The sequence below is a fragment of the Microbacterium sp. UFMG61 genome, assembly GCF_015354505.1.
GTDB lineage: Bacteria > Actinomycetota > Actinomycetes > Actinomycetales > Microbacteriaceae > Microbacterium.
The window spans coordinates 57,672-114,933 of the sequence record NZ_JACAFP010000010.1 but is presented as its reverse complement, the minus strand read 5'-3'; the positions used below and the strand labels follow the sequence as shown (position 1 = coordinate 114,933).

At 69.0% G+C, this 57,262-nt stretch carries 52 protein-coding genes and 1 tRNA gene (2 of these 53 only partly in view); 35 read left to right on the top strand and 18 right to left on the bottom strand.

The annotated features are described in order from the left end of the window. Positions 1-1,490: the 3' portion of an MFS transporter gene (locus IXW21_RS13350; protein WP_194764742.1), read on the top strand. 142 nt of this gene lie to the left of the window's left edge; the window shows 1,490 of its 1,632 coding nt (coding positions 143-1,632); its start codon lies beyond the left edge, outside the window; the stop codon is at positions 1,488-1,490. A gap of 16 nt (positions 1,491-1,506) precedes the next feature. On the opposite strand, the gene IXW21_RS13345 is transcribed toward IXW21_RS13350, so the two are convergent. Beyond that, positions 1,507-2,055 (bottom strand): helix-turn-helix domain-containing protein, encoded by a 549-nt coding sequence (locus tag IXW21_RS13345; protein ID WP_194764741.1) that lies wholly within the window; start codon positions 2,053-2,055, stop codon positions 1,507-1,509. A 93-nt stretch (positions 2,056-2,148) separates the two neighbouring features. Between IXW21_RS13345 and IXW21_RS13340 the strand changes: the two genes are divergently transcribed. The 7 genes from IXW21_RS13340 (at position 2,149) to IXW21_RS13310 (ending at position 7,083) form a co-directional block, all read left to right on the top strand. Next, positions 2,149-2,856, top strand: coding sequence for an AzlC family ABC transporter permease (locus IXW21_RS13340; protein ID WP_323742259.1), 708 nt, complete (start codon positions 2,149-2,151; stop codon positions 2,854-2,856). Continuing rightward, positions 2,853-3,167 (top strand): AzlD domain-containing protein, encoded by a 315-nt coding sequence (locus IXW21_RS13335; RefSeq protein ID WP_194764739.1) that lies wholly within the window; start codon positions 2,853-2,855, stop codon positions 3,165-3,167. The genes IXW21_RS13340 and IXW21_RS13335 overlap by 4 nt, the downstream gene beginning before the upstream one ends. Positions 3,168-3,234: 67 nt before the next feature. After that, a complete protein-coding gene (locus IXW21_RS13330; RefSeq protein WP_323742251.1) occupies positions 3,235-3,681 on the top strand; it encodes a histidinol dehydrogenase in 447 nt (148 codons plus the stop codon). 9 nt (positions 3,682-3,690) lie between these two features. Next, entirely contained in the window at positions 3,691-4,011 is a 321-nt protein-coding gene (gene fdxA / locus IXW21_RS13325; protein WP_194764738.1) for a ferredoxin, read from the top strand. A gap of 3 nt (positions 4,012-4,014) precedes the next feature. Continuing rightward, complete coding sequence (dapC, locus tag IXW21_RS13320) at positions 4,015-5,127, top strand: succinyldiaminopimelate transaminase (RefSeq protein WP_194764737.1); 1,113 nt, start codon at positions 4,015-4,017, stop codon at positions 5,125-5,127. 145 nt (positions 5,128-5,272) lie between these two features. Then, positions 5,273-6,592: a citrate synthase gene (locus tag IXW21_RS13315; protein WP_194764736.1), complete on the top strand. Its 1,320-nt coding sequence runs from the start codon at positions 5,273-5,275 to the stop codon at positions 6,590-6,592. Positions 6,593-6,603: 11 nt separating this feature from the next. Beyond that, positions 6,604-7,083, top strand: coding sequence for an SRPBCC family protein (locus IXW21_RS13310; protein ID WP_194764735.1), 480 nt, complete (start codon positions 6,604-6,606; stop codon positions 7,081-7,083). Positions 7,084-7,154: 71 nt separating this feature from the next. Here the strand turns inward: IXW21_RS13310 and IXW21_RS13305 are convergent, their stop codons facing one another. Continuing rightward, positions 7,155-8,549, bottom strand: a complete 1,395-nt coding sequence (locus IXW21_RS13305; protein WP_228528522.1) for a DEAD/DEAH box helicase — start codon at positions 8,547-8,549, stop codon at positions 7,155-7,157. 224 nt (positions 8,550-8,773) lie between these two features. Continuing rightward, positions 8,774-9,727, bottom strand: a complete 954-nt coding sequence (gene dapD, locus IXW21_RS13300) for a 2,3,4,5-tetrahydropyridine-2,6-dicarboxylate N-succinyltransferase (RefSeq protein ID WP_194764734.1) — start codon at positions 9,725-9,727, stop codon at positions 8,774-8,776. 65 nt (positions 9,728-9,792) lie between these two features. On the opposite strand from dapD, the gene dapE reads away from it, so the two are divergent. The 3 genes from dapE (at position 9,793) to IXW21_RS13285 (ending at position 12,335) form a co-directional block, all read left to right on the top strand. Further along, positions 9,793-10,866 carry a succinyl-diaminopimelate desuccinylase gene (gene dapE / locus IXW21_RS13295; protein ID WP_194764733.1) on the top strand — a complete coding sequence of 358 codons (1,074 nt, stop codon included), beginning with the start codon at positions 9,793-9,795 and terminating at the stop codon, positions 10,864-10,866. Further along, positions 10,848-12,065 carry a hypothetical protein gene (locus tag IXW21_RS13290; RefSeq protein ID WP_194764732.1) on the top strand — a complete coding sequence of 406 codons (1,218 nt, stop codon included), beginning with the start codon at positions 10,848-10,850 and terminating at the stop codon, positions 12,063-12,065. The genes dapE and IXW21_RS13290 overlap by 19 nt, the downstream gene beginning before the upstream one ends. Before the next feature lie 96 nt (positions 12,066-12,161). Continuing rightward, on the top strand, positions 12,162-12,335 hold the full coding sequence (locus IXW21_RS13285; protein WP_017203323.1) for a DUF3117 domain-containing protein: 174 nt from the start codon (positions 12,162-12,164) through the stop codon (positions 12,333-12,335). Positions 12,336-12,423: 88 nt separating this feature from the next. Here IXW21_RS13285 and IXW21_RS13280 read toward each other — a convergent pair whose 3' ends face one another. After that, a complete protein-coding gene (locus tag IXW21_RS13280) occupies positions 12,424-13,059 on the bottom strand; it encodes an O-methyltransferase (protein ID WP_194764731.1) in 636 nt (211 codons plus the stop codon). Between the two features lie 89 nt (positions 13,060-13,148). Between IXW21_RS13280 and IXW21_RS13275 the strand changes: the two genes are divergently transcribed. Then, the gene (locus tag IXW21_RS13275) at positions 13,149-13,535 is read left to right on the top strand and encodes a twin-arginine translocase TatA/TatE family subunit (RefSeq protein ID WP_194764730.1); all 387 of its coding nucleotides are present in this window, start codon (positions 13,149-13,151) and stop codon (positions 13,533-13,535) included. After that, positions 13,532-14,146: a hypothetical protein gene (locus IXW21_RS13270; protein ID WP_194764729.1), complete on the top strand. Its 615-nt coding sequence runs from the start codon at positions 13,532-13,534 to the stop codon at positions 14,144-14,146. The genes IXW21_RS13275 and IXW21_RS13270 overlap by 4 nt, the downstream gene beginning before the upstream one ends. A 32-nt stretch (positions 14,147-14,178) precedes the next feature. Here the strand turns inward: IXW21_RS13270 and IXW21_RS13265 are convergent, their stop codons facing one another. Genes IXW21_RS13265 through IXW21_RS13255 form a run of 3 tightly spaced genes read right to left on the bottom strand, consistent with a single transcriptional unit; the run spans position 14,179 to position 17,104 of the window. Further along, positions 14,179-15,297 (bottom strand): Mrp/NBP35 family ATP-binding protein, encoded by a 1,119-nt coding sequence (locus IXW21_RS13265; protein WP_194764728.1) that lies wholly within the window; start codon positions 15,295-15,297, stop codon positions 14,179-14,181. After that, on the bottom strand, positions 15,294-15,839 hold the full coding sequence (locus IXW21_RS13260; RefSeq protein WP_194764727.1) for a DUF1003 domain-containing protein: 546 nt from the start codon (positions 15,837-15,839) through the stop codon (positions 15,294-15,296). The genes IXW21_RS13265 and IXW21_RS13260 overlap by 4 nt, the downstream gene beginning before the upstream one ends. Then, positions 15,839-17,104 carry a magnesium transporter MgtE N-terminal domain-containing protein gene (locus IXW21_RS13255; protein WP_194764726.1) on the bottom strand — a complete coding sequence of 422 codons (1,266 nt, stop codon included), beginning with the start codon at positions 17,102-17,104 and terminating at the stop codon, positions 15,839-15,841. Before IXW21_RS13255 ends, IXW21_RS13260 begins: the two co-directional genes overlap by 1 nt. A gap of 110 nt (positions 17,105-17,214) precedes the next feature. Here IXW21_RS13255 and IXW21_RS13250 point away from each other — a divergent pair, with 110 nt between their 5' ends. From IXW21_RS13250 to IXW21_RS13235, 4 genes are read left to right on the top strand one after another with little or no spacing between them, the layout of a single operon-like run. Next, positions 17,215-17,967: a general stress protein gene (locus tag IXW21_RS13250; protein ID WP_194764725.1), complete on the top strand. Its 753-nt coding sequence runs from the start codon at positions 17,215-17,217 to the stop codon at positions 17,965-17,967. Then, complete coding sequence (locus IXW21_RS13245) at positions 17,967-18,755, top strand: DUF4870 domain-containing protein (protein WP_194764724.1); 789 nt, start codon at positions 17,967-17,969, stop codon at positions 18,753-18,755. Before IXW21_RS13250 ends, IXW21_RS13245 begins: the two co-directional genes overlap by 1 nt. Then, on the top strand, positions 18,755-19,414 hold the full coding sequence (locus IXW21_RS13240; protein ID WP_194764723.1) for an alpha/beta family hydrolase: 660 nt from the start codon (positions 18,755-18,757) through the stop codon (positions 19,412-19,414). Before IXW21_RS13245 ends, IXW21_RS13240 begins: the two co-directional genes overlap by 1 nt. A gap of 11 nt (positions 19,415-19,425) precedes the next feature. After that, entirely contained in the window at positions 19,426-19,821 is a 396-nt protein-coding gene (locus tag IXW21_RS13235) for a VOC family protein (RefSeq protein WP_194764722.1), read from the top strand. Positions 19,822-19,921: 100 nt separating this feature from the next. On the opposite strand, the gene IXW21_RS13230 is transcribed toward IXW21_RS13235, so the two are convergent. Beyond that, complete coding sequence (locus IXW21_RS13230) at positions 19,922-21,343, bottom strand: aminopeptidase P family protein (RefSeq protein ID WP_194764721.1); 1,422 nt, start codon at positions 21,341-21,343, stop codon at positions 19,922-19,924. A gap of 37 nt (positions 21,344-21,380) precedes the next feature. After that, on the bottom strand, positions 21,381-22,403 hold the full coding sequence (locus tag IXW21_RS13225) for an endonuclease/exonuclease/phosphatase family protein (protein ID WP_194764720.1): 1,023 nt from the start codon (positions 22,401-22,403) through the stop codon (positions 21,381-21,383). Positions 22,404-22,492: 89 nt separating this feature from the next. Here IXW21_RS13225 and IXW21_RS13220 point away from each other — a divergent pair, with 89 nt between their 5' ends. Beyond that, a complete protein-coding gene (locus IXW21_RS13220; protein ID WP_194764719.1) occupies positions 22,493-23,368 on the top strand; it encodes a PHP domain-containing protein in 876 nt (291 codons plus the stop codon). A gap of 85 nt (positions 23,369-23,453) precedes the next feature. On the opposite strand, the gene IXW21_RS13215 is transcribed toward IXW21_RS13220, so the two are convergent. After that, complete coding sequence (locus IXW21_RS13215) at positions 23,454-24,968, bottom strand: DEAD/DEAH box helicase (RefSeq protein WP_194764718.1); 1,515 nt, start codon at positions 24,966-24,968, stop codon at positions 23,454-23,456. A 169-nt stretch (positions 24,969-25,137) separates the two neighbouring features. On the opposite strand from IXW21_RS13215, the gene IXW21_RS13210 reads away from it, so the two are divergent. Then, positions 25,138-25,851, top strand: a complete 714-nt coding sequence (locus IXW21_RS13210) for a ferritin-like fold-containing protein (RefSeq protein WP_194764717.1) — start codon at positions 25,138-25,140, stop codon at positions 25,849-25,851. A gap of 12 nt (positions 25,852-25,863) precedes the next feature. Here IXW21_RS13210 and IXW21_RS13205 read toward each other — a convergent pair whose 3' ends face one another. After that, positions 25,864-26,151 (bottom strand): hypothetical protein, encoded by a 288-nt coding sequence (locus tag IXW21_RS13205; protein ID WP_194764716.1) that lies wholly within the window; start codon positions 26,149-26,151, stop codon positions 25,864-25,866. A gap of 7 nt (positions 26,152-26,158) precedes the next feature. Further along, positions 26,159-26,383 carry a DUF3107 domain-containing protein gene (locus tag IXW21_RS13200; protein ID WP_194764715.1) on the bottom strand — a complete coding sequence of 75 codons (225 nt, stop codon included), beginning with the start codon at positions 26,381-26,383 and terminating at the stop codon, positions 26,159-26,161. Positions 26,384-26,592: 209 nt separating this feature from the next. Here IXW21_RS13200 and IXW21_RS13195 point away from each other — a divergent pair, with 209 nt between their 5' ends. Together IXW21_RS13195 and IXW21_RS13190 are read left to right on the top strand one after the other, a co-directional pair. Beyond that, positions 26,593-29,832, top strand: a complete 3,240-nt coding sequence (locus IXW21_RS13195; protein ID WP_194764714.1) for an ATP-dependent helicase — start codon at positions 26,593-26,595, stop codon at positions 29,830-29,832. Next, complete coding sequence (locus tag IXW21_RS13190) at positions 29,829-33,377, top strand: ATP-dependent DNA helicase (RefSeq protein ID WP_194764713.1); 3,549 nt, start codon at positions 29,829-29,831, stop codon at positions 33,375-33,377. The genes IXW21_RS13195 and IXW21_RS13190 overlap by 4 nt, the downstream gene beginning before the upstream one ends. On the opposite strand, the gene IXW21_RS13185 is transcribed toward IXW21_RS13190, so the two are convergent. Continuing rightward, a complete protein-coding gene (locus IXW21_RS13185; RefSeq protein ID WP_228528521.1) occupies positions 33,323-34,666 on the bottom strand; it encodes a phosphotransferase in 1,344 nt (447 codons plus the stop codon). The genes IXW21_RS13190 and IXW21_RS13185 overlap by 55 nt on opposite strands. 64 nt (positions 34,667-34,730) lie before the next feature. Here IXW21_RS13185 and nudC point away from each other — a divergent pair, with 64 nt between their 5' ends. Together nudC and IXW21_RS13175 are read left to right on the top strand one after the other, a co-directional pair. Next, the gene (gene nudC / locus IXW21_RS13180) at positions 34,731-35,627 is read left to right on the top strand and encodes an NAD(+) diphosphatase (protein WP_194764712.1); all 897 of its coding nucleotides are present in this window, start codon (positions 34,731-34,733) and stop codon (positions 35,625-35,627) included. Next, positions 35,624-37,345, top strand: coding sequence for an ATP-dependent helicase (locus IXW21_RS13175; RefSeq protein WP_194764711.1), 1,722 nt, complete (start codon positions 35,624-35,626; stop codon positions 37,343-37,345). The genes nudC and IXW21_RS13175 overlap by 4 nt, the downstream gene beginning before the upstream one ends. Positions 37,346-38,129: 784 nt before the next feature. On the opposite strand, the gene IXW21_RS13170 is transcribed toward IXW21_RS13175, so the two are convergent. After that, entirely contained in the window at positions 38,130-39,536 is a 1,407-nt protein-coding gene (locus IXW21_RS13170; protein WP_194764710.1) for a zinc-dependent metalloprotease, read from the bottom strand. Between the two features lie 118 nt (positions 39,537-39,654). Between IXW21_RS13170 and IXW21_RS13165 the strand changes: the two genes are divergently transcribed. Both IXW21_RS13165 and IXW21_RS13160 read left to right on the top strand, forming a co-directional pair. Beyond that, positions 39,655-40,749, top strand: coding sequence for a PDZ domain-containing protein (locus IXW21_RS13165; RefSeq protein WP_194764709.1), 1,095 nt, complete (start codon positions 39,655-39,657; stop codon positions 40,747-40,749). Between the two features lie 46 nt (positions 40,750-40,795). Beyond that, entirely contained in the window at positions 40,796-43,702 is a 2,907-nt protein-coding gene (locus IXW21_RS13160) for a UPF0182 family protein (RefSeq protein WP_194764708.1), read from the top strand. Positions 43,703-43,813: 111 nt separating this feature from the next. Here IXW21_RS13160 and IXW21_RS13155 read toward each other — a convergent pair whose 3' ends face one another. Further along, positions 43,814-44,395: a hypothetical protein gene (locus tag IXW21_RS13155; RefSeq protein WP_194764707.1), complete on the bottom strand. Its 582-nt coding sequence runs from the start codon at positions 44,393-44,395 to the stop codon at positions 43,814-43,816. A 227-nt stretch (positions 44,396-44,622) separates the two neighbouring features. Between IXW21_RS13155 and IXW21_RS13150 the strand changes: the two genes are divergently transcribed. Then, complete coding sequence (locus IXW21_RS13150) at positions 44,623-45,942, top strand: hypothetical protein (RefSeq protein ID WP_194764706.1); 1,320 nt, start codon at positions 44,623-44,625, stop codon at positions 45,940-45,942. A 3-nt stretch (positions 45,943-45,945) separates the two neighbouring features. Continuing rightward, positions 45,946-46,413, top strand: a complete 468-nt coding sequence (locus IXW21_RS13145; protein ID WP_194764705.1) for a hypothetical protein — start codon at positions 45,946-45,948, stop codon at positions 46,411-46,413. Between the two features lie 140 nt (positions 46,414-46,553). Here the strand turns inward: IXW21_RS13145 and IXW21_RS13140 are convergent. After that, a tRNA-Met gene (locus IXW21_RS13140) sits at positions 46,554-46,627 on the bottom strand. Positions 46,628-46,706: 79 nt separating this feature from the next. Here IXW21_RS13140 and IXW21_RS13135 point away from each other — a divergent pair. Further along, complete coding sequence (locus tag IXW21_RS13135; protein WP_194764704.1) at positions 46,707-47,519, top strand: carbon-nitrogen hydrolase family protein; 813 nt, start codon at positions 46,707-46,709, stop codon at positions 47,517-47,519. 14 nt (positions 47,520-47,533) lie between these two features. On the opposite strand, the gene IXW21_RS13130 is transcribed toward IXW21_RS13135, so the two are convergent. Beyond that, positions 47,534-48,733, bottom strand: coding sequence for an aminotransferase class I/II-fold pyridoxal phosphate-dependent enzyme (locus tag IXW21_RS13130; RefSeq protein WP_194764703.1), 1,200 nt, complete (start codon positions 48,731-48,733; stop codon positions 47,534-47,536). Positions 48,734-48,831: 98 nt separating this feature from the next. Here IXW21_RS13130 and IXW21_RS13125 point away from each other — a divergent pair, with 98 nt between their 5' ends. Genes IXW21_RS13125 through IXW21_RS13115 form a run of 3 tightly spaced genes read left to right on the top strand, consistent with a single transcriptional unit; the run spans position 48,832 to position 53,157 of the window. After that, a complete protein-coding gene (locus IXW21_RS13125) occupies positions 48,832-50,415 on the top strand; it encodes a S1C family serine protease (protein ID WP_194764702.1) in 1,584 nt (527 codons plus the stop codon). A 55-nt stretch (positions 50,416-50,470) separates the two neighbouring features. Beyond that, on the top strand, positions 50,471-51,724 hold the full coding sequence (locus tag IXW21_RS13120) for a CDP-glycerol glycerophosphotransferase family protein (RefSeq protein WP_194764701.1): 1,254 nt from the start codon (positions 50,471-50,473) through the stop codon (positions 51,722-51,724). Continuing rightward, positions 51,721-53,157, top strand: coding sequence for a CDP-glycerol glycerophosphotransferase family protein (locus IXW21_RS13115; protein WP_194764700.1), 1,437 nt, complete (start codon positions 51,721-51,723; stop codon positions 53,155-53,157). Before IXW21_RS13120 ends, IXW21_RS13115 begins: the two co-directional genes overlap by 4 nt. Before the next feature lie 60 nt (positions 53,158-53,217). Here IXW21_RS13115 and IXW21_RS13110 read toward each other — a convergent pair whose 3' ends face one another. After that, entirely contained in the window at positions 53,218-54,243 is a 1,026-nt protein-coding gene (locus tag IXW21_RS13110) for a glycosyltransferase family 2 protein (RefSeq protein ID WP_194764843.1), read from the bottom strand. Between the two features lie 125 nt (positions 54,244-54,368). Here IXW21_RS13110 and IXW21_RS13105 point away from each other — a divergent pair, with 125 nt between their 5' ends. From IXW21_RS13105 to IXW21_RS13090, 4 genes are all read left to right on the top strand, one after another. Further along, entirely contained in the window at positions 54,369-55,652 is a 1,284-nt protein-coding gene (locus IXW21_RS13105) for a CDP-glycerol glycerophosphotransferase family protein (protein ID WP_194764699.1), read from the top strand. Then, complete coding sequence (locus IXW21_RS13100) at positions 55,652-56,425, top strand: biotin--[acetyl-CoA-carboxylase] ligase (RefSeq protein WP_194764698.1); 774 nt, start codon at positions 55,652-55,654, stop codon at positions 56,423-56,425. The genes IXW21_RS13105 and IXW21_RS13100 overlap by 1 nt, the downstream gene beginning before the upstream one ends. Before the next feature lie 51 nt (positions 56,426-56,476). After that, positions 56,477-57,031 (top strand): PH domain-containing protein, encoded by a 555-nt coding sequence (locus tag IXW21_RS13095; protein ID WP_416361101.1) that lies wholly within the window; start codon positions 56,477-56,479, stop codon positions 57,029-57,031. Positions 57,032-57,113: 82 nt separating this feature from the next. Next, a protein-coding gene (locus tag IXW21_RS13090; protein ID WP_194764697.1) for a 5-(carboxyamino)imidazole ribonucleotide synthase crosses the window boundary here: on the top strand, positions 57,114-57,262 show its beginning. Its footprint extends 976 nt past the window's final position; only the first 149 of its 1,125 coding nucleotides appear in the window; it begins with the start codon at positions 57,114-57,116; its stop codon lies off the right edge, out of view.

The window sequence follows — 57,262 nt, the reverse complement described above, 5'->3', positions numbered from 1 at the left end:
TACCGCCGACGGTGGCGAGCACCACGATCGTCATGTACGGCCTCGCAGTGGCTGCTCTCGTCATGACCGGCGCGAAACTCGGTCAGAGAGTCGGATGGGTGCTCATCTTCCGTATCGTGATCGGGCTCTTCGCCGCGTCGGCTGTGTTCATGATCGCCGCGCCGAGCGTCGGCTGGGCGATCGCCGGACAGGCCGTCGCCGGTGCCGCGGCCGCCATCATCGTGCCCTCGATCGTGGCGCTGATCGCCGAGAACTACCGCGGCGCGCAGCAGGCCACGGCGATCGGTGCGATCGGATCGGCTCGCGCCATCTCGGGCGTCACCGCGTTCCTGATCGGAGGCACCCTGGGCACGCTGGTCGGGTGGCGTCCGATGTTCTTCATCGTGTTCGGCATCGCCGTGGTCGTCTTCGCGTTCAGTTTCACCCTGCGAGGCGATCGCGGTGACGCATCGATCCGCATCGACCTCGTGGCATCTCTGCTCATCGGCGTCGCGATCGTGCTGCTGACCCTCGGCTTCAACAACCTCAACGGATGGGGTGCCGTCGCGGCGACCGAGGCCGCACCCTTCAGCGTTCTGGGGCTCTCGCCGGCGCCGATCTTCATCGTCGTCGGTGTCGTGCTCGGTCAGCTCTTCTTCGTCTGGACGCGCCGGCGGATGGCCGAGGGCAAGGTGCCGCTCATCGACCTCAGCGTGTTGGACTCCTCGAAGGAGCGCGCCGCCGTCTACGCGATGTTCATCGTCGTCGCCCTCGAGGCCTGCGTGAACTTCACGATTCCGCTGTACATCCAGATCGTGCAGGGGCGCACGCCGTTCGACACCTCACTCGCGATGATGCCGTTCAACCTCACGGTGTTCATCACGGCGACTCTGGTGGTGCGTTTCTACAAGCGATACCCGCCACGGGTGATCGGTGTCTTCGGATTCATCCTCACCACGGTCGCGCTGGTGTGGCTCTCGTTCGTGGTGAACAACAACTGGGAGACCCTGCCGACCATCCTCGGTCTCGTCGTCTTCGGCATCGGCCAGGGGGCGCTGGTCACGCTCGTCTTCAACGTCCTCGTGACTTCGGCGCCGTCGGAGCTCGCCGGCGACGTCGGGTCGCTGCGCGGCACGACGCAGAACCTGGCCTCGGCCGTGGGAACAGCTCTCGCCGGCGCGCTGCTCGTGTCGTTGCTCGGGTTGAGCGTCGGGCGCGCGGTCGTGGAGAACCCCGAGCTGCCCCCGGAGCTGGTGGCGCAGGTCGATCTCGACGCCGTCAACTTCGTCAGCAACGACGATCTCCGTGCCGTGCTGGAGACGACCGATGCGACGCCCGCGCAGATCGAGGCGGCAGTGGCCGTGAATGAGCAGGCCCGGCTCGGCACGCTCAAGCTGGGCCTGCTCCTTCTCGCGGGCATCAGTGCGGTGGCGATCCTGCCCGCATCGCGTCTGCCGCGCTACAAGCCGGAGGAGATTCCCGACCCCTCGCCGGCCGGAGGCTCCGACTGAGGACGGATGCCGGAGCTCAGCGCAGCTCTGAGATGAGCACGGCGCTGGTCCCGGGCGCGGTCGCCTCGAACACATGCGGGGCGTCACCGGCGTAGGACAGGTAGTCACCCGGATTCAGCAGCACCGGATCGTCCACCGGTCCGATGCGCGCTTGGCCGGAGACGAGCACCACGTGCTCGGTCGTGCCAGGGTGGTGGGGATCGGAGCGCCGCGGATCACCGGGCTCGGCGTGGATCAGGTAGACGTCGCGACGCGCCCCGGGAGGGCTCGCCGAGAGCAGGGTGGCGCTGTACATCGCGGCGGCCGACGGAACGCCCACGAGTGCATCGGCGCGGATGAGGGTGGGCGCACTGGACTGCTGATCGACCAGCACCGCGAAGGGAACGTCCAGCGCGACGCCGAGGGCCCACAGGGTCTCGACGCTGGGGTTGCCCGCCCCGGACTCGAGCTGCGAGACGGTCGCCTTCGAGATCCCCGCTCGACGGGCGAGCTCGGAGACGGAGAGTCCGGCGGCCTCGCGCTCTCGGCGCAGAGTGCGGGCGATACGGGTTCGGAGTTCCTCCATGTGTTCATCATGTCAAACGAACGTTCGCTTGACTATCCGAGTCGACGTGTTCAGAATGATCAACATGTGTTCACTTCATCGAACGGCCGGGGTGTGAGCGCCGAGCGCGAGGTGTGGCGCGAGGCCCTCGGCGTGGTGCTCGCCACGAGCGCCTACGGGGTCTCCTTCGGAGCTCTCGCCGTGGCCTCCGGCCTCGATGTGTGGCAGACCTGCGTGCTCAGCGTGCTGATGTTCACCGGCGGCTCGCAGTTCGCGTTCGTCGGGGTCTTCGCGGCGGGAGGAGTCGCGGCTCTTCCCTCGGCGATCGCCTCGGCCGGACTGCTGGGCGTGCGCAACGTGGCGTACGGAATGCGCATGTCGCCGATCGTCGGCACTTCCCGTGCTCGACGCGTCGCCGCCGCGCACTTCACGATCGACGAATCGACCGCGGTCGCGATCTCGCAGAGCGACCCGCGACTGCGTCGTGTCGGCTTCTGGGTGACCGGCATCGGGATCTTCATCGGATGGAACGTCACGACGCTGATCGGGGCGCTCCTGGGCGACGTGCTGGGGGATCCGAAGGCCTGGGGGCTGGATGCGGCCGCGGCGGCTGCCTTCCTCGCACTGCTCTGGCCGCGTCTGAAGGAGCGCCAGGCCATCGCGGTGGGGATCGCAGCAGCAGTGGTGGCCGCCACGCTCACGCCACTCATCATGCCCGGTCTTCCGGTTCTGGTCGCCGCGGTCGTGGCGATCGTCGTGGGGTGGTTCAACTGGTGGGGGCGCGTTCTCGACACGTCGCCCGCCGAGGGGGAGGCGTCATGAGCGTCTGGAGCGCAGTGCTGCTCGCCGCCGTCATCTGTCTCGCCCTCAAGGCGGCCGGCTACCTCGTGCCACCGTCGCTGCTCGAGGAGCCGCGTCCCGCTCGCGTGACGGATCTGCTCACCGTCGCCCTGCTCGCGGCGCTCGTCGCGGTCCAGACGCTGGGGGACGGGCAGGCCGTGACGGTCGATGCCCGGGTTCCTGCGCTGCTCGTCGCCGGAGGGCTGCTGTGGCTCAGGCAGTCCTTCCTCGTGGTGGTCATCGCGGCGGCCGCCGTCGCCGCGCTTCTGCGTCTGATCGGGCTCGCCGCCTGACCTTGCCCCAAGCGCCGTCGCGCTGCCGCCTGACACGTCCCGGCGCCGTCGCGCGTAGGATCGTCTCGTGCGTATCGGATGGATCTCCCGGGTGCTCTCCTGGATCGCCGCAGCCCTGGTCGGCGGCGTGTTCGGTGTCGCTGGCACGATCGGCCACAGCCTGATGTGGGGTCCCGTGCCCGTCGGACTCATCGTGGGTGCGGTCGCGTGCGGGGCGATCCTCGTCGCGATCCGCTCTCTCACCCACGACCGCGGCGCGACGCTCGCGGCGGGACTCGGCATGGTCGGGATGGTCGTGCTCATCTCCGGTGTCGGCCCCGGGGGTTCTGTCGTCGTGGAGGACACGCTCAGCGGTCGGATCTGGATCTACCTCGTCGCAGGTCTCGTGCTGCTCGCGGTCGCGTGGCCGTCGCTCTCGCGGCTGCAGATGCAGACCGCGACGACGCCGCGCGACGACGTGCCGTCGAGTCGTTCGGGCGCGCCCCTGGGAGATGACGGCGGCCGCGAGTCGTAGACTGAGGGGGTGACGTATGTGATCGCCCTTCCGTGCGTCGATGTCAAGGATCGCGCCTGCATCGACGAGTGCCCCGTTGACTGCATCTACGAGGGTGAACGCTCGCTGTACATCCATCCCGACGAATGCGTCGACTGCGGTGCCTGCGAGCCGGTCTGCCCCGTCGAGGCGATCTACTACGAAGACGATCTGCCCGACGAGTGGCAGGACTATTACAAGGCGAACGTCGAGTTCTTCGACGAGGTCGGCTCTCCGGGTGGTGCGGCCAAGGTCGGCGTCATCGCGCACGACCACCCGATCATCTCGGCTCTGCCGCCTCAGGGCGAGTAGTCCGTGAGCGTCCGCGATCTGGCCGACTATCCCTGGGATGCGGTCGTCCCGTATCGGGAGCGCGCCGCACGGCATCCGCAGGGACTCGTCGATCTCTCGGTCGGATCGCCCGTCGACCCCACGCCGGCGCTGATCCGCCAGGCTCTGTCCGAGGCGACGGATGCGCACTCCTACCCGCAGACCGTCGGCACGCCGGCGCTGCGCGAGGCGATCGTCGACTGGTACGCCCGTCGCAGAGGGGTGACGGATCTCACGGTCGCCAACGTGCTCCCCACCATCGGCTCGAAGGAGCTCGTGGCACTTCTCCCGACCCTGCTGGGGCTGGGGGAGGGCGACATCGTGGTGCATCCTCGGATCGCGTACCCGACGTACGAGGTCGGTGCGCGTGTCGTGGGCGCCACACCGCTGCCGGCGGATGACCCCGCGGAGTGGCCGGACGGTGCGAAGCTGATCTGGATCAACACCCCCGGAAACCCTGACGGCCGCACCTGGACCGTGGACGAGCTCGCGGCGGCGGTGCGTCGCGCACGCGAGATCGGCGCCGTGCTGGCGAGCGACGAGTGCTATGCCGAACTCGGCTGGGACGGTCTCTGGGCGCAGGAGCGGATCCCGTCGATCCTCGATCCGCGCGTCACGGACGGCAGTCGCGCGAACCTGCTCAGCGTCTACTCCCTGAGCAAGCAGTCGAACCTCGCGGGGTACCGCGCCGCGTTCGTCGCCGGGTACGCGCGCATCGTCGGAGAACTGCTCACCGCCCGCAAGCACCTCGGCCTGATGCCGCCGGAGCCGGTGCAGCACGCGATGGCCGTCGCTCTGGGCGATGACGAGCACGTCACGGCGCAGAAGGAGCTGTACCGCGAGCGGCGCGACACTCTGCGTCCGGCGCTCGAGGCCGCGGGATTCCGCATCGACGGTTCCGAGGCCGGTCTCTACCTGTGGGCCACTGAAGGGCAGGATGCCTGGGCGAGCATCTCTCGGCTGGCGGATCTCGGGATCCTGGCGGGGCCGGGGCCCTTCTACGGACCGTTCTCCAGCGAGCACGTCAGGCTCGCGCTGACCGCCCCCACCGAGCGGATCGTCGAGGGCGCCCGCCGGCTTCGGGGGCAGGCTCTGTAGGTTCCCTCTTCGGACGCGGACTTCTTTTGTCTGATGTCACAGTAGGCCTGTGTGCCTACTAGGCTGTAAAGGCGATTCGGTCGTGTATCGATGATCTCGATTCGGCCCGGCGCACGGCGCCGTGACATCGCCACATCCGGCTTTGATGAACATCCACGAGGAGGCCCGCGTGAGCGCAGCGGCAGAGCAGCAGGCGACGGCGAAGCTGACGATCGGTGAGACGACGGCAGAGTTCCCGCTCGTGCGCGGCACGGCGGGGCACGACAGCATCGATTTCTCGACGCTGACCCGGCAGACCGGCTACACGGGTCTCGACTACGGATTCGTCAACACGGCGTCCACCAAGTCCGAGATCACGTTCATCGACGGCGACAAGGGAATCCTGCGGTATCGCGGCTACCCGATCGAGCAGCTTGCGGGCAACACCAGCTACCTCGAGGTCGCCTGGCTCCTGATCTACGGCGAACTCCCGTCTGCTGCGGAGCTCGCCGAGTTCGACGAGAAGATCCGTCGGCACACGCTGCTCCACGAAGATCTCAAGCGCTTCTTCTCCGCGCTGCCGCACACGGCGCACCCCATGTCGGTGCTCTCGTCCGCGGTCGCAGCGCTCTCGACGTACTACGAGGGCCAGACCGACCCCCACAACCCCGAGCATGTCGAGCTGAACATGATCCGCATGCTCGCCAAGCTGCCGGTCATCGCCGCGTACGCGCACAAGAAGAGCGTGGGTCAGGCCTTCCTGTATCCCGACAACTCGCTCGGCTTCGTCGAGAACTTCCTCAAGCTCAACTTCGGGGTGCACTCCGAGGAGTACCAGGTCAACCCGGTCATGTCGAAGGCCCTCGAGCTTCTGCTGATCCTCCACGAGGACCACGAGCAGAACGCGTCGACCTCGACCGTGCGTCTGGTCGGATCGACCGGCGCGAACCAGTTCGCGTCGATCTCCGCCGGCATCCAGGCTCTCTCCGGCCCCCTGCACGGCGGCGCGAACGAAGCCGTCCTCACCATGCTCGGTCAGATCCGGGACTCGGGTCAGAGCGTCTCGCGCTTCGTCGAGCGCGTGAAGAACAAGGAAGAGGGCGTGAAGCTGATGGGCTTCGGCCACCGGGTCTACAAGAACTACGACCCCCGCGCCAAGCTCGTCAAGGAGGCCGCCGGCGAGGTGCTCGCAGAGCTCGGTGTCACCGACCCGCTGCTCGACCTCGCGCAGGAGCTCGAGGAGCTCGCGCTCGCGGACGACTACTTCAAGGAGCGTCGTCTCTACCCGAACGTCGACTTCTACACCGGCGTGATCTACAAGGCGATGGGCTTCCCGACGCGCATGTTCACCGTGCTGTTCGCGATCGGACGCCTCCCGGGCTGGCTCGCACAGTGGCGCGAGCTGCAGCTCGACCCGCAGACCAAGATCGGCCGCCCGCAGCAGCTCTACACGGGGTCCCCGGAGCGCACCTTCCAGACCCGCTGATCCGACGCGCGATGCCCGTCGTCACCGCAGAGGCCGTCGTTCCGGTGGATCCGGCGACGGCCTTCGCGGTCTCGCAGACGACCGGAGCCGTGCGCAGACGCTGGGACCCGTTCATCAGCGAGCAGCACTTCCTCGACGGCGCGGCTGTCGCGGCGAAGGACGTGCGCACCTACACGCGCCAGCGCTTCGGCTTCTCGATGGTGAGCCGGTACGTCTCCTACGCCCCGCCGACCAACGTGGGCATGGTTATGGAGACAGGGCCGTGGTTCTTCACCAAGCTCGGCGGCGGCTGGCGATTCACCGAGGTGCCTGAAGGCACTCTCGCCGTGTGGAAGTACAACTTCTCGTGTCGCCCCGCGTGGCTCGCACCGATCGCCGAATGGGTCGGCGTGCGCGTGCTCGGTGTCGAGATCAGGCGCCGGTTGGCGGGGTTCGTGCGTGGATGCTCAGATCCGCAGATCGTGGCCGAGGCGCGGCGCGCCCGGGGCTGATCGCGCCCGCAAACGACGAGCGGGTGCGTCGATGCCTGAGCATCGACGCACCCGCTCGTGTCGTCTGTGGGTCAGCGTCCCTGCGAACCGCGACCGCGGCCACCCTGGCCGCCGGAGCGGGACTGGCCGCCCTGACGGGACCCTGCCGATGCGGCCTGTCCCTGACCGCCCTGACCGGAGCGAGGGCGACGGCTGCGACGCGACGGCGGGTTGGCTGCGCCGTTCCGCTCGCCACCGGCCGGACGCTGCTTCGGCGCCTGGCGCTGCTGCTGCTGAACCGGCGCCGGGCGCACATGCGGTGCGCGCTCGGGGACGAGCTCGGTGACGGCATCAGAGGTGACCGGCTCGAGCGCGGCGGTGATGGCCGCCTTGCGGAGCAGATCCTTCACATCGCGGCGCTGCTCGGGCAGGACGACGGTGACGACGGTTCCGGCTGCGCCCGCACGAGCGGTGCGACCGGAGCGGTGCAGGTAGGCCTTGTGCTCCATGGGCGGGTCGACGTGGACGACGAGATCGACGTTGTCGACGTGCACGCCACGGGCGGCGACGTCGGTCGCGACGAGAACGCGCACTCCGCCGTCTGCGGGGTCCGACGAGAAGGCGCCGAGGTTGCGCTCACGGGCGTTCTGCGACAGGTTGCCGTGCAGGTCGACGGCCGGGATGCCGGCAGCGGTGAGCTGCTTCGCCAGCTTCTTCGCCTGGTGCTTGGTGCGAGTGAAGAGGATGCGGCGGCCCGTGCCCGAGGCGAGGTCGCGCACGAGTGTGGTCTTGTTGTCGGTCGAGTCGACCACGAGCACGCGGTGCGTCATCTCGCCGACCGGAACGCTCTCTTCGTCGACCTCGTGGCTGACGGCATTCGAGAGGAAGCGGCGGGCGAGGGTGTCGATGCCGCGGTCGAGGGTCGCGCTGAACAGCAGGCGCTGGCCGCCGGCCGGAGTGGCGGTGAGGATGCGCGTGACGCCCGGAAGGAACCCGAGGTCGGCCATGTGATCGGCCTCGTCGAGCACGGTGACCTCGACGGCGTCGAGCTGGACCACGCGCTGCTTCATCAGGTCTTCGAGACGGCCGGGGCACGCGACGACGATGTCGACGCCGTCGCGCATCGCCTGCTCCTGCGGACGCTGGCTGACGCCTCCGAAGACGGTGGCGACGCGCAGGCCCTTGGCCGCCGCGAGCGGCGCGATGGTCGCGGCGATCTGTGTGGCGAGCTCGCGGGTCGGAGCGAGCACGAGGCCACGAGGGTGGTTCGGGCGGCTCTTGCGCGTCGAAGCCGCGAGGCGCGAGACGAGAGGGAGTGCGAACGCGATCGTCTTTCCGCTGCCGGTGCGGCCGCGACCGAGCAGGTCACGACCGGCGAGGGAATCGGGGAGGGTGTCGCGCTGAATCGCGAACGCCTCCGTCTTGCCGTCCTTCGCGAGGACGGCGGCGAGGTCGGCGGGCACGCCGAGATCGAGGAAGGAAGTCATGAAGTATCTCCGAGAATGCACGCACGAACCATCAGGCCGGGTGCGGGAAGGTGGGCGACGGCGCGGGACCGCGCATCGTTTCGCCGTTCGAAATGGCCAGAACCAGGCAAGTGGCGCGGGAGCGTGTCGACGACGCAGACGTCTCGCATCGCGAGGAGCGTCGCCTCGACACTATCACGCGCCCGAAGGAGAAGCCTGGGATGCCGCGCATCCCCGCGCGTCGTTCAGGCGTGCAGCGCCTCGTTGAGGGTGACGCCGACGCCCGCGCGTCGGACGGCCTCGACCGTGCCTGTGAGGGAGTTGCGTCGGAACAGCAGGCCGTCCTGGCCCGAGAGGTCGGCGCCCTTGACCGACTTCTTGACACCGTCAGCCGTGGTCGGGCCGTCGACGAGCACGACCTTGGTGCCGGCCGTGACATAGAGACCGGCCTCGACGACGCAGTCATCGCCGAGCGAGATCCCGATACCGGCATTGGCGCCGAGCAGCGTGCGGGAGCCGATCGATACCCGGTGCGCCCCTCCGCCCGACAGAGTGCCCATGATCGACGAACCGCCGCCGATGTCGCTGCCGTCGCCCACGACCACGCCCTGCGAGATGCGCCCCTCGACCATCGATGAGCCGAGCGTTCCCGCGTTGAAGTTCACGAAGCCCTCGTGCATGACCGTCGTACCGGGGGAGAGGTGGGCGCCGAGGCGTACACGCGAGGCGTCGGCGATGCGCACTCCTGCGGGCTGCACATAGTCGGTGAGTCGAGGGAACTTGTCGAGACCCTGCACCTGGATCCCTGCGCGCTGAAGGAGCGGGCGGAGCCGGGCGGCGTCGGCCGGGTGCACGGGGCCCGCATTGGTCCAGGCGACGTTCGGCAGGTGGGCGAAGATGCCGTCGAGGTTGAGCTCGTTCGGACGCACGACAAGGTGCGACAGCGCGTGCAGGCGCAGGTAGGCGTCGATCGTTGAGGCCGGTGCGGCATCCAGGTCGATCTGCAGCTGCACGGTGTCGACCGTCACGTTGCGGCGTTCGTCAGGGCCGGCGAGCGACTCGAGGGTGACGAGCGCGGCCGCGGCGTCTCCTGCCGACGGGGCTTCGGTGAGCACTTCGGGGAACCAGGCGTCGAGAACGGTGCCGTCGCCGGCGATCGTCGAAAGTCCGGTACCCCACACGGTGCGCGCCTCAGTCATGTCTCCACGCTATCGCGACCAGGCACCCGCCATCGCTCAGATGTCGGGGTAAGTAGGCTGGGGGCATGGTGCTCGATCTGACAGCGTCCTCCGCCGACCTGACCCGCGCGATCTGCGACATCCCGAGTGTGTCGGGTGACGAGAAGACGCTCGCGGATGCCATCGAGGAGGCGATCTCCGCGTACTCCCATCTCGAGGTGATCCGACACGGCAACACCATCGTCGCCCGGACGAACCTGGGGCGCGCGCAGCGGGTCGCGATCGCAGGCCACATCGACACCGTGCCGATCAACGACAACGTGCCGACACGGGACATCGAGATCGACGGCGTCGCCTACCTCTGGGGCCGCGGAACCGTCGACATGAAGAGCGGCACCGCCGTGCAGCTGAAGCTCGCCGCAGAGCTCACCGAGCCCTCGGTCGACATCACCTGGATGTGGTACGACAACGAAGAGGTCGAGGCGTCGAAAAACGGTCTCGCACTGCTCGCCGCCGTGCGCCCTGACCTCTTCCGGGCCGACTTCGCGATCCTCGGCGAGCCGTCGAACGGCGAGGTCGAGGGCGGCTGCAACGGCACGATGCGTGCGATCGTCAGGACCTCCGGCGTCCGGGCGCACGCGGCACGCGCCTGGATCGGCGAGAACGCCATCCACCGCGCGGCTCCGATCCTCGCTCGTCTCGCCGAGTACCGGGCCCGAGAGGTTCCGGTCGAGGGCCTGCTCTATCGCGAGAGCATGAGCGCGGTGCGCATCAGCGGCGGAGTCGCCGGCAATGTGATTCCCGATGCCTGCGAGGTCGAGGTCAACTACCGGTTCGCGCCGAGCAAGTCGGCGGCCGACGCCGAGGCGCACATCCGCAACCTTCTGGCCGGGTTCGACGTCGAGATCACCGATGCGGCCGAGGGGGCGCGACCGGGACTCGACGCTCCCATCGCCCAGGAGTTCGTCGCAGCCGTCGGTGCCGAGCCCCGTCCGAAGTACGGGTGGACCGACGTCGCGCGCTTCTCGGCGCTCGGCATCCCCGCCGTCAACTACGGCCCCGGCGACCCGCACCTCGCCCACCACGACGAGGAGAGGGTCCCCCTCGCGCAGATCGACGCCGTCGAGCGCGGACTGCGGGCATGGCTGACGTCGCGCTGACCCTCGCGCGACGCTGGGCGCAGCTGCCTCTGCCACTGCGGATCGCGCTGATCTACCTCTCGGCGCGCGTCGTGACCACCGGGCTGATGATCGCAGCGGCTGCGCAGTCGACCTCGCTCTCGCGGTTCGGCGTCGAGCCGGGACTCGTCGACTTCGTGCTCGGGTGGGATGCCCAGTGGTACTGGCTCGTGGCCGAGGAAGGGTACCCGAGCGACCTCCCGCTCACCGAATCCGGCGATGTCGCCGAGAACGCCTGGGCATTCATGCCCGTGTTCGCATACGCGGCCAAGCTCCTGGGACTGCTGTTCGGCTCCTGGGGCGTCGGAGCGTTCCTGCTCTCCTTCGTGGCGGGGTATCTCGCCTGCCTGGCACTCCACCGACTCCTCCGTGATCGCATCGGACGGTCGGCTGCGATGTGGGCGGTCGTCTTCTTCTCATCCGGGCCCCTCGCGGCGATGTTCCAGGTGGGTTACGCCGAGACGCTCTTCCTCCTTCTGCTCTTCCTCGCCCTGGATCTCACGATCCGCCGCCGCTACGGATGGCTCTACGTCATCATCCCCGTCATGGCGTTCACCCGCCCCGGAATCCTCGCCTTCGCCCTGTTCCTCGGACTCCACGGCATCGTGCGGTGGATACGTCGCCGCGACGACCCACTCGGTGGCCGCGATGTCGCGAACATCATCGCTCTGGGGGTGCTGGCCACCGTGTGCGGCTTCGCCTGGCAGGCGATCGCTGCCATCGTGACCGGGGATCCCGGTGCGTACCTGGCGACCGAGCTCTCGTGGCGGCGCAACTGGATCGCCGGCGGCGTGGCCGGCTTCGTGCCCTTCGAGGGCTGGGTGCAGGCGTCGCAGTTCTGGTTCGCGCAGTGGGGACTCCCCAGTGCTCTGGGGCCGGTCGCGCTGGTGATCCTCGTCGCGGGCGCGAGTGCGGTCCTTCTTCTGAGCCCTCAGGTGCGAAAGCTCGGTTCTGACCTGCGACTGTGGAGCGCCGGGTATCTGCTCTACCTGCTCGCGGTGTTCTTCCCCCAGTCGAGCACCTTCCGGCTTCTCCTGCCCCTGAGCCCGCTCTGGGGCGCCGTCGCTGTGCCGCGTTCGCGTGTATGGCGCTTCGGCGTTCTGACCGCCTGTCTCATCGGGCAATGGGCATGGATCCACAGCATGTATGCCCTCGGCAACACGTTCTGGCAGGTTCCGTGAATGTTAATGCTTGATGCATTTCTTCACGGGTGACGTACAGGGTTCGGTGACAACCGATAAACTGGTGAGATACCACCGGAGGAAAAGGAGCCCACGATGGCAGCGATGAAGCCGAGGACTGGCGACGGACCCATGGAGGCCGTGAAGGAAGGGCGACTCATCATCGTGCGCGTCCCCCTCGAAGGCGGCGGTCGCCTGGTCGTGTCCGTGAACGACGCAGAGGCGAAGGAACTCCACGACGTGCTGGCAGCCGTCGTGGCGCCGGCCTGAACGACATCCATCCGCGTCGAGCGGAGACATACACGAAGAGGGCGACGGATCACCGATCCGTCGCCCTCTTCGCGTCCGAAGCGAGGCGTCAGGCCTCAGCGATCCGGATCAGCTGGAGCAGGCCCTCGCCCGACATCGACACGGTGGCGAGCACCGCAGCCGATTCCTGCGTCTCCTGGATCAGTGAGCGGTATGCCGACGTCACCGCGTCACGCTGCACGGGGTCTGCGACGCGCCCGCCTGCCAGGACCCGCGGAACGAGGACGATGCCGCCGGCCCGCGCGAGGCGCAGACCGTGCTCGACGTACTCGATGACGTTCTCCGCGTCGGCATCGACCAGGACGACGTCGTATGAGGATTCGTTCATGCGGGGGAGGACATCGGCTGCGCGTCCGCTGATGAAGCGCGCGCGGGTGGCGGGCACTCTGGCGTCGGCGAAGGCCTGACGGGCGGCGGCGAGATGCTCGGGCTCGTTGTCGATCGAGGTCAGCACCGCCTGGGGTGCGCCCCTCAGCAGCCACAGCCCGGAGACGCCTGCACCGGTGCCTATCTCGACGATCGACCTGGCGTTCGTCGCTGCGGCGAGAACGGCGAGCTGCGACCCGACGGCAGCGCTGACGGGCGCTGCGCCGAGTTCGACGGCGTGGGCACGAGCGCGCGCGATCGAGGACGGCTCCACGATGGATTCCCGGAGGAAACGTGCGTTCGCATCGTTCTCGCTCATTGCCCTGTTCTCCCGACTGAGATGTGTGTTCCCCCAGCGTATGCGCTCGGTGCGCGGCACGGAGGCAGGCGCGGCGGTAGCCTGGTGAGATGGAACTCGGGATCTCATTCGAGAAGATTCTGCTGATCGGTCTGGTCGCTGTTCTTCTCGTCGGACCTGAGCGGCTGCCTCGCTATGCGGAGAGCGTGGCGAAGCTCGCTCGGCGCGCCGGAGAGTTCCTGCGCGACACGAAGACCCGCGTGCGCGAGGAGATGGGTCCCGAGGTCGACGACGTCGACTGGCGCAAGCTCGATCCGCGACAGTACGACCCGCGCCGCATCATTCGCGATGCCCTCTTCGAAGACGCTCCCGCCGTGGCCGCGACGCAGGCTGCCACGGTCGTCGCGGAGCCGGAGGTGACGCCCGTGCGGCCGGTGCGTGTGCGCCCGGAGTTCTCCGTGGCGAATCCTCCGCCGTTCGACCTCGAAGCGACGTGACGTCACCCCGTTCGACGGATCGGCTGCGGGCGAGGGATCGGGCGGCGTTCGTCGCTGCCGCGATCTGCGCCGCGGCGTCGGTGCTGATCTGGCTGATGTGGGTGATGCCGATCGTCCGGTCGATCGATGAGGCGGAGCCGGCGATGATCGGGCGTACGATCTCGGTCGAGCTGGCGGCAGGAGAGACGGCGGGCATCTGGGCGAGCGGGCGATCGGCGATGCTGGGGACGATGGAGTGCGGTGTCACAGGCCCCGACGGCTCGGATCTCGCGCAGCGGGGCGGCTCCGCTCTCAGCTGGAACGACGTGCTCTGGTGGATGACTCCGCGCCCGGGCTTCGAGCAGCGGTCGCAGTTCACCGCCGTCGATGCCGGACCACATCTGGTGCGGTGCGATGACTCACTCGACACCTATGGCGGCGACTACCTCGTGGCGGGCGACTCGTTCGGTGTCGGCGGCATCGGACTCGGCCGGACGGGAGCCGCTGACTTCGGCATCGGCGAGATCCTCGTCTTCTGCGCCGTGCTGTGTCCGCCGCTGGCGGTGCTGATACCCCTCGTGATCCTGCTGCGTCGGCTCGTCACCCGACGCACGGCGCCCTCGCGCCGCTGACAGCGGCGGAGCGTCAGCCGAGGGACAGAGATTCAGCCGAGCGACAACGGCAGCGGACGTCCCGAGAGTCCTCGGCCGCGGCCCGCGAGACTCCGGGCCAGGCCGTCGATCGCGAGGGCAGCAGCATCGGAGGGGTCTCCGACGACGATCGGAGTGCCGTCGTCGCCGCCCTCGCGCAGAGCCGGGCTCAGCGGGATCGAGGCGAGCAGGGGCACCGGATCGGTCTCGGAGAGCGCGGCGGCCACAGCGGCCCCGCCGCCGGAGCCGAAGAGATCGATCACCGTTCCGTCCGCAAGCGTGAAGGGACCCATGTTCTCGATCACGCCGATCACCCGTTGCCCGGTCTGCCGTGCGACGAGGCCGCTGCGGATGGCGACATCGGAGGCCGCTGCCTGCGGCGTCGTGACGACCAGCACCTCGGCGTGAGGGAGCAGCTGGCCGATCGAGATCGCGATGTCGCCGGTGCCCGGGGGCATGTCGATCAGGAGCACATCGAGGTCGCCGAAGAACACATCGGTGAGGAACTGCTGCACGGTGCGGTGAAGCATCGGACCGCGCCAGGCGACGACCGCCTCACCGTCGCGCAGGAACATGCCGATCGAGATGGTCTTCACCCCGTGGGCGACCGGCGGGAGCATGAGGTCGTCGATGCGGGTCGGCTGCGTGCCCGCGGGAATCCCGAGCAGCCCCGGGATCGAGAAGCCGTGCACGTCCGCGTCGACCAGGCCGACGGCGAGACCCTGCTCGGCGAGAGCGACCGCCAGGTTGGCGGTGACCGTCGACTTGCCCACGCCGCCCTTGCCGCTCGAGACGAGGATGACACGGGTCAGGGAGTCGGGGCCGAAGGGCATCTGGCGAGGTGCGCGTCCGTCGCGCAGCTTCTCGGTCAGAGCCTTGCGCTCGCCCGGAGTCATCACCCCGACGTCGACCCGCACATCCGTCACGCCCGGAACGGATGCGGCCGCGGCGCGCACGTCGGACTCGATACGGGCGGCGGCGGGGCAGCCCACGATGGTCAGGACGATCGACACATCGGCCTGCCCGGCGGTGACGGAGATGTCTCTGACCATGTCGAGGTCGCCGATGGGACGGCGCAGCTCGGGGTCGGTGACGGCGGCGACGGCCGCCCGCACGGCGTCGGCGGAGCTCACGATGACGAACGGGTGCCGGGCCGGGACGTGTCGCGGGGCTCGTCGTCGTTCTCACCGAGCTCGGCGAGGAGCGCCTTGAGCTCCTGACGCAGCACGTCGCGGGTCACGACCTGGTTGTTGCGCTCCTCGAGCGACATGCGCAGCGCGACGATCTCTCTGGCCAGATACTCGGTGTCGGCGAGATTGCGCTCGGCGCGCTGACGGTCCTGCTCGATCTGCACGCGGTCGCGGTCGTCCTGCCGGTTCTGCGCGAGGAGGATCAGCGGTGCCGCATACGAGGCCTGCAGAGAGAGCATGAGCGTGAGGGCGGTGAAACCGAGGGCCGCGTCGTCGAAGCGCAGGTGGTCGGGCAGCAGGGTGTTCCAGCAGATCCAGAGCACGCAGAAGAGGGTGAGGATCAGGAGGAACGCGGGCGTGCCCATCGCTCTCGCCACCCATTCGGTGAACCGACCGAATCGATCACGCGAGGTGGATCGCTGTCGCGACGATCCGCGACCGAGAGGAGCATCCAGCTGGGGGGAGCGCGAGCGCGAACGGGCCATCAGCGCACCTTCCCCGGGATCGTCGGCTCATCGTCGTCGTGCGTTCGCCAGTCGTCCGGAAGCAGGTAGTCGAGCACGTCATCGATGCTGATCGCGCCGACCAGACGATGGGCGGCATCGATGACGGGGAGCGAGACGAGGTCGTAGCTGGCCAGCATCCTGGCCACCTCGGCAGCGGATGCCGTGACGGCCACGGGCTCGAGGCTGTCGTCGACGATCGCACCGAGTCGCTCGTGCGGGGGATAGCGCAGCATCCGCTGAAAGTGCACCATGCCGAGCAGTCGGCCCGTCGGAGTCTCGAACGGGGGGAGGGTCACGAACACCGCCGCGGCGAGAGCGGGGTGCAGTTCGTGGCGCCGGATGAGCGCGAGAGCCTCGGCCACGGTCGCGTCGGCGGAGAGGATGATCGGCTCCGGCGTCATGAGGCCACCGGCCGTGTCGGGGCCGTAGCGGAGCAGCATCCGCACGTCCTCGGCTTCTTCGGGCTCCATGAGCTCGAGCAGCTGCTCCAGCCGGTTGGGGGGCAGCTGCGCGAGCAGATCGGCCGCGTCGTCGGGTTCCATCTGGTCGAGGATGTCGGCGGCGCGTTCATCGCCGAGCCGGTCGAGGATGTGCACCTGCTCGTCCTCGGGCATCTCTTCGAGGGCGTCGGCGAGGCGGTCATCGGAGAGCTCCTCCGCGACCTCGATCATGCGCTGCTGCGGCAGATCGAGAAGAGTGTTCGCGAGATCCGCCGCGTGCAGTTCCGAGTACGACGCGACGAGCTGCTCGGCGGACTGGGCCTCACCGGGAGACCGCTGCTCCGACACCTCGCTCCAGGCGGCGAACGTCGTCGGCCCCTTGGCGAACGGCGATGCGCTGGTCTTGGGGCGGCGCAGGAAGAGTTGACTGATCGCCCATTCCCCGAGCCTGTTGGGCTCGATCGCGACGTCTTCGATCACCGCGTTGCCGCTGCCGTCGACCAGGTCGACTCTGCGCCCGAGCAGTTCGGCGAGCACCCGCACTTCTCCGGCACGCGGTGAGAACCGCCGCACGTTGATGAGCCCGGTGGTGATGACCTGGCCCGCACGGATCGAGGTCACCCGCCCGATCGAGAGGAACACCTGCCGACGGCCGGGGATCTCGACGACGAGACCGATGACACGCGGGGCTGCGGTACTTCGGTACACGATGACGACATCTCGGACCTTGCCGAGCCGGTCGCCCACGGGGTCGAAGACGGCGCAGCCTGCCAGGCGCGCGGCGAATACCCGTTGTGTGCTCACCTGTCCAGCGTAGTGCGCAGGGCCTGCGAGGAGGCCCTGCGCGCCGAGGGGAGGGCGCCGTCGGGCGGAGCTCGCGGGCCGCTCATCGATAGGCATGGAACAATGGCGGGATGAGCATGCTGAACCGTCCAGCTGACAGCCGCGATGAGGGCGAGATCGTCGCGTCCACCCGCGATTACGAGGGCGCGCAGAAGACGGTGTCCAAACTGATCGCACAGGAGGTGCCCGCGCGCGACATCGCGATCGTCGGGCAGAACGTCCGCACGGTCGAGCGCATCACCGGGCGCCTGGGCTATGCCGCAGCCGCCCGTTCCGGCGCTGTCAACGGCGTGCTCATCGGTCTCTTCCTCTCGGCGATCCTCGTGATCGGCAACCCCGAGGTCCCGATCCAGCTCTTCGTCGGCTTCGTGTTCATCGGAGTCGCGCTGGGCATGCTGCTGAGCCTCGTCACCTACGCGATCGTTCGTCGCCGCAGGGACTTCGCCAGTGTGACCCAGTTCGCGGCCGATCACTACGAAGTGCGCGTTCAGGCCGCATCGCTGGCCAAGGCGCGCTCGGCGCTCGGCGCGGCCAAGCCCGCTCCGGTGCGCCCGCCGGTGAACCTCGATGAGCCGCCCCGCTACGGCGAGAGGATCACGCCCGGCACTCCGAGCGCGCCCACCGCACCGCCCGTCCCCGAGGAGCCCACGCCGGGCGCCGAGACGGAGCCCGGTGCAGCGCCGACGCCGCCGCTCGGGGGAGGCCAGACGCCCCCCGAAGAGCCCGCCGTGCCGCCGCGGCCCGCCGACCCGGTCGCGCCGCCCACCGACACCACTGATCCCGGAGCGCCGGGGATTCCTCCGAAGCCGGCGGGGACCGCCTGATGACGGACTCCCGGAACGACTCGACTTCTGAGACCGAGGCGGAGAAGTCGGCGGTGCCGCCGGTGCCTCCGGCCCCGCCGGTGCCTCCGGCCCCGCCGGAGAACCCCTACGTGCCGTCCACGGCACCCGGGTACGCGGTCCCTCGGCAGGCACCGGACTTCGCGCCTCCGCAGGCACCCGGATACGTCGCGGCCCAGCCGGCGCCGGGCTATTCTCCTCCGCAGGCGCCCGGGTACGTGGCTCCACAGCCCGCGCCCGCCTACGCGCCGCCACAGGCGCCGGGGTACGTCGCCCCGCAGCAGGCTCCGGGCTATGCGCCGCCACAGGCACCCGCCTATCCGACCGGCACCCCCGGCGTTGCGGCCTATCCGGCGGGTGCGTACCCCGTCGCGACGCCTCCGCGCGGACTCCTGCCCTGGGCTCTGGGGCTGCTGATCTTCATCCCCGTCCCGTTCGTCGGCGGCCTGGCCTCGGGAATCGCCATGGCTGTGAGCGGTGGATCCTCCCGTCGCTTCGGTGGAGTGGCCCGCGAGAACGCCCGGGTGGCGCTGAACTGGGGGCTCACCTACCTGCTCGTGTCGACGGGACTCCTCATCACGCACTTCGTGGTGCTCTTCACGCTGACGTCGGGCTCGCCGTCCAGCGGCTTCTATCCGATCGGCATCCCGATCACGCTCTACTTCGCGGTCTCGGTGCTCCACGTCGTCCTCGTGATCATCGGCATGGTCAAGGCCTCGGCCGGCAGGGCCATGCGGGTGCCGTTCGCGATCCCGTACCTTCGCGGCTGATGACCGACATCGCCGTCGACCTGCCCACCGGCCCCATGACCGTCTCGGCCGACTGGGCCGGCGGTGCCGGAGGGGCGACCGCGATCATCGCGCACGGCGCAGGGACAGGTAAGGACCATCCCTTCCTGACCGGATTCGCGGATGCGCTCACGCTCCTCGGTTTCTCGACGCTCCGCTTCAACTTCCCCTACGTCGAGCAGGGCCGGCGGATGCCCGGGCCGGCGACGCACGCGACGGCGACCTGGCGCGCGGTCGTCGCGCACGCGCGGGAGCAGGACCCGGGCGCGACGATCTGGGCCACCGGCAAGTCGTACGGCGGACGGATGGCCTCCATGGCCGTGGCGGAGGGGCTCGTCGTCGACGGCCTCGCGTATCTCGGCTATCCGTTGCACGCCCCGGGGAAGCCCGAGAAACCGAGATCCGAGCATCTTCCGGCGATCATCGTCCCGCAGCTGTTTATCGAGGGGACGAACGATCCCTTCATCCAGCCGGTGTCGCAGTTCGAGGAGGTCGTCGAGACCTGCCGGAACGCACGAGTCGTCTGGATCGAGGGTGGAGGGCACACCTTCGAGGTCAAGGGCCGCAAGCGGTCGGCCTCCGAGATCGGCGCATCGCTGGCGCCGTTCGTCGCGGAGTTCGCCCGGCCCGCTCAGGGGTGAGTGGCACTGTGATGAAAGGGATTCATCACGTCGAGATCTGGGTGCCCGATCTCGGTGAGGCCGCGGACAGCTGGGGGTGGCTTTTCACCTCACTGGGGTTCGAGCTCACCGCCGAGTGGGCTCGTGGTCGCACCTGGGATGCGGGCGGCTCGTACGTCACTCTCACGACCTCGCCGAACCTGTCCGCCGCCGAGCACGATCGCCGTCGAGCAGGCGTGAACCACCTCGCGTTCTGGGGTGGCCGGCGTGCGGAGGTCGATGCGCTGATGGCCGCTGCTGCGGCGCACGGATGGAAACCGCTGTACGCGGACCGCTACCCGCATGCCGGTGGTCCCGATCACTACGCCGGATGGCTCGAGAACGACCAGGGGTTCAAGGTCGAGATCGTCGCTGACTCGCGAGCCTGACCCCGCAGAGCGAGGCCTTCGAGCTCGGGGAACCGCTGCGCGATCAGTCGCACAGCGGTTCCTGCGGTGAGCTCGAGTCCACCCTCATGCATGCAAGTGGTCAGCCCTGCACCCGCGCGATCCAGGCCTCGACCTCGTCGGCCGTGCGCGGGATGCCCGCCGAGAGGTTGACCGGACCGTCCTCCGTCATGAGGATGTCGTCCTCGATGCGCACCCCGATGCCGCGATACTCCGCGGGCACGGTGAGGTCGTCGATCTGGAAGTACAGTCCGGGTTCTATCGTGAAGACCATGCCGGGAGCCAGGATGCCGTCGTAGTACATCTCGCGGCGGGCCTGGGCGCAGTCGTGCACGTCGATGCCGAGGTGGTGCGAGGTTCCGTGCACCATGTAGCGGCGGTGCTGGCCGCCGGCATCCGCGTCGAGGGCCTGCTCGGCGGTCACCGGCAGCAGACCCCACTCGGCGACCCGGGCGGCGATGACCCGCATCGCGGCCTCGTGCACCTCGCGGAAGCGCACCCCGACCCGCGCCGCGGCGAACGCCGCATCCGCTGCCTCGCGCACCGTCTCGTAGACGCGTCGCTGCACCTCGGTGAAGGTTCCCGAGACCGGCAGGGTACGGGTGATGTCCGCCGTGTAGTAGCTGTCGGCCTCGACGCCGGCGTCCACGAGGATCAGGTCGCCCGGGACGACCGAGCCGTCATTCCGGGTCCAGTGCAGATAGCACGCGTGCGGTCCGGAGGCAGCGATCGTGTCGTAGCCCTCGCCGTTCCCGTCTTCGCGCGCGCGGCGGTGGAACACGCCCTCGACGACGCGCTCGCCGCGTGCGTGGGCGACGGCATCGGGGAGTGAGCGGATGACGTCGTCGAAGCCCTGCGCCGTGATGTCGACGGCGCGGCGCATCTCGGCGATCTCGAAGTCGTCCTTCACGAGGCGCAGCTCCGAGACGAAGCGGGTGAGGTCGTCGTCCTCCTCGAGCACGAGCTCGCCGTCGGCGGGGGCGAAGCGGTGGAGGTGATCGGTGGCGATCGCCAGATCGGCGGCGACGCCCGCGAGAGACGGGCGCGGACCGATCCAGAACTCGCCGACCGTCGCATCCGCGTAGAACTCCGTGGTGGTGCGGTCTGCGCGTTCACGGAAGTACAGGGTGACGTCGTGGCCGTCGGCGGTGGGGTCGAAAACGAGGACCGAGTCGGGCTCGGAGTCGGATGCCCAGCCGGTGAGGTGCGCGAACGCCGAGTGCGCCCGGAAGACGTAGTCCGTGTCGTTGCTGCGCTGCTTCAGCGAGCCGGCGGGGATCACGAGACGCTTTCCGGGGAATGCCGCCGAGACGGCCGCGCGCCGCTCGGCGGCGAACGGTGCCTGCGTCCGAGGCGAGGGGAGGGTCTCGTCCCGCTCGGCCCAGCCGGTGGAGATCGTGTCGAGGAAGCCCTGGGGGAAGGGCTGCTTGCGGTTCGTGGTGGTGCTCTCGGCGGGGGCCTCGACGACGGGTTCTGCGATCGTGTCGCGTTCTGCGGTGCTCATCCCTCCAGTCTGTCACCTGCGAGATGTGTGCGCGGGGTCAGCCCGTCGGCTCGAGCTGGACGATCAGCCCGCGATGATCGCTGCCGCCGGCATCGTCGATCACGACGGACCCGGTCGGCGTCCAGTTCGGGGACGCCATGACATGGTCGATCGGCGTGCTGAGCAGCGTCGGCAGAGAGCTGGGCCACGTGCCGCTGTAGCCGTTCCCTGTTCGCGAGGCGACGTCGCGGCAGTAGCCCATGTCGCCCCCGTCGACGCCGAGGCCTGCCATGTGATCGACCGTCGCGTTGAAGTCTCCCGCCAGCACGAAGTCGCCCTCGGGGCACTGATCCGCGATCCAGCGAAGGTCGCTGCTCCACTGGACCATGTCCTCGACCCGCGGGGCGACGGCGTGCACGGCGACGATGGTCGGACCGGAGCCGTCGACGGGCATCAGCACGGCGCTCGGAACCGACCCCGTGTTGTTCGAGCCGTTCTCCGAGGACTCGATCACCGAGTACTCGCCGAGATCGGGCGACACGAGAACCGTCGTGTGCCACGACTTCGGTCCGTCGACGACATCAGGCTGGAACTGCACGTGATGCACCCACATCGGGTGCCCCTGCTCGCGGAGCATCACCGCGATCTCCTCGCCGACCGCCTCCGTGGTCTCGGGAAGAGCCACGATGTCGGCTCCCTGATCGAGGATCTGCTGCGCGATCTGCGGCGCGGAGACGTTGTCGCCCGCTGTGTTCCAGGACAGCACGCGCAGGCTGGTCTCGGTGGCTGCGGGCAGCGCTCCGGAGCCGAATCCGCGCAGCATCCCGATCACGCCGGTGGCGGCGGCGCCGAGGAGCGCCACGATGAGCACCGACGCCGCGAATCCGCGCAGCGGCCGGGCGAACAGGAGCAGCATCGCGAGCACGGCGACCACGAGGAATGCCGCGAGGACCACGCCGCGAGCCGCCACGATCTGGGCGAACGGGTACGTCTGCTCCAGGTGGAAGAACTGCGGCCACACGACGATCGCCGTGGCTATCGCGAGCAGCACGGTGAAGAGAATCCCCAGGAGTCGAAGCATCCCCTCCAGCCTAGAAGCCCTCGCTGTGAAGACCCTGCCCCGGCACGGCGCGCGCGCCGCTGTCGTCCGGGCGTGGGTACTCTCGAAGGATGGCCGTCGCTCGTTCCCACCCGTTCGCAGGACCGTCCGACCTGCACCTGCACTCCAATCACTCGGACGGCACGGAGACACCGGCCGAGGTCGTGCGCCAGGCCCATGCGCACGGGGTGCGCACGATCGCTCTCACCGACCACGACCGCACCACGGGATGGCAGGAGGCTGCGCAGCAGACCGCGGCGCTCGGAATGACGTTCATCCCGGGCATGGAGCTCTCCGCCAAGCACGAGTGGCGGAGCGTTCACGTGCTCGGGTACCTCTTCGACCCGCTCGACGACTCGCTGCGGGCCGAGACGGACAGGATCCGGGGCGATCGCATCGGTCGGGCGGAGCGCATCGTGCGCAGCATCGGCCGCGACTACGACCTCGTGTGGGACGACGTGGTCGCGCAGACGACGCCTGACGCGACGGTGGGGCGCCCGCACATCGCCGATGCTCTGGTGGCGCGGGGCATCGTCCGCGATCGCACGGAGGCGTTCGACGGCATCCTGCACCCGCGCGAGGGGTACTACGAGCCGCACTACGCGCCCGACCCGCTCACCGCAGTACGGCTGATCACCGACGCCGGGGGAGTGGCGATCATCGCGCATCCGGTGACGGCGGGGCGTGATCGCATGATGCCGGTGCCGTTCATCGAAAGGCTCATCGCGGCGGGACTCGGCGGGTTCGAGATCGACCACCGCGAGAACACCGACGCAGGCAAGCGGGCGCTGCACGCGCTGGCGGCCGAGCACGACCTGATCGTCACAGGATCGAGCGACTATCACGGGGCCGGAAAGCCCAACCTGCCGGGTGAGAACACCACGGCGGATGAGATGGTCGCACGACTGATCGAGCGTGCGACGGGGTCGACGCCCACCTACGCCTGAGGACCGGGCCTGAGGACCGGAAAGGGGCGGATGCCGCCGCAGCAGCATCCGCCCCTCTCACGGCGTCGTCAGATCGACGCTGACGTCAGGCCCCGGTGACGGGTGCGGCACCGGCCGCCCCCGAGCCGCCACGGCGACGACGACGGCGGCGCGCAGGTGCCGGCTTGCCGTCGTGGTGCTCCTTGCCTGCGCCGTCATGGGTGCCCGCTCCCTCCGCGCTGCGGTCGGCGGCGGGGGTTGAGGAATCGGATGCCGAGCTGTCGGACTTCCCCTCGGCGAAGGTCGATCCGACCTGCTCCGAGCCGCCGCGGCGGCGACGACGACGACGCGTGCCGCCCTCGCCGGTTCCCTCGGCCGCCACATCGGCGGCGCGCTCCGGACGCGGTGCGCGCACCGGCTTCTCGGTCTTGGGTGCGCTCACGAGGCGGCCCTTGGTGCCGGCGGGGATGTCGAGGTCCTCGAAGAGGTGCGGGCTAGACGAGTAGGTCTCGACGGGCTCGGGCTGGCCGAACTCGAGAGCACGGTTGATGAGAGCCCACTTGTGCAGGTCTTCCCAGTCGACGAACGTCACGGCGATGCCGGTCTTGCCGGCGCGACCCGTGCGGCCCGCTCGGTGCAGGTACGTCTTGTCCTCGTCGGGGATCGTGTGGTTGATGACGTGGGTCACATCGTCGACGTCGATGCCTCGGGCGGCCACGTCGGTCGCGACGAGCACGTCCTTCTTGCCGGCCTTGAACGCGGCCATCGAGCGCTCACGCTGATCCTGCCCCATGTCGCCGTGGACCCCACCGACGTTGAAGCCGCGGTCGCCGAGCTCGTCGACGAGACGCTGCGCCGCGCGCTTGGTGCGCGTGAAGATCACGGTCTTGCCACGGCCTTCGGCCTGCAGGATGCGCGCGATGATCTCGTCCTTGTCGAGCGAGTGTGCGCGGTAGACGAGGTGCTTGATGTTCGCCTGGGTGAGCCCCTCGTCGGGGTCGTTCGCACGGATGTGGATCGGGTTCGACATGAACCGACGTGCGAGCGCGACGATCGGGCCGGGCATCGTCGCTGAGAACAGCTGCGTGTGGCGGACGTCGGGCACCCGCTGGAAGATCTTCTCGATGTCGGCGAGGAATCCGAGATCGAGCATCTTGTCGGCCTCGTCGAGAACCACCTCGGTGGCGTTGGAGAGGTCGAGCAGCCGCTGGCCGGCCAGGTCGATCAGACGGCCGGGGGTTCCGACGACGATCTGCGCGCCGGCCTTGAGCTGGTCGATCTGACCCTCGTACGCCTTGCCGCCATAGATCGCCACGACGCTGGTGGAGCGGTTGCTGGTGAGCAGATCGATGTCCTCGTACACCTGCACCGCGAGCTCGCGCGTGGGGACGACGATCAGCGCCTTGACCCCGTGCTCCGGGTTCAGACCCAGGCGCTGCACGACGGGGATGCCGAAGCCGAAGGTCTTACCGGTTCCGGTCTTGGCCTGGCCGATGATGTCCTGACCGGGAAGGCCGAGGGGGATGGTCTGCTCCTGAATGGGGAACGCGTCGACGATGCCCTTGGAGGCGAGTGCGTCGACGATGTCCTGATCGATTCCGAGATCAGCGAAGGTTGTCAATGTTCAGATGCCTGTCCGGCGACCTACGAGGATCGCCCTGTTTCACGGATCCACGCCGTCTCATGTGCCACAGGCGCGGGCCCCGCTCCGACGGCGGGGACAGGGACAGCCTACCCGAGAGGGTCGGAGACGCCCGGAGGAGCCGTCCGTCCCGGGTATTGTGAACCCCGTGGTCAACTGGTTCTGGAAGCGGAGGACGCCGCGGCGCACTCTGACGTTGCGCAGTCGCGGCGATCAGGGCTCCGCGACGCGCGTCGACTTCGCCGAGCTGGCGCCCGAGCTCAACAGGTTCCTCGGTCAGGCCGCGTATCTGCAGCTGGGGTACTTCGAGACGCTCACGCGGCTGATCCGGGCGACTCCCGAACTCTCCGAGAAGGAATCGCTGTCGCGTGCGGCCGGCGCGGCCCTCACGAAGCACCGCGCGATCGTCGATCTGATCGCCGAGCGCGGCGATGATCCGACTCAGCTCATGCTCCCGTTCCGCGAGAATCTCGACGCCTTCCGACGAAAGACCATCGGTGCGCGTCCGCGCGAGACGCTTCTCGCGGTGTACATCACGGCCGGCATGCTCGACGACTTCTACTTCGCGCTCGCCTCGAGCTACGGAGACGTCGGTGAGAAGGTGGCCGCGATCCTGAGCGAGGACGACGCGCGCCACGAGATCGTCGCGATCATCCAGGAGACGATCGACGGCGACGGCGAATGGCGCTCGCTCCTCTCGATGTGGGCCCGTCGTCTGGTCGGCGACACGATCCTCGTGTGCCGTTCGGCACTCCGACAGCCCGAGCTCGCCGCGATGAGCGAGGATCGCGTGGAGCTCGTGTACACAGAGCTCATGGGCGCGCACGCCCGTCGCATGGATGCGATGGGCCTCGCCTCCTGAGGGGCGGCGGACTCAGATCCCGAGAGCTGCCTTCGCGGAGGCATCGGAGCGGCGTCGCCATGCGACGATGGCGACGGTCGCCCCCGCGGCGATGACGACGGAGCCGAGGATGCTCGTCAGCCACAGCCAGATGCTGTCCTCGCCCACGCCGATCCACTGCAGTCCGGTGTAGAGGACCGCGGCCGCTGCGGTCGCGATGGCCGGGGTCACCGCCACTCCGCGGAGCTCTCGGCCCCCGATCGCGAAGTGGACGGCGATGCCGAGCGCGCACGCGCCGATCAGCGCGAGGAGGATGTACATGGTCGGGTCAGGCGAAGAAGCCGACTCGACGCGACTCTTCGGTGCCGAGTTCGATGTAGGCCAGGTTCGCGGTGGGGACGACGTACGAGTTGCCCTTCACATCGGCGAAGTTGAGGTGCGAGGTGTTCTGCTCGAGCGCTGTGGAGACCTGGGTGCGGACCTCGTCCGCGGTCGCTGCGGTCTCGAAGCTGAGCTCGCGGCCGGTGTTGATGATGCCGATGCGGATTTCCACGCGTACTCCTGTGTTTGTCCCGTAGACGATGCAGTGCTGGGTCGACCGAGAGCGGTGACCGCTGCGCCCAACTCTACCCCGGGGGCCGTGGGCGAGATCGGGACGAGACCCCGGTTTCGCCCTGAGCGCACACGGAGACGACGCGGGCGGGGGCGGGCGTCCGGCGTCCGGATCCGGCGATGTCCGTCCGTCGCAGTAGCGTGGAGGGCATGATGCAGGATGCCGCCCAGAGAGCCGTGATCGGCGCTGACGACTCGGCATCCGGGATCATCATCGGTGGACCGGGAACCGGAAAGACGCGCACTCTCACGGAGCGGGTCGTGCACCTGCTCGATGTCGCAGGCCTCCGGCCCGAAGAGGTCCTCGTGCTGACCCCGAGCAGGCAGGCGGCGACGGCGCTGCGCGATCGCATCGGAGTGCGCACCGCGCAGGCGACTCCGGGTCCGCTCGCACGATCGCTCGGGTCCTTCGCGTTCCAGGTGGTCCGCGGCGCGATGGTGCGAGACGGTGAAGACCCGCCTGCCCTGCTCACGGGGGCCGACCAGGACCGCCTGATCGCCGACCTGCTCGAGGGAGACGCCGAAGACTCGGTCATCGCCTGGCCCGATGCGCTCAGCCCCGCAGTGCGCGCATCCAAGGGATTCCGCTCCGAGTTGCGCGCCTTCATCGCCGAGTGCGCCGAGCTCGGCGTGCGTCCGGATGAGCTGCGCAGCGCGGGCGACCCCGCGTGGTCGGCCGTGGCCGACTTCTTGGTGGAATATCGGTCGGTCCTCGATCAGGCGCGCGCTGCGCACCGCGACGCCGCCGACCTGCTCGCCGAAGCGTGCGAGGTGCTGCGGAGCTCCGACGACAGCGCCCTCGGAGTTCTCGCCGACCTGAAGATCGTGCTGTTCGACGACGCGCAAGAACTCACCAGGGGTGGTATCGCGATCGTCCGAGCCCTCCGCGAGCGCGGGATCGCCGTGCTCGCCTTCGGCGACCCCGACATCTCCTCCGGTGCGTTCCGGGGTGCCAGCCCCGAGCTGTTCGCGCAGCTGGCCACCGCGCTCGGAGACGTCCACGTCCTCGATGAGCCCCATCGGCAGTCGTCACCGCTCACCGCGCTGACCCGCACTCTGACGCAGGCGATCGGGGCGTCGGGTCGGGTCGATCATCGGCGGGCTCCGGTCGCGGCCGACACCGATGACCTCGAGGCGAGCGTGGCGACCTTCCTCGCTCCCTCGCCGTACGAGGAGCTCGACCGCATCGCGGGCGTCATGCGCGAGTGGCACCTCTCCGGCCGGGTGCCGTGGGACCGGATGGCGGTCATCGCCCACGACACGCGCCAGGTCTCGCAGCTCGAGGCGGAGCTGGCGGCGCGGGAGATACCGACGCGCGCCGCGGGCGTGCAGCGACCGCTCGGCAGCGAATCGGTCGTCCGTGACATCGTGGGGATCGTCCGGCTGGCACTGACGCGCGCCGATGAGCGCACGTCTCAGGACTGGGAGGAGGCATTGCGGACGCCTTTCGGCGGCATGGATGCGATCGCCCTCCGACGGCTGCGCGCGCGACTGCGGCACATCGAGCTCGAGCACGGCGGATCCACTCCGGCCAGAGAACTCCTACGTCAGGCGCTCGCCAGCCCAGACCACTTCACGCTCATCGACGCGCAGGAGTCGCGTACCGCTGCGCGTTTCGCCCAGACCATCGCCGCAGTGGCACGGGCCGCAGATGCGGGAGAGACGATCCACGACCTGCTCTGGCGGGTGTGGGACGAGGCTCGTGCCGTCGACGGCAGACGGCTGCAGATCGCCTGGCGCGAGATGTCGTTGCAGGCGGCCGGCGCCGAGACGGCGAGGGCTCTCGATGCCCTCGTGTCGTTGTTCGGCGCGGCGAAGCGTTTCGTCGAGCGCACGCCGAACGAGCGGCCCGAGGTCTTCGTCCGCGATGTCCTCGACAGCGAGGTGCCTGAGGATTCCCTCTCGAGTCCCGACCGACCGGGGCGAGTGACGCTGCTCACGCCGGCGACGGCACTCGGCACCGAGTTCGATGCCGTCGTGGTGGCCGGGGTGCAGGACGGCGTCTGGCCGAACGTCCGTCTGCGTGGCGGCATGCTCCAGACCTGGCGTCTCGCCGATGCCCTTCTCGCTCGCCGCGCGGGTGTGCCGGAAGATCCTCCTGCGGCCCTCGATCGACGGCGAGCCGCACTGCACGACGAACTGAGGCTCTTCGTGCGGGCGATCTCCCGGGCACGACGGCGGCTGCTCATCACGGCGGTCGATGACGACGACATGACCCCCAGCCCGTTCTTCGCCTTCCTTCCGCAGCCGGATCCGCCCGAGCAGCACGCCTCTGCAGACCATCCGCTGACCCTGCGCGGGCTGGTGGCCCGTCATCGGCGCGTGCTGACGACCGCTCAGTCGCCGACAGCGCGGGCGCACGCCGCGGAGCAGCTCGCCGTGTTGGCTCGCGAGGGCGTCCCCGGCGCCGACCCCGTCGACTGGTACGGCGTCACGCCGCCCTCCACGAATGCCGCGCTGCGCGATCTCGCGACCGAGGGTGCGCGGGTGTCTCCGTCGAAGATGGAGTCGTTCGAGGAATGCGGGCTCAACTGGGCCGTCTCGGCGTTGGGAGGTGACACCGTCATGCCGCCGACCGCGGGCATCGGAACGATCATCCACGAGGCGATGGAGAAGGTCCCCGACGGAGATCTCGAGCGGATGCGGGCGATCGTCGCCGAGCACTGGACAGAACTCGACTTCGAGACCGAGTGGATCGGTCGCAAGGAGCGTCGCCGCGCCGACACCTTCATCGATCGGTTGCACACCTATCTGGGCGATGTGCGGCGCGACGGGGGACGCGAGCTGGCGAGCGAGGTCGAGTTCCGGTTCGCTGTCGACGTCTCCGAGGCAGAAGCCGAGCTCGCGGGCGAGGACCGAGTGCGACCGGTCGGCGACGACACGGCGAATCAGGCCGTCATCCACGGATTCATCGACCGCGTCGAGGTCTATCCGCCCGGTGCGGGCGATCATCCGCATGCCCGCGGGCAGCGATGGCAGCCGATCAGCGGCGGCGACGGTGCGGGAGCCGAGAAGGAGCGAGTCGTCGTGGTCGATCTCAAGACGGGCAAGACGGATCCGGAGTCCGAATCGGGTGTCCTCGAGCACGCACAGCTCGCCGCCTATCAGGTGGCGGTGCAGCAGGGGCTCGTACCGGGCGCATCGGCCGATGCTCTCGCGGGCGCCCGCCTGGTGATCGTTTCGAAGACCCTCTCGAAGAGCGACTATCGGGTCGCGCATCAGCACACTCTCGGACCCGATTCTCGAGACGCGTTCCTCCGACGAGTGGGCGAGGCTGCGCGCGGCATGTCGGCGTCCAGCTTCACGGCCCAGGTGGAGTCGCACTGCGCAGACACGCAGCGGCGCGTGAATCCGTGCCGGATCCATACTGTTCCGGCGGTGAGCTCATGACCATCTCCGAGACCACGGGCGCCGCTCGCGCTCCCGAGGTGCCCGATCGCTGGCCGGGCTCCCTCGGGATCTCGGCCACGGACGTCGCGGCCGCGCTCGGGCAGCCGTCGCCGACCCCCGCGCAGCAGCGTGTGATCGAAGCACCACCCGCACCCGCGCTCGTCGTCGCCGGTGCCGGCAGCGGCAAGACCGAGACGATGTCCGGGCGGGTGGTCTGGCTGGTCGCCAATGGCCATGTCCGACGCGATGAGATCCTCGGGCTGACCTTCACCCGCAAGGCCGCGGGGGAGCTCGCCGAGCGCATCGGCGCACGCCTGGCCGTCATCGACGACTACGGGCGGCGCGGTCTGCTCCCGTTCCTTCCCGAGATCGTCGCATCCGGGGCGCTTCGCCGGGTCGATGACGCGGCTGCCGGTCGGCAGCGCGACGTCGTGCGTCGCCACGTGCTCGACGAACTCGCTGAGCGATACGGCACCGGATGGGACCCTGGGACCCCTCGTGCGGCCGAGGACCTGATGATCCGACCGCGCGTCTCGACGTACAACGCCTTCGCCGACGGCATCGTGCGGGAGCACGCCGCGCGAATCGGACGGGATTCCGACGTGGCGATGCTCAGCCAGGCCGCATCGTGGATGCTGGCACGGGAGGTCGTGCTGCGCTCCGACCTTCCGGAGCTCGAGGAGATCGACTTCGCACTGGGCACCGTGATCGATGCGGTGCAGCGACTGGCCGGCGACGTGCTCGATCACCGCGTCGACCTCGACCGGGCGGTGCGCATCGCCCGCGATCAGGCCGAAGCCTTCGAGTCGTACCGGAGCAACGGAGATGTCGACAAGGCTGCCGGCAATCTGCTCGGTCTGGACACGCTGGCGCGCCTCGTGCGCGAGTACATCGCCGAGAAGAGCCGCCGCGGAGTGCTCGACTTCGCGGACCAGGTCGGCGGGGCCTACGACATCGTCGAGTCCGCTCCGGACGTCCGCTCCGACCTGCGCGAGCAGCACCGGGTCGTGCTGCTCGACGAGTACCAGGACACCTCCGTCATCCAGACCAGGTTTCTCGCGGAGCTCTTCCGCGATTCGGCGGTCATGGCCGTCGGTGACCCGCATCAGTCGATCTACGGCTGGCGCGGAGCGAGCGCCGACAACCTCTACGCGTTCTCCGGTGCCTTCACCTCCGCGCCCGAGGGGGCGCAGACTTACAGCCTCATGACCAGCTGGCGCAACGACACCAGCATCCTCGACGTCGCCAACCGCATTCTCGTGCCCCTTCAGCGACCCGGTCTCGACGTGCCTCCGCTGGAACCGAGACCCGGCGCGGCGGAAGGCGCGGTCGAAGTGCGTTTCCCGTTCACGGTCGACGCCGAGGCCGACGAAGTGGCGACCTGGTTCGCTGCGCGACGTGCTGCCCATGACGCCGTTTCGGCCGGACGGCCGCACACCGGCGCGATCCTGTTCCGCTCGAAGAAGCACATGCAGACCTTCGCCGCCGCCTTGGCGGCACAGGGCATCCCGCACCGCATCCTGGGTCTCGGCGGGCTGCTCGCCACTCCGGAGGTCGTCGACGTGGTGTCGACCCTGCGCGCCGTGCACGATCCCACAGCGGGGTCGGCGTTGATCCGTCTCCTCACCGGGCCCCGATTCGCGGTGGGGGTCGCGGACATGGCGGCCCTGTACGACCTGGGTCGCACACTCTCCGAACGTGACACCGGCATGATGCCGCTTCCCGACGAGGTTCGGGTGCGGTTGAGGTCATCGCGCGGAGCCGATGAGGCCGTGTCCATCATCGACGCCGTCGATGTCGTGCGAGCCGTGCGTGACGACTATCGCCTGATCGCGGGGATCACTCCCGACGGGAGAGCACGGATCCGTGCCGCGGGGGAGATGCTCGAGCGACTGCGTCGTGCATCATCCCAACCCATACCCGAGCTGGTCCGCCTCATCGAGCTCGAGCTCAGACTCGACATCGAGCTCGCCGCGAACGAGACGCGCGGACCGGCCCGCATCGCGGCGACCCAGCTGAGGGCGTTCTCCGACGAGGTCCGCGCGTTCCTCGCCGCAGACGAGCGCGGGACGATCGCGAGTCTTCTCGCCTGGCTCGACAAGGCCGAGAGCACCGACGAGCTCATGCCGAGGCCGGAACCCCCGGAACCCGGAGTGGTGCAACTGCTCACGATCCACGGCTCCAAGGGGCTCGAATGGGACTCCGTCGCGGTCGTGCGCCTGGTGTCCGACGAACTGCCCAGCCGAGTGTCCGACACTTCGGGGTGGTTCGGCTTCGGCGTCGTGCCGTTCGCGTTGCGCGGCGATCGGGACGCGCTGCCACGCTTCGAGTGGGATCCCATCGCGGCGATCGGAGACGAAGCGGATCCGAAGAAGCGGCAGACCCTCGCGCAGTCTTCGCTCTCCGGCGGGGTCTCGAAGGCCAACCCGCAGGGCGGTGCGCTCAAGCGGTTCAAGGACGCCTATCGCGCCTACCAGCAGCAGGAGGAGCGTCGTCTGGCGTACGTCGCAGTGACCCGCGCCCGTACGGACCTCCTGCTGACGGGGGCGCACTGGGCGGGGCAGAAGTCGCCGCGAGTACCCAGCCCCTTCCTGGTCGAGGCGATCGAGGTCCGCGGACTCGAGGAGATCGGTGAGGTCGACCCCGACGACAACCCCTATGAAGGCCCGGGATCGACCCTGACGTGGCCGCTCGATCCGCTCGGCGCTCGCCGCGGGGTCGTCGAGACCGCGGCACGGGCTGTCCGCGAGGCGGCGGCGCAGGACCCCACCGCGACCCCGGAGCTGGCACGCCTGCTCGCCGAGCGGGCCGCACGTCTGCGAGGCGTCGAGGCTCCGCCGCCGACCCGGGTTCCCGCATCGAGGTTCAAGGACTACGTCACGGACTTCAGCGGGACGCTCTCGTCGATCGTGCGACCGATGCCGGAGCGGCCCTATCGGCAGACGCGTCTGGGAACGCTGTTCCATGCCTGGGTGGAGCGACGCAGCGAACTGGTGGGAGTCGGCGCTCGTCTCGACGAGGCGCTCTGGGAGCTCGACGAGGACGACGTGTCGTGGGGCGCTGCAGACGAGGATGTCTCGGCTGCGGATGCCGCGGACCTGTCGACCCTGCAGGCGATCTTCGAGCGCAGCGAGTGGGGGCGGTTGCAGCCCATCGCGGTCGAGATCGAGATCGACTTCGCGCTCGGCAGCGGTATCGCGAGCGCTCAGTCGCTCGAACACGACGCGGCGACCGACGCGCCTGACGCAGGCAACATCGTCATCTGCAAGCTCGACGCCGTCTACCGCCGGGACGATCGTGGCGGGCGCATCGAGATCGTCGACTGGAAGACGGGCAAGGCGCCGCGCACTCCGCAGGAGCGCGAGGAGCGGATGCTGCAGCTGGCCCTCTACCGACTCGCCTACCACCGACGCTTCGACGTGCCGCTCGAGGAGATCGACGTCGCGCTCTACTACGTCGCCGACGACCTGGTCATCCGAGGCGACAGGGTCTATTCGGAGCTCGAGCTCTTCCAGCGCTGGAGCGCCGCGCGGGCGGCGCGCTGAGCTTCGTCCTCCGGTGATCCGGATGCGGAGTCATCATCGTCGGCGGACGCGGGCTCTGCCTCGCGTCGAGTCGACTCGATGGGCGCCTGATCACCGGTGGTGCCGGAGTCGAGATCTTCCAGGGAGTCTCGCACCCCCGAGAGATCCTCGGTCTCCAACGACCCGACCTGGGCGCGTCGGGCAGCCTCGGTCGCGGCAGTGATGTCACCGGTCCTCTCGTCATCGGACGTGTGCCAGAGGTCTTCCGGGTTGTATGCGTCGGTCTGCATCGAGGTGTCGACCCCGGACACGGCGCCGGCGGGCACCCGGTCGAGAGCATCCATCGCCGAGTCCACGCCGGCATCGCGCGACGCGATGACCGACAGGTCGTCGGAGTGCAGTCCGTCGGCGAGGGCCTGGAGCAGGGCGGCGGCGTCATCCACGATGTCGACGCGTCGCAGGGAATCTCCATGAACCAGCCACCGTGCGAAGTCCAACTCGGCGAGCAGACGTGCCCGGATCTCGAGCGCAGGATCGGCGACTCGATCGACCGCGCGTGCGTACGAGGCGTGCACATCGGCCGCGGCATCCGGTGCCGTGGACAGCCACGACAGGTCGATGGCGGGATCCCCGACCGACAGCGAGTGCCAGCCCAGGATGCCGGTGACCTCCGGCCCGCGGTCGGTCTCGTCGGCGAACACGAACGAGGACGCCTGCGCACCGCCGAGGACGACGGTCGACTCGAAACGCCACAGGTCGTCGTCGTCGATGGCCTCACGCCAGCGGACCGTGAGGCGGGCAGGAACACGCCCCGTCGCCGCGGCGGTGTCGATCAGCCGGGCCAGCTCGTCTCGGCTCTCCTGCGCCGACCGTGCGATGAGGCCCGCACTGCGGACCACTGACACGGGCAGGGCATGCACGGCCGCGATCGCTGTTCCCATCGATTCCGCGGCGCCACGACCGGCCGGCACGAGCGCCGCGTCGATCTGGAACCCGGGGAGGAGTTCGGTGACCAATGCCGGCGCGTCTCCCAGCCGGGTCTCGCCGACATACCCGGGTGCGCGGAAAGGCAGCATCGCGCGGGCTCCGGCGGTGAGAGCACGCAGCGCGATGGCTTCGGCTGCCAACTCGCGCGCGGACTCATCGTCGTCTGCCACGCGGATGGCGAGCTCGCGGCCGTCGGCCAGCGTGGCGACGGCGGAGTCGAAGCGACCGTCCGCATCGGACGACAGGGCGCGGGCACCCGTGACCTCCGCTCCGGGCAGTGCAGCCGTCACTGCCGCGGCTAGAGTGAAAGGAGAGCGTCCCATCCCCCCAGGGTAGGTCGGCTCGGGGGCGGTCCCGCCTCCGCCACGCCCGTGAGAGAGGGAGTCGATGACCACAATGCGCCCGTCCCTCGACCGTGCCGCTGATCTGAGGACCGAACCGGGGATCCTCGATCGCCTCCGTGCGGCACCCACGACCAGGGTGATCGCCGTCCGTCAGGGGCGGGTCCGGATCGCCGGGACCGAGAGTGACGAGACCTCTCTGCTGCGTGTCGAGCCCTCCGAGATCGGTGACGCGACCTGGGCGCTGCTCGCGCGTGACGCGCAGGGTGCCGCGATACTGCTCGCCGCCCTGGCGCCTGAGGCCGACACCGTCGACACCACGCCCGACGAGACCTGGCTCGGGCTGCGCGATCTCGGCGGGAGGCTCGCCGGCGGTGAGACGGAGCTGCTGATCGAAGCGCTCGCACTCGCAGGATGGCTGCGCGATGCGCCGTTCTGCCCCGCCTGCGGAGGCGGGACCGAGGTCAGGCAGGCGGGATGGTCACGGCAGTGCCTCGTCTGCGGCAAGGAGCACTTCCCGCGCACTGACCCGGCGGTCATCGTCGCGGTCGAGAGTCCGGACGGCGAACGGCTGCTTCTCGGAGCGAACGCGAACTGGGGCGGACGCATGTATTCGTGCTTCGCGGGTTTCACGGAGGCCGGCGAGTCGCTCGAGTCGACGGTCCATCGCGAGCTGGAGGAGGAGGCGGGAGTTCGCCTCGCGTCCCTCGACTACGTCTCCTCCCAGCCGTGGCCGTTCCCGCGCTCGCTCATGCTGGGTTTTCGCGCGGTCGCCGTCGACGTGGACGAGGTGCGGGCGGACGGTGAGGAGATCATCGACGTCCGCTGGTTCACGCGGTCGGAGATCGCCAGCGCGCTCGCCGGCGAGGGGCCGGTCGGGCTCCCCGGAGCGGCATCCATCGCGCGCGCCCTGATCGTTGCGTGGCTCGAGGATCGCGAGTGAGCGCACTCGAAGCGCTCGACGAACGGCAGCGGGAGGCGGCATCCGTGCTGCGCGGGCCCGTGGCCGTGCTGGCCGGCGCAGGGACGGGCAAGACCCGTGTGATCACGCACCGCATCGCGCACGGCGTCGACACCGGTGCGTACTCGCCGTCCCGGGTGATGGCCGTGACGTTCACGGCCAAGGCCGCGGGTGAACTCCGTGGGCGGCTCAGGGCGTTGGGAGTCGAGGGCGTCGCCGCGCGCACATTCCACGCGGCGGCGCTCGCACAGCTGAATTTCTTCTGGCCCACGCTCGCCGGATCCCCGGCTCCCTCGATCATCGACAACAAGGTCCGGATGCTGGGTCAGGCCGCCGACGCGATGCGGATGCGACCGAGCACGGCCACGCTGCGTGACATCGCCTCGGAGATCGAGTGGCGCAAGGTCTCGATGCTCTCGATCGACCAGCATGCGGCGCTCGGTCGGACCGTGACCGGGATCGACCAGCCCCGACTCGTCGAACTGCAGCAGCGGTACGAGGCGCTCAAGGACGAGCGGCACCAGCTCGACTTCGAGGACGTGCTGCTCGCGTGTGCGGGCATGCTCGAGGCTGAACCCCGCGTCGCAGCCTCCGTGCACGAGCAGTACCGGCACTTCACCGTCGACGAGTTCCAAGACGTCTCGCCCTTGCAGAACCGCCTGTTGGAGCTGTGGCTCGGCGATCGCAGAGACATCTGCGTCGTCGGTGACGCGAGCCAGACCATCTACTCGTTCGCCGGAGCGGAGCAGCGCTTCCTCCTGGAGTTCGAGCGCCGCCATCCGGATGCCACCGTGGTGCGCCTGGAGACGAACTACCGCTCGCAGGCGCCGATCCTCGAGGCCGCCAACGCCCTGATGCACGACCGGCCGGGAGCGCTCGAACTGGTCCCGGCGCGCGAGACATTCAATGCCGAGGCGCCCACCGTCACGGCCTACGACAGCGAGCACGACGAGGCCGCAGGAATCGCCGCGGCCGTCTCCGCGCGCATCGAGGCCGGAGCTTCGCCCGCGGACATCGCTGTCCTGTACCGCGCCCATGCGCAGTCCGCGGTGCTTCAGCAGGCACTCGCAGCCGAGGGGATCGCGACATCGGTTCTCGGCGGCACCCGCTTCTTCGCGATGCCCGAGGTCCGCCAGGCGATCCTCGCGCTGCGCGCCGCCGCAGTGGCACCGACCGAGCACGGGTTCCTCCCCGGAGTCCGTCGGGTGCTCCGTGAGCTCGGCCTGACCGAGGAGCCGCCGGCTGCCGGTGGCGCGCAGCGCGACGGCTGGGAGGCGCGGGCGGCCATCCTCCGCCTCGCCGAGGAGGCGGGGCCGGACGAGAACCTCCGCACCTTCAGCGATGCGCTGATGGCCCGAGCGAAGGATCAGCACGAGCCGACGATGCGCACGGTCACGCTCTCGACCCTGCACGCCGCGAAGGGTCTCGAGTGGCCGCACGTCCACCTCGCCGGCTGGGCGGAGGGGGCGCTGCCGATCTCGTACGCCACGGGCTTCGAGGCGATCGACGAGGAGCGTCGTCTCGCCTATGTCGGTGTCACGCGCGCCGCGCGTACCCTCGCGGTGTCATGGTCGCGCTCGGCGGGACGAGGGGAGCGGGCTCCGTCTCGGTTCCTTGCGGAGATAGGAACGACAGCTCGCGGCACCGGCATTCTTCGTGAAACGTCACCGAACGCCACACGTGGTGGCCCTCGGCGCTGACCTCGACGAATGAGCCCGAAACCGAATCGGTGAGAAGCAGCTTCGCGACGAGTCGAGCCGCATCGGCGATGCGCGCGACGCTGATCGGCCCGGCCGATCGGCCGATCAGTTGCGCGTGCATGCGCGGCCACGCGGTGTCTCGGTCGCGTTCGTGCTCGTCGCGACACGACAGGCAGGGTGACTCGCCCGGCACGACGAGGGGGCCGACCGTGGTGCGCCCCCGCTCCAGCGCGACGGGCAGATGCGGAGTGTCGTCGCGAAGGTAGCGCGCGAACTGCAACGCCGCGGCAGCGCCCTCGATGAGGACCACCCCGATGTCCTCGGCCGCGGTCCGCTCACCCTGCGTAACGCCCTCGTCGATCAGCGCTTCGCGCAGACGGAACTCGCAACGCGCGTCGCGCACGTCGATGCTCTCGACCCACGCGGCTCTCGGTGGGGGAGCGTCGTCGACGAGGAGCGGTTCCAGACGCGCGAGGAGAAGGCGTGCCTCCCCGCGGGGCGCGCCGACGGAATGGGCCACCACGTCGAACGCTCCTCGACGGAATCCCGTCGCCATCCTGCCGACGAGCAGCTCGACCCACGGGGCCGATGCGGGAATCCGCAGAGTGCCCTCGATGCCGATCTGCAGCGTCTCGCCGTCGCGCCACAGCAGAGGCACATCAGGGTCGAGGCGAGTGAGGATCTTGGGCGTCAGTGGAGACATCCCTCGATTCTGCGTACTGTGCGGCGTGTGTTGGGCGCCTGCACAGCATCCGTGGAGAACTCCCCGCCGCGCGACCCCGCATCACACCGGGCGGTCGCCTCCGGGCCCCTCGTCTTCGCCCTGCTCGCCCGTATCGGCGGCCCCGGAGCCGTCGGTCGAGAAATCGTCTCCGTCGAGCAGGCGTGCGAGGGCTTCGTCGTACTCGTCGGCCACCGGCTGCTCACCGCGGGCCCTGGCCTGCAGACGTGAGACGAGCGCGGACGGGTCGTCGATGTCCTCGGATGTCGGCATCAGATCGGGGTAGTCCCAGAGAGCGTCGCGTCCCTCGGCGCCGACGGCGTCGGTCGCCGCCTGCCACATCGCGGATGCCTCCCGCAGGCGACGCGGGCGCAGCTTGAGCCCCACGAGTGCGCCCAGCGCGTCTTCGGCCGGACCGCCCACTGCTCGTCGGCGGCGCGCCGCTTCGGCGATGCGAGCACCATCCGGAAGACGCGAGGTCGCTTGCGCCGTCACCACATCGACCCAGCCGTCGATCGTCGCGACGAGATTCTCCAGCCGTGCGAGTGCCTCGCTCTGCGCCTCGCTCTGCGCGGGCAGCAATGCGCCACCCTCGATCGCCGCGCGCAGCTCCTCGGGGTTCGACGGATCGAGGCGGCTCGCCACGTCTTCGAGCGCGTCGACATCGACCGTGACGCCCCGGGCGAAGTCGGTGATCTGCGCCATCACGTGCAGATGCAGCCACTTCGCATGACGGTAGAGCCGCGCATAGGCGAGCTCCCGCGTCGCGAGGTAGAGCGTGATCTGGTCTTCGGGGATCTCCAGCCCCTCGCCGAAGGCGGTGAGGTTCTGCGGGATCACGGCGGCGGTGCCGGCCGGCAGCACCGGGATGCCCACATCACCGCCCGAGACGACCTCGAGCGACAGATTGCCGAGCACCTGGCCGAACTGCGCCGCGAACACGGATCCGCCGAGACCGCGCATCAGCTTGCCCGCCCCCTGCACGAGTCCGCGCATGTCCTCGGGCACCTGGGTGTCGAGTGCACTGGTGAGGGCGTCGGCGATGCTCGTCGACACGGGCTCCGCGATCTCCTTCCAGACCGGCAGCGTCGCTTCGACCCACTCGCCCCGGGTCATGGCCCTCGGGGTCTCGGCGAGCTCCGAGATGGTCGTCGCCTCGCCGAGCCAGAGATCCGCGAGAGCGAAGGAGTCCGCCAGCGAGGTGCGTGAGCCGTCGGTGATGCCGAGGCCGTCGCGGTTCGCGATGTGCAGCGCCTGACGGAGGGAGTTCTCCCAGGCGTCGCCGCCGCCGAAGGCGCCCTGCAGCTGCGCCATGATCGTCTGCATCATCGCCGGGTCGAGCTGGAGCCCGTCCATCCCGGAGAACGCGTTGCGCAGCGCCTCGGGGTCGATGTCGCCGGCTCCCTGGCCGGACATCATTCGTCGGAGGAACTCTTCGAAGTCCTCGGGGGTCGGATCGTTGTCTGCCATCGCTGTCGCCTCTCAGCACGTCTGAAGCCGTGGCCTCTACGCTAGTCACAGGAGCGCCCGCGAGACCCCGAACGCGGACAGATCGCTGTACGCCGCTCGCGAACGACGGAGGAAACCTGTGGATCGAACCCGGCCCGTGAGGCTCGGACTCGGAGTCTGGGCGCTGGTCGTCGCCCTGGTCGCACTCGTGGTCCTCACGTTTCTGCCGACGCCGTACGTGATCCAGCGACCGGGGCCCGTGTACGACACCCTCGGCACCGCGGCGGATGCAGACGGCGAGCAGGTCCCCCTGATCAACATCGAAGGTGCGGAGACGTTCGAGACTGCGGGCACGCTCGACCTCACCACCGTGCAGGTCGTGGGCAACCGGGAGCGCACGCCCAGCTGGTTCGAGCTCGCCCTCGCATGGATGGACTCGTCGCGAGCCGTCGTCCCGCTCGACTCGGTCTTCCCCGAAGGCGTCACCACCGAGCAGCGCGACGAGCGGAACGCCACGCTCATGGTCGACTCGCAGCACGAGGCCACAGCCGCAGCGCTGAACGCTCTCGGCTACGACACAGGCGCGCAGGTCACGGTCGTCGACGTGCTCGAGGACTCACCGGCGCAGGACTCTCTCGAGAGTGACGACGTCGTGACCGCCGTCGACGGGGTTGCGGTCGAGTCGGCGAAGCAGCTCCGTCAGGCGATCCAGGATGCCGGGGGAGACCCCGTGATGCTCACGGTGCTCCGCGCCGGCGAGGAGCACACCGTCGAGGTCACGCCCGAGAAGCACGTCGAGGGAGACGTCACGACCTGGCTGATCGGTGTCACCCTGCGAACCGATTACGACTTTGAGATCGACGTCACCCTGCAGCTCGACAACGTCGGCGGACCCAGTGCGGGAATGATGTTCGCCCTGGGCATCGTCGACACGCTGACCCCGGGCGAGCTGAACGGCGGCGAGAACATCGCGGGCACCGGCACGATCGAAGCAGACGGAACGGTGGGACCCATCGGCGGCATCCGCCAGAAGCTCTACGGTGCACGTGATGCCGGCGCGGAGTTCTTCCTCGCGCCGCAGTCGAACTGCGACGAAGTGACCGGTCATGTCCCCGACGGGCTCACCGTGATCAGCACCGAGACCCTCGATGACTCGCTCGCCGCTCTCGAGGTGATCGCCGAGGGTGGTGACCTGGAATCGCTCCCGACCTGCGACGTCGTGACCTCGCCGTGACCGGGATGACAGCCGCAGCACAGTAAGGGATGCCTAGGATGGAAGAGTGACCTCGACTTCTGCACCGAACCCGGCCACTCCTCGAACCTCGCGAAGAATCTTCGGCATCTCGTTGGCGATCATCGCCGCGCTGATCGCCGTCTTCTTCGTCTTCGCGTCGTTCTACACCGAATTCCTCTGGTTCGACCAGGTGGGCTTCGCGGGAGTTCTCACCACCCAGTGGTTCGCCACGGCGGTGATGTTCGTCGTCGGGTTCCTCGGCATGGCGGTGCCGCTGTTCGTCGCGATCCAGCTGGCATACCGCCTGCGGCCCGTCTACGTGCGGCTCAGCTCGCAGCTCGACCGCTACCAGGAGGTCATCGAACCTCTTCGTCGTCTCGCCATGTGGGGGATGCCGATCTTCTTCGGCCTGTTCGCCGGGTTCTCGGCCGCAAGCCAGTGGAAGACTGTCTGGCTGTGGGCGAACGGCGTCGCCACCGACACCCTTGACCCGCAGTTCGGCCTGGACACCGGGTTCTACATGTTCGCGGTGCCGTTCTACTCGATCCTGCTGGCATTCGTGTCGGCCGTGCTGCTGCTCACCCTGATCGTGACCGCCCTGGTCTCGTACCTCTACGGCTCGGTCCGCATCGGCCAGGGCGAGCTGCGCATCTCCAAGCCCGCTCGCATCCAGCTCGCGATCATCGCCGGTCTCTACCTGCTGGTCCAGGCGGCGAGCCTGTGGCTCGACCGCTACAAGACGCTCTTCGCGCAGGACGACCGCATCGTCGGCCCCGCCTACACGGGCGTCAACGCGACCATCCCCGGCCTCGCGATCCTCGCGATCATCGCCGCGCTCGTCGCGATCCTCTTCTTCGTCACCGCGGTCATCGGCCGCTGGCGCTTCCCGCTCGCAGCGACCGCACTGCTGATCGTCGCCTCGCTGGTCGTGGGGGTCGGGTTCCCGTGGGCCGTGACCACCTTCCAGGTGCGCCCGAACCAGAACGCCTACCAGGCCGAGTTCTACCAGAAGAACATCGACGGCACGAAGGAGGCCTACGGCGTCGCGGACCTCGAGACCACGCCCTTCGAGGCCGAGACCGATGCCGAGGCCGGTCAGCTGCGAGAGGACGCGGAGACCACTGCGTCGATCCGCATCGTCGATCCCGCCGTGATCAGCCCTGCCGTGCGCCAGCTCGAGCAGTACCGCGGGTACTACCAGTTCCAGGAGAACCTCGACGTCGACCGCTACGAGATCGAGGGCGAGATGCAGGACACCGTCGTCTCGGTGCGCGACCTCGACATGGAAGGCGTCGACGTCACCAACTGGAACAACCGCGCAGCCGTCTACACGCATGGCTATGGACTCGTCGTCGCGGCGGGAAACCAGCGCACGCCCGACGGCGAGCCGGTGTTCCTCGAGCGCGGGATCCCCTCTGCAGGATTCCTCACCGAGCAGGAGGAGTTCGAGCCTCGCGTCTACTTCGGCGAGAACTCGCCCGAATACTCGATCGTCGGTTCTCCGGACGGCACCGACCCCGTCGAGATCGACTATCCGCGTGGCAAGGACGGTTCGACCGAGACCAAGACCACGTTCGAAGGTGAAGGCGGGCCGGCGATCGGCAACACGTTCACGAAGCTCCTCTACGCACTGAAGTTCCAGTCCGAGCAGATCCTCTTCTCGAACCTGGTGAACGAGGAGTCGCAGATCCTGTACGACCGTGACCCGAAGACTCGCGTGCAGAAGGTCGCGCCGTACCTCGAGCTCGACAGCGATCCGTATCCGAGCGTGGTCGACGGCCGTGTCGTCTGGATCATCGACGGCTACACCACGAGCGCCACGTACCCGTACTCGACGAGCGTGAGCCTGTCCGAGGCGATCGCCGACTCGAACATCCCCTCGCCGACGCTCGCCATCGACGAGATCAACTACATCCGCAACTCCGTCAAGGCGACGGTCGACGCCTACGACGGATCGGTGACGCTCTACGCCTGGGACGAGGAGGATCCCGTGCTGCAGAGCTGGCAGAACATCTACCCGTCGACTCTCAAGCCGGTCAGCGACATGTCGTCCGACCTGATGAGCCACGTGCGCTATCCGACCGACCTCTTCAAGGTCCAGCGCGACGTCCTCGGCATCTACCACATCGACACCGCCGGTTCGTTCGCGCAGCAGGACAACCGCTGGCAGACGCCCAACGACCCGCGCAGCGATGCGGTGCTCCAGCCCCCGTATTACCTGACCATGCAGATGCCCGGTCAGGATTCGCCCCGGTTCTCGATGTTCTCGACGTTCATCCCGTCGGCGACCGGGAGCGGTGGCAACCGCGATGTGCTGATGGGCTACCTCGCCGTCGACTCGGACGCAGGGTCCGAAGCCGGCGTCAAGGCCGAGGGATACGGGCAGCTCAGGATGCTCGAGATCGACACCGACACGACGGTGCCCGGTCCCGGTCAGGTGCAGAACACCTACAACTCCGACACGGCCGTGGTGCCGCAGCTCAACCTGCTGCAGCAGGGTGAGTCGGAGGTCCTCTACGGAAACCTGCTGACGCTGCCCGTCGGTGGCGGTCTGCTCTACGTGCAGCCCGTCTACGTGCAGTCGTCCGAGGGAACCAAGCTGCCGCGACTTCAGAAGGTCCTCGTGGCCTTCGGAGACAAGGTCGCGTTCGAGGACACGCTCACCGCGGCGCTCGACACCCTCTTCGGCGGTGACTCCGGCGCGACGGGTGGCGACGATCAGGTCGAACCGACCAGTCCGGACCCCGACACGGGCGAGGTGCCGACCGAGCCCACGGAGCCCACCGTGCCGACCGACGTCGAGGCCGAAGCGCTCGCGGCAGCCCAGCAGGCGCTGACCGATCGTGAGGCCGCTCTGAAGGAGGGCGACCTGACCAAGTTCGCCGAGGCTGACAAGAGGCTCACGGATGCCGTGAACACCCTGCTCGGACTCGAGGGCGTTGCAGGCGACTGACCGCTGCACCGTGAATGACGAATGCCGCCCCTGCAGAGGGGCGGCATTCGTCATTCAGGTCGGCGTGATCGGAAGTGTCCGTCGCGAGGCCGAGCGTGGAAAGAGCCTCGGTCAGCCCGCGTCATAGCGGCAGGTGACCGATCCGTCGCCGATCTGCTCGACGACGACCTCTCCGTTCCACAGGATCTGGCAGGTCACCTCCTGGTCGGCGGCATCGGCGGGCGCTGTGACGGCGATCTCGGCAGAGTCGCCCGTCGTGGTGTATTGCTTCCAGCCGCTCGAATCCCACTCCTCGTCGTACGAGCGCGTGTCATCGGCGAAGGACACGCGGAATGCAGGGCCGCCCGTGGCTCGCACCTCGACCTGGTTGAGCCCGCTGCCCCCGAAGACGCCGACGGCCATGATCACGATCACGATCACGTCCGCGACCAGTGCGAGCATGGCGGTGACTACGGATGCTCGAGCGCCGCGAGTTCCAGAGGCGCGGATGCCGACCACGACGGCGATGACGGCCAGCAGTGCAGCGACCAACGCCACCGGCAGCACCCCGGCGACGGGGAAGACGAGAGCGATCAGGAGCGCGGAGAGGACGAGCGCGACGGCACCGAGCCACACGCCCGACTTCGTCCGGCGAGGCGCGTCGCCTCGGGGTGTGGGGTCGGTCGTCGGGGCGGTGTCGGGTGCCTGGGCCATGGGGACCTCCGAGTCGTGGGTGCGTGCGCCTCGAGCAGCCGTCGACGGTCACGCCGTTCGGTGAGACAGTCTAGCCAGAGCTCACCGGACACTCCCGACCGTCGTCTCGCCGCGTGCGGGCGGAGCGGGGTTCGATTAGTCTCTCGGTGGGGGAGCGAACGGATGCGCCGGGAGAGCGTGCGCGATCGACACCCCGCGTGACAATCGAGACTGGAGGGGATCGAGACATGCCTGACTACGGCGAGATGTCCGACATCGTCGGCAAGATGAAGCGAGCCGCCATCGACTGCTTCATGGCGGACCAGGGCTTCCACCCGAACTGGGGGAACGACCAGATCTACGCGAAGTGGGGCTTCATGCTCAACTTCTACAACCGGCCCAATCCCCAGGGGGAGGGGGGCGGCGACGGGAACGGCGTGAACCACTCGGTGGCACCGGCTTTCGACGAGATCCGCGCGGCCATCGATGCGCGGGTCTCCCCGTGGCTGGATCTCCCCGATGGAGGCGATGCGTGCGACACGCTCGCGAGCGCGACCTCGAGCGCCGCGGCGATCCTCGGAACGTCGGGTGCGGGCGCTTCCGTACAGAACACCGGCGCGCTCGCCACGGCGAACGAGACCGTTCAGCAGATGGTGGGGAACCGGATCTCGGGGAGCTTCAAGCCGGCCTTCACCGACAAGTACTACACGCAGTTCAAGTCCGTCTCTCGCGGCCTCGGAGATGCGTGCGTCATCCTGCAGCTGAACTACAGCGCTCAGTCGGCGATGTGGCCGGCCGCGAAGGACGACGTGGCGGCGATCTGCGACAGCGCACGCGCTGCCTGGGATCAGAAGGCGGGTAATGCGGCAGCGGCGAGCGGCACGCTCGTGCTCACGGTGGTCGGAGCGGTGGCCGGCGTCGTCGGAGCCGTCGTCACCGCCGGCACCGGCACTGCGGTCGCCGCAGCGGTGCTCGCGGGGATCGCGGGCGGGGTGAGCAGCGGGATCCAGGGCATCGCCCGGAACGTGATTGTCGCGGGCAATACGTATCTCGACATCCTGGGATCTCTCGACGAGGCCCTGGGCAAGCTCAACGACGCGCTCACGAAGCAGGAGGACGAGCTCAACGCGGCGCTGACCGAGGCCGCGGGCATCATCCGCTCCGACAACGCGACCTACAATCTGGATGCCTTCGCGCTCGGTCCGTACCCGATCGGAGACGGGACGATGAGCATGGTGCGAGAGGACGCGACGACGGTGTCCAACAACATGCAACGCATCGATGACGAGCTCGCCGGTGCGGTCTCGGCGCTCGGCTCCGCTCCGAGTTCGAACCCGACCCCGCGCAACGCCGGTGTGGGTCGATCCTCGTCCGGCACGCACTATGCGGCGAGCGACCTCTACGCGCTGACCGCGCGGTGTCTCGAGCTCACCACTGCCGAATACGCGCGGGGGCACCAGCTCTTCAACGCGACCGTGGAGGACTTCTTCTCGACGGACTCCGCCGCATCGCAAGAGGTCACGCGTCTTCTCGCAGAAGAAGTCCTCAACACGAACCTGGGGGTGTGAACGATGCAGAGTCGTCATCTGGGAACCATCGAGCTCGACGGCGGTGTCGGCGGCGGTGCCATGGACGGGTCCGTCACGTTCGGGGGGAGAACGGTGCCGGTGCGCATCGAGATCGACTTCCCCTCGCGTCTGGGAGAGGGCGTCGTGAATGACGTCGACATGGTCTTCGACAACCTCGCCTTCCTCGATGAGATGGGCAGGACCACCATCGCCGAAGGCGCGGAGCGCGACAGCTCGCCCGCGGCCCCCGTGTTCCGAGAGTGGGCGCAGGCGCGGGGCGGGTCCGCATCGGCGGAGGACTTCGTCGAGGCGCTGGCCGTCGTGCGCGTACTGGTCCTGCCCGACGGGGGGGCCGACAACAGGGACCGGGTGGTCCTGACGTACGCCGCCGACGATGCGCCGTCGCTCGACACGGTGCGCGTGAAATTCGTGGAGCCGACCGGGCCGGAGCTGACGCGCAGCTATCGCTGACGCGTCGCGGACGTGTCCGCAGCCGAGCGCTCGCGCGTCATCCGGCTGCGGACACGACACCACGTCGAGGACAGGGGATGCGAAAAGGCCCCTGATCTGGATTTCTCCCGATCAGGGGCCTTTCGTGTGTCGCATTCTCGTTGCGGGGACAGGATTTGAACCTGCGACCTCCGGGTTATGAGCCCGGCGAGCTACCGAACTGCTCCACCCCGCGGCACGTTTTATAGCCTAACACGGGAATCGGGAGTCCGCGAATCGAGGCCGCCGCTCACCCGATGGGGAAGGATGTGAGCATGACCGAGACCGCTTCCGCCGCCGTTCCCGTCGCCGTCTGCCAGTTCGCTCCCACCGCGTCGAGGGAGGGCAACCGCGACCGCATCGCGGCGATGACCGTGGAGGCGGCGTCCCGTGGCGCACGGCTGGTCGTGTTCCCCGAGTACTCGAGCTACTTCGTCAACCCGATGGATGAGACCCTGGCCGCCAACGCCGAGACTCTCGAGGGCGAGTTCGTGTCGACCCTCACGACGCTCGCCGCGGATCATGGCGTCGTGATCGTCGCGGGTCTCGTCGAGCGGGCCTCGGATGCTCGTCATGTGCACAACACGGTGGTGGCCGTGCGCGGCGACGGGATACTCGCGACATATCGCAAGCAGCATCTGTACGACGCCTTCGGTCAGACGGAGTCGGACTGGATCGAGGCCGGCGAGCTCGAGCCGGCCACCTTCGAGGTCGCCGGCATCCGCTTCGGACTTCTGACCTGCTACGACCTGCGCTTCCCCGAGGTGGCGCGCACTCTCGTCGATGCGGGTGCCGCGGCGCTCGTGGTCCCGGCCGAGTGGGTGCGCGGCCCGCTCAAAGAGCACCACTGGACCACGCTTCTCGCCGCTCGCGCGATCGAGAACACGACCTACGTCGTCGCCGCCGACCATCCGACTCCCGTCGGGGTGGGGCACTCGCAGGTCATCGACCCGCAGGGCGTCGTGATCGCCGGGGTGGGGGTGCACGACGGCATCGCGGTCGCCGTGGTCGAGCGCTCGGCGATCGATCGTGTGCGCGAGACCAATCCGTCGCTGCGCGTTCGCCGCTACGCGGTCACCCCGCGCTGACGGCCCAGGTCGACTCAGAAGCCGGTCGCCAGGCGTCGCGCGGCCTCTTCGAGGACATCGACGCGCTTGCATGCCGCGAAGCGCACGAGACCCGCGACGTCATCGTGATGCGCCTCGGCGACGAACGCCGTGAGCGGGATCGCGACGACGCCCGCACGCTCCGGAAGCTCGCGGCAGAACTGCGCGGCGTCCGATCCGCCCAGGGCCGTGGCGTCGGCGACGGTGAAGTACCCGCCCTGCGGGGCGCACACCGCGAATCCGGCCGCTGCCAGACCCGCCCCGAGGATCTCGTGCTTGTGGGCGAGCGTCGACGCGGCTTCCGCGAAGTACTCGTCGCCGAGTCGCAATCCGACGGCGACGGCCGGCTGCAGCGGCGAGCCGTTGACATACGTCAGGTACTGCTTGACCGTGAGGACCGCGGTGATGAGGTGCGCCGGGCCGTGCACCCAGCCGATCTTCCACCCCGTGGTCGAGAACGTCTTGCCGGCCGAGGAGATCGTGAGCGTGCGCTCGGCTGCCCCGGGCAGGGTGGCGATCGGAATGTGCGGGGTGTGGAACGCGAGGTGCTCGTAGACCTCGTCGGTGACGATGACGGCGTCGTGCTTCTCAGCGAGACGGACGACCTCGGTCAGCACCTCGCGATCGAACACGGCACCCGTGGGATTGTGCGGATCGTTGACCAGGATGATGCGTGTGCGGTCGGTGACTGCTTCGGCGAGCCGGTCGAGGTCGGGCTGGAACGCGGGCGCCCGGAGCGGCACGGTGCGCAGGCGAGCGCCGGCCAACGCCACGGCCGCAGCGTACGAGTCGTAATACGGCTCGAAGACGACCACCTCATCGTCCGGGCCGTCGATCAGCGCGAGGATGGTCGCGGTCAGAGCCTCGGTCGCACCGGCAGTGACGATCACCTCGGTGGCAGGATCGACGTCGAGTCCGTAGAAGCGACGCTGATGTTCGCTGATCGCCGACAGCAGATCGGGAACACCGCGACCGGGCGGATACTGATTCGCCCCGCGCGCGATCGCATCACGCGCGGCCTCGAGCACCTCGGAGGGACCGTCCTCGTCGGGGAAGCCCTGGCCGAGGTTGATCGCCCCGGTTCTGGCCGCGGCAGCCGACATCTCTGCGAAGATGGTGGACGCGACGGTTCCGTCGGATGCGAGCAGACCGGCTCCCGCTGCCGTGCGCCGCCATGCGCCGGGGATGACACTCATGAAGAACAGGCTAAGGCCATAGGTGAAACTCATCTTCGCCATACGAAACGCACAGATACACACGTCACTCTGAAGAGGCGTTGTTGAAGGAGTACACCATGAACGAAGACAGCACCCAGGACCACTCGGTACCCGCGTCGCACGACGCCGTGCCGTCCACCGAGGCAGCAGAGGCCGTCGACCGTTCGACGACCCCGGCCGCCGCCGAGACCCCGCGCGCCGCTGCCGCGGCGAACGTCGGCCAGGGGCACGAGGTGCCGCCGACGTTCACATCGCCGCCCGCCGTGCCCGGCGCGCCGACCGCGGTCGCTGCCGCGCAGTATCCGGTCGGTACCCCGCCGCGCCCGGAGTCGCCGTATGCCGCACCGCAGGCTCCTGGCGTCTCGACCGCGAGCGCGTCCGGAGCGGCGTTCGGAATCCACACGGCCGCGCAGCCGGGCGTCGGCGAGCCGGCACCCGATGCGCCCAAAGTCAAGGAGAAGCCCCGCGCCGGAGTGAAGTTCGCCGCGATCGTCGTCGCTGCGGCCCTCGTCGGCGGTGTCGCCGGGTTCGGCGGCGGTGCGATCCTCAACGGCATCTCGAACCAGAACTCGACCGGGGTCGCTCAGGGGCCCGAGACGGTGACTGTCAACAACCCCGGCTCCGTCAACGAGACGACCGCCGTCGCCACGGCCGCGCTTCCCTCCGTCGTGACGATCGAGGTCGCCGGTTCGAACGAGGGCGGCAGCGGTTCGGGAGTCATCATCAGCGATGACGGGTACGTGCTGACGAACACCCACGTCGTCACGCTGGGCGGAGCGGTGGCCGACCCCACGATCCGGGTGACGACCTCCGACGGCCGCATCTTCTCGGCGACCGTCGTCGGTACCGATCCTCTCTACGATCTCGCCGTGATCAAGCTCACGGATGCGACGGATCTCACCCCGATCGATTTCGCTGACTCGTCCGACCTCAACGTGGGCGACACCGCGGTAGCACTCGGCGCGCCGCTCGGCCTGTCGAACTCGGTCACCACGGGTATCGTCAGCGCGCTCAACCGCAGCATCCAGATCGCGTCGTCCGCCCTCCCCGACTCGTCGTCGGAGGATGCCCCTCAGCAGGAGGAGTCTCCCGACAACGGCCAGAACGGCGGACCGTTCCAGTTCGATCTGCCCGGCAACACCTCGCAGCAGACCTCCGAGTCCATCTCGATCGCCGTCATCCAGACCGATGCCGCGATCAACCACGGAAACTCCGGTGGCGCGCTCGTCAACAGCAAGGGCGAGCTCATCGGCATCAACGTGGCCATCGCCAGCTCGGGCAGCTCGGAGGAGTCCGGATCGATCGGAATCGGCTTCGCGATCCCCTCGAACGTCGCGCAGCGGGTGTCGCAGGAGATCATCGCCGACGGTGCCGCCACCCACGGTCTGCTCGGAGCATCGGTGCAGGATGCGGCGAGTGCCGAGAACGCCGACGTGGCCGGAGCACTGATCGCCAACGTGTCCGGCGGCGGTGCGGCGGAGGCGGCCGGCCTCAAGGCGAACGATGTGGTGACGGCCTTCAACGGAGTGCCCATAACGAGCGCCACCGATCTCACTGCTCAGGTCCGAGCGGCCGCGGGCGGAAGTGACGCCACCGTCACCTATATCCGTGGCGGCAAGGAGTACGAGATCGACGTCACCCTGGGCACGCTCGACGGCTGAGGCGCGTCGAGCCGAGTTCCCCGAGAAGGACGCCACCCCGCGATAGGCTCGCGGGGTGGCGTCCTTCTCCTTCGGCTCCGGCAATGCGGCCAAGCTGCTCAGGATCCCGCTCTATCTCGTCGGACGCGTCGGAACGTCACTCATCCCGCGCGGCGGACGCTGGGTGTTCGGATGCGGGGCCGGTATCGGCGACGGTGCCCTCGCTCTGCAGCGACTCGTCGCAGACGAGGGCCACGACACTCTGTGGCTCACCTCGTCGGAACGCGAAGAGCAGGACGCCGCCGCTCTGGGCATCCGCACAGTTCCGAAATCAGGACTGCGCGGGTGGTGGGCGACCGCCCGAGCAGGGGTCCTCGTCGTCACTCACGGGCTCGGGGACGTCAATCGATACGCGAACGCCGGAGCCTTCGTCGTGCAGCTCTGGCACGGCATCCCGCTCAAGCGCATCGGTCTCGATTCTCCCGCCACGGTTCAGGTCCCCGACGTGCCGGGGGCACCGTTGCTGCGACGACTCATCGCGCTGCTGTATCGGGGTGCCGCCCAGCGCATCCGCGTGCTGCCGGCGGCCTCGCATCGGGCTCGGGGCCGCCTCGAGTCGGCGTTCGCGCTCGGTGATGATCGTGTCGTCGTGACGGGGGAGCCGCGCGTCGATGTGCTTTCCGCCGGCTCGCCCGCGGAGCGCCGGGCCGATGCGGCCGAAAGACTGGAGTTGGCTGTCGGTGCGCTGCCGTCGAGTGCGCGCACGATCCTGTACGCGCCGACCTGGCGCGATGGAGCCCCGGATCCCGCGGTGCCGTCCGCAGAGCAGTGGATGCAGATCATCACCCTGCTCGAACAGTACGATGCGATCCTGCTGGTGCGGTCGCATCCGCTCGGCGCGGGCGGCTACGCGCCGCCGCTGCCGACGGACCGCGTGCGGTCGCTCGGCAGCGACACGCTTCCCGATGTGACACCGGTCCTTGCGGCCGTCGACGTCCTCGTGACGGACTACTCCTCGCTCGCGTACGACGTCGGTCTGCTCGCGATGCCGGTGCTCTTCCTCGCCCCCGATGCGGTCGAGTACGCGAGGACTCGCGGGTTCTACGGCCGCTTCGAAGACGTGGCCGGTGACGATCCGGCCGCGGATTGGGACGCACTGCTCATACGACTCGCGCGGCTGCTGGAAGACGACGTGGCGCGTGCAGAAGCCTCCGCGAGGTCCGCTACGCTCAGCGCGGAGATGCACGCGTTCCGCGACGGACGCAACACCCGACGGGTGTACGAGACGATCCGAACGCGGGGAATCCCCGCGCCGAAGGGAGCAGTATGACCACGGCCCGTATCGATGAGGCGGCAGAGACGCTGATCATCGCGGGAACCGGGCCCCGTCCCGGAGCCGCGGAGCTCGTGGGCCCGCGGGCTCGCGTCGCCGCGCGCGTGACGGGTGGCGGCAAGACCTGGAAGGCGACCTTCCCTCTGCGGGCGGCACGCTGGGGCGGTCCCGAGTTACCCCTTCCCGCGGGACCGTATGAGATCCGGGTGCCCGGCGCCGAACTCGACGGCCTGTCGGTCGCGCCGATCGTGCTCGACGGCGTGCGCATCGCCGTCGAATCCGAGACCGCGCACATCGGGGCACCCATCGACCCCGTGTACGAGACCGCCGAGGGGCAGGCGACCCTCGAGGGGCGCTATGTCTCGCACCCGGGCGGCACCGAGAACGCCGTGTTCTTCGAGAGCTTCTACGGGCGCAGCGTCGGCTGCAATCCCCGTGCGATCGACCGCGCGCTCGCCGCAGCGGCGCCGGACGTGGTGCGGTACTGGAGCGTCGTCGACCTTTCGGTCGAGGTGCCGGAGGGCGCGATCGCCGTGGTCGAGGGCAGCCCCGAATGGTGGCGGGCTCGAGCAGCCGCTCGCCTGCTGATCGTGAACGACTGGCTGAGACGACGCTTCGCACGCAAACCCGGTCAGAAGGTCGTGCAGACCTGGCACGGCACACCGCTGAAGCGTCTGGCCCTGCACCGCCCGGGCTTCGACCCGCGACGTATGGCGGCTGTCGTGAAGGAATCGCGTCGATGGGATGTGCTCCTGGCGCAGAACACCTACGCAGAGCGCATCCTCCGCAAGGCGTACGCCTTCTTCGGCCGACCGATCTGGGTCGAGGGGTATCCCCGTAACGACGCGCTCGTCACGGGCGACGCCTCCGGGATTCGAGCGGCCCTCGGGATCGCCGACGGCGAGCGCGTACTGCTCTACGCTCCGACCTGGCGGGATGACCGCACGCAGATGGTGGACTTCATCGACGCCGAGCTGCTCGCTCGGCAGACGGACTCGGTGGTTCTGGTGCGCGGGCATTCCCGCACGATCGAGACCGACCGCGATCGTGGTGGAGCGCGCGTCATCGACGTGACCGGATTCCCCGAGACGGCTCAGCTGCTGCTGGCGGCCGACGCCCTGATCACCGATTACTCCTCCGTGATGTTCGACTTCAGCGTCACGGGTAAACCCATGTACTTCCTCGTCCCCGACCTCGATCACTACCGAGGTGAGCTTCGCGGCTTCTACTTCGATCTGGCGAGCCGTGCGCCCGGGCCCCTCGTGCGCACGCAGGGCGAGCTCGTGGCGGCTCTCGCCGACGAGACTCATGAGGTGACTTTCGCGGAACGGTATGCGGCGTGGCGTGCGCAGTTCAACAGGCGTGACGACGGCGACGCGGCAGACCGAGTCGTGGCGCGCATCCTCGATCAGGGGTACGTCACGCCCTGACCCTGGCGCGTGATGTCCGGATGCAGAACGAGGTCAGGAATCTCGCTCGGCGCCGCGCGCTCACGGGAGCGGAGTGTTCTGCGTCCCGAGTCGTGACGCATCGACCGTGTCCCGGGCGCCGCGCAGCACCCCGCCGAGGAACCCCAGTCCCCAGGACAGGTGCATGGTGGGGAGAACGGCGAGCGTCCAGAGACGTTGGCGTGGTCCGCCGCCACCGCGCAGACTCGCCACCGCCACGACGAGCGCGACGTAGAGCAGGATCGGCAGGTGGACGATCAGCGACAGGGCGACGGAGAACCATCCGCTGACCACACCCGTCAGCTGCAGGATGCCGGTCACCACGGCAAGTCCGAGGAGCACGACGAGCGCGGGGGGAGCGAAGTAGCGGATGCCGTTGCGTCGCCCGAAGCGTCGGACGAGTTCACCGCGCCATGCGCCGGTCGCACGAAACTGGCGGGCCAGACGGAGCCAGCTCTCGCGTGGCCAGTAGGTCACCGACAGTGTCGGGTCGAACCAGACCTTGTATCCGGCCTGCCGGATGCGGAGGTTGAGCTCCCAGTCCTCGCCGCGACGGATCGTCTCGTCGAAGAGTCCGACCTCGTCGAGCACCTCTCGGCGCATCACTCCGAGGTACGCCGACTCAGCCTCGCCTTCGTGCGTGCCCCCGTGGTATGCCCCGCCGCCGAGCCCGACGGGGGAGTTGTAGAGGCGAGCGACAGCCTTCTGGAACGGAGTGCGGCCCTCGGCGTGCATGACGCCGCCGACGTTGGCCGACCCCGTGCGTTCGAGGGTCTCGAGTGCCCGCGCGGCATAGCCGGGAGAGAGCTCGGAGTGCGCGTCGACGCGCACGATCGTGGCGTAGCGGCTCGCACGGATCGCGGCGTTGAGACCCACCGGGATGTGCGCGGCGGGATTGTCGACGAGTCGGATCCGCTCGTCGGCCGCAGCAAGACGCTGAGCGACCTGCGTGGTGCCGTCGGAGGAGGGGCCGAGCGCGAGCACGAGCTCCGCCGGGACGGCGAGCTCCTGGGCGAGCACGGAGGCGACGGCATGCTCCAGGTACGCCCGTTCGTTCAGCACGGGCATGACGAAGGACACCCCGGTCTCGGGGGCGTGGAAATCGTCGTGGGGCACATGACGATCATGGCATGCGCTCGTCGGACGTTCGCTGATTCGACGGGAGGCGGCCGGGCGCTCGGTATCCTGGAGGGATGGGTGCTGTGTCGGATGCGAAGAAGGCCTACCGTCTGCTGAAGCGGGCGCTCGCGTCGCGCACCGCCGTGCAGCGCGTGCGTCGTCGCCTGGCGGCGAGCGAACCGCACCAGCCGGGCCGATACCAGGTCGCGGTGTACTTCGCCGACGGCGCGGTCAACATGTACCAGATGCGTCAGTGGTACCGGCCGCTCGCCGAGCTCGCGAAGCACTGGCCGGTGGTGGTGCTCTCGCGTTCTGCGACGGGAGCGGACAAGCTCCTCGATGAGGATGCTCCACCCGTGGCGTTCGTCCCCACCGTGCGAGACCTCGAGCGATTCATCGCCACGCAGGACATCCGCGTCGTGCTGTACGTGAATCAGAACACGCGCAACTTCCAGATGTTCCGCTACGGCCGGCGCTGGCACGTGTTCATCAACCACGGCGAGTCCGACAAGATGTACATGACGACGAACCAGTACAAGGCCTACGACTACGCCTTCGTTGCGGGGCAGGCCGCGCGCGACCGGCTGTCGCGCACGCTGTGGGACTACGACATCGACCGGCGGACCCTCGAGATCGGTCGTCCGCAGGCCGACCACTACTCGGGCAGCCTGCCCTACACGCCCGACGAGCGGACCGTCGTCCTGTACGCGCCGACGTGGGAGGGCGACCGCCCCAGCGCGCACTACGGTTCGATCGCAACCCACGGCGAGGCCCTCGTGCAGGCTCTGCTCGCGTCGGGGAGTCACCGGGTGATCTATCGACCCCACCCGCGCAGCGGCGTGGTGGACCACGAGTACGGCGCCGCACACAAGCGCATCATCGCCGCGATCACCGCGGCGAATGCCGGCGATCCCCGGGCGCAGCACATCTACGATCACGGCGCGGAGCTCGGCTGGCAGCTCGCCGCCGCAGACGTCGCCGTCGTCGACATCTCGGCGATGGTCTATGACCGTCTCGCCGTCGGGAAGCCGCTGTTGATCACGCGCCCTGTAGACGAACGCGCATCCGTCGACACGAACGGATACCTCTCGGACTGCGAGTGGCTTGAGGCGGATGCCGCCTCCGAGATCGTCGCCGAGGTCGAACGCGTCCGCGCCGACGTGGCTGCGACGGCGCGGCTCCGGATGTGGGTCCAGCATTACTTCGGCGACACGACTCAGGGGGTCGCGACCGAGAAGTTCCATGCCGCGATCAGCCACCTCATGCACGAGTGGGACCATTGGCACGCTCACGAGGTCGGTGCGGTCCGCGGCGATGAGGACGACGACGATGAAGAAGTCGCCGACGAGGAGATCTGATGGTCGAGCTGTCGCGTACGCGACGTGTCGCCGCACGAGTCGAGGTCGTCGCTGAGGCACCATCGACCAACACGATGTTGCGAGAGCTGGCGGCCGATGCCGACGGATGGCCCCACCTCTCGGTGCTTCTGACCGACAACCAGACGGCTGGTCGTGGCCGACTCGACCGTCAGTGGACTGCGCCTCCCGGTGCCGCGCTCGCGGTCTCGGTACTGCTGCGCCGACTGCCGGAGGTCGCCGAGGCCCGTGGATGGATACCGCTCGCCGCGGGCCTCGCCATGGCGGACGCGGTCGCGGACCAGGTCGCGGAGCATTCGGTGTCCGTCAAGTGGCCCAATGATGTGCTCGTCGACGGGCGGAAGATCTCCGGCATCCTCGCGGAGGTGACCGGTGACGCCGTCATCGTAGGCTCGGGCATCAACACGGCGATGACGGCCGCGCAACTGCCGATCCCGACCGCGACGTCGTTCGCCTCGCTCGGGATCGAGGTGGAGATCGACCGGCTGCTCGCCCGATACCTCCGGTCTCTCGAGCGCGCCGTCGACGGGCTCGCGGCGACCGGAGACGCCGTGACCAGCGGGCTCCATGCGGCGGTGAGCGCGCGCTGCGGAACGCTCGGGCAGGACGTCAGAGTCCTGCTCCCCGGGGAACGCGTTCTCGAGGGGGCCGCGGATTCGCTGGACCCCGAGGGCCGTCTGGTCGTCAGCGTGAACGGCGAACACCATGCCGTCTCAGCGGGTGACGTGGTGCATGTGAGGCCGACCGGAGCCTGACACGCCCGGCGCGCAGAGGATGTTGTCGGCGGTGGCGGGCACAATGGAGGGGTGACCCAGCCCGTGACCCTCGGCGGACGGCCGACCATGCCGCCGCCAGGCGTGCCCACTGAAGAGCTGCTCATCGCTCGATTCCGCGGGCATGCACGACGGTTGTTCTGGTCTGCTCTCGTCCTGATCGCCGTGTTCGGTGCGACCGCCTATCTCTACGACAACCTCCCGGATCCGTTCGAGAACTGGATGCTGCTCACCGCGGCGGGAGCGGCGCTGCTGTCTCTCGCCGTGATTCCCTATGCGATCTGGTACTCGCGGACGACGACCGTGACCACGCGTCGGGTGATCGTGAACCACGGCCTCGGAGCCCGCAACCGTCGCGAGATGTCGCACGCCCGCGGATACACGATCGGTGTGCGCCGCGGCATCGTGCAGCGCATGTGGGGTGTCGGCACGATCACGCTGTCGAACGGTGTCGACGCGCCGCTGCGTCTCGCGAACGTGCCGAACGCGACGTTGGTGCACGAGACGCTGGCGGATCAGATCGAGGTCAGCCAGATCCTCGCTCACCGCGATGCCCAGTCGGGGCAGGACTCCTCCCGCGGGTTCTGAGAGGCGAGAGCGGCTCTCGACCCGAGGTGCGAGCGACCGGCTCCCGGATACGGGAGAATGGTCGGGACGAATGGAGGCGCACATGGCGCTGCGCGTTGGCGTGATCGGTGGCGGCCAGCTGGCCAGGATGATGATCGCCCCGGCGGTCGAGCTGGGACTCGACCTCAGGGTGCTGGCCGAGGGCGAAGGGATGTCGGCGGGACTCGCGGCGACTGCGGTCGGAGACTACCG

Coding starts and splice junctions, on each gene's coding strand:
- IXW21_RS13345 (WP_194764741.1), bottom strand. CDS start 2,055: ATGGAGGAACTCCGAACCCGTATCGCCCGCACTCTGCGCCGAGAGCGC.
- IXW21_RS13335 (WP_194764739.1), top strand. CDS start 2,853: ATGAGCGTCTGGAGCGCAGTGCTGCTCGCCGCCGTCATCTGTCTCGCC.
- IXW21_RS13315 (WP_194764736.1), top strand. CDS start 5,273: ATGAACATCCACGAGGAGGCCCGCGTGAGCGCAGCGGCAGAGCAGCAG.
- IXW21_RS13310 (WP_194764735.1), top strand. CDS start 6,604: ATGCCCGTCGTCACCGCAGAGGCCGTCGTTCCGGTGGATCCGGCGACG.
- IXW21_RS13305 (WP_228528522.1), bottom strand. CDS start 8,549: ATGACTTCCTTCCTCGATCTCGGCGTGCCCGCCGACCTCGCCGCCGTC.
- dapD (WP_194764734.1), bottom strand. CDS start 9,727: ATGACTGAGGCGCGCACCGTGTGGGGTACCGGACTTTCGACGATCGCC.
- dapE (WP_194764733.1), top strand. CDS start 9,793: ATGGTGCTCGATCTGACAGCGTCCTCCGCCGACCTGACCCGCGCGATC.
- IXW21_RS13290 (WP_194764732.1), top strand. CDS start 10,848: ATGGCTGACGTCGCGCTGACCCTCGCGCGACGCTGGGCGCAGCTGCCT.
- IXW21_RS13285 (WP_017203323.1), top strand. CDS start 12,162: ATGGCAGCGATGAAGCCGAGGACTGGCGACGGACCCATGGAGGCCGTG.
- IXW21_RS13280 (WP_194764731.1), bottom strand. CDS start 13,059: ATGAGCGAGAACGATGCGAACGCACGTTTCCTCCGGGAATCCATCGTG.
- IXW21_RS13275 (WP_194764730.1), top strand. CDS start 13,149: ATGGAACTCGGGATCTCATTCGAGAAGATTCTGCTGATCGGTCTGGTC.
- IXW21_RS13260 (WP_194764727.1), bottom strand. CDS start 15,839: ATGGCCCGTTCGCGCTCGCGCTCCCCCCAGCTGGATGCTCCTCTCGGT.
- IXW21_RS13250 (WP_194764725.1), top strand. CDS start 17,215: ATGAGCATGCTGAACCGTCCAGCTGACAGCCGCGATGAGGGCGAGATC.
- IXW21_RS13245 (WP_194764724.1), top strand. CDS start 17,967: ATGACGGACTCCCGGAACGACTCGACTTCTGAGACCGAGGCGGAGAAG.
- IXW21_RS13240 (WP_194764723.1), top strand. CDS start 18,755: ATGACCGACATCGCCGTCGACCTGCCCACCGGCCCCATGACCGTCTCG.
- IXW21_RS13235 (WP_194764722.1), top strand. CDS start 19,426: ATGAAAGGGATTCATCACGTCGAGATCTGGGTGCCCGATCTCGGTGAG.
- IXW21_RS13230 (WP_194764721.1), bottom strand. CDS start 21,343: ATGAGCACCGCAGAACGCGACACGATCGCAGAACCCGTCGTCGAGGCC.
- IXW21_RS13225 (WP_194764720.1), bottom strand. CDS start 22,403: ATGCTTCGACTCCTGGGGATTCTCTTCACCGTGCTGCTCGCGATAGCC.
- IXW21_RS13220 (WP_194764719.1), top strand. CDS start 22,493: ATGGCCGTCGCTCGTTCCCACCCGTTCGCAGGACCGTCCGACCTGCAC.
- IXW21_RS13205 (WP_194764716.1), bottom strand. CDS start 26,151: ATGTACATCCTCCTCGCGCTGATCGGCGCGTGCGCGCTCGGCATCGCC.
- IXW21_RS13195 (WP_194764714.1), top strand. CDS start 26,593: ATGATGCAGGATGCCGCCCAGAGAGCCGTGATCGGCGCTGACGACTCG.
- IXW21_RS13190 (WP_194764713.1), top strand. CDS start 29,829: ATGACCATCTCCGAGACCACGGGCGCCGCTCGCGCTCCCGAGGTGCCC.
- IXW21_RS13185 (WP_228528521.1), bottom strand. CDS start 34,666: ATGGGACGCTCTCCTTTCACTCTAGCCGCGGCAGTGACGGCTGCACTG.
- nudC (WP_194764712.1), top strand. CDS start 34,731: ATGACCACAATGCGCCCGTCCCTCGACCGTGCCGCTGATCTGAGGACC.
- IXW21_RS13170 (WP_194764710.1), bottom strand. CDS start 39,536: ATGGCAGACAACGATCCGACCCCCGAGGACTTCGAAGAGTTCCTCCGA.
- IXW21_RS13155 (WP_194764707.1), bottom strand. CDS start 44,395: ATGGCCCAGGCACCCGACACCGCCCCGACGACCGACCCCACACCCCGA.
- IXW21_RS13150 (WP_194764706.1), top strand. CDS start 44,623: ATGCCTGACTACGGCGAGATGTCCGACATCGTCGGCAAGATGAAGCGA.
- IXW21_RS13145 (WP_194764705.1), top strand. CDS start 45,946: ATGCAGAGTCGTCATCTGGGAACCATCGAGCTCGACGGCGGTGTCGGC.
- IXW21_RS13135 (WP_194764704.1), top strand. CDS start 46,707: ATGACCGAGACCGCTTCCGCCGCCGTTCCCGTCGCCGTCTGCCAGTTC.
- IXW21_RS13130 (WP_194764703.1), bottom strand. CDS start 48,733: ATGAGTGTCATCCCCGGCGCATGGCGGCGCACGGCAGCGGGAGCCGGT.
- IXW21_RS13125 (WP_194764702.1), top strand. CDS start 48,832: ATGAACGAAGACAGCACCCAGGACCACTCGGTACCCGCGTCGCACGAC.
- IXW21_RS13115 (WP_194764700.1), top strand. CDS start 51,721: ATGACCACGGCCCGTATCGATGAGGCGGCAGAGACGCTGATCATCGCG.
- IXW21_RS13110 (WP_194764843.1), bottom strand. CDS start 54,243: ATGCCCGTGCTGAACGAACGGGCGTACCTGGAGCATGCCGTCGCCTCC.
- IXW21_RS13105 (WP_194764699.1), top strand. CDS start 54,369: ATGGGTGCTGTGTCGGATGCGAAGAAGGCCTACCGTCTGCTGAAGCGG.
- IXW21_RS13100 (WP_194764698.1), top strand. CDS start 55,652: ATGGTCGAGCTGTCGCGTACGCGACGTGTCGCCGCACGAGTCGAGGTC.